The organism is Rhodococcus sp. 06-156-4 (assembly GCF_002259345.1).
GTDB lineage: Bacteria > Actinomycetota > Actinomycetes > Mycobacteriales > Mycobacteriaceae > Rhodococcoides > Rhodococcoides fascians_E.
Genome location: NZ_NPGB01000018.1, coordinates 115343 through 173013 on the forward strand (window position 1 = coordinate 115343; position 57671 = coordinate 173013).

47 protein-coding genes (2 of these 47 running past the window's edge) are annotated in these 57671 nt (G+C 65.6%); 21 read left to right on the forward strand and 26 right to left on the reverse strand.

Annotated features, from left to right (window positions below; translation table 11 throughout):
- On the forward strand, positions 1-807 hold the 3' portion of the coding sequence (locus tag CH290_RS11325) for a TldD/PmbA family protein (RefSeq protein WP_371828591.1). The gene continues 765 nt to the left of window position 1, outside the view; only the last 807 of its 1572 coding nucleotides appear in the window; the start codon falls outside the window, past its left edge; it ends in the stop codon at positions 805-807.
- Positions 804-2162, forward strand: a complete 1359-nt coding sequence (locus CH290_RS11330; protein ID WP_033189722.1) for a metallopeptidase TldD-related protein — start codon at positions 804-806, stop codon at positions 2160-2162. Before CH290_RS11325 ends, CH290_RS11330 begins: the two co-directional genes overlap by 4 nt.
- A 10-nt stretch (positions 2163-2172) precedes the next feature.
- On the opposite strand, the gene CH290_RS11335 is transcribed toward CH290_RS11330, so the two are convergent.
- The 4 genes from CH290_RS11335 to cobN form a co-directional block, all read right to left on the reverse strand.
- Positions 2173-2598, reverse strand: coding sequence for a VOC family protein (locus tag CH290_RS11335; RefSeq protein ID WP_019666244.1), 426 nt, complete (start codon positions 2596-2598; stop codon positions 2173-2175).
- A 145-nt stretch (positions 2599-2743) separates the two neighbouring features.
- Positions 2744-4369 (reverse strand): amidohydrolase, encoded by a 1626-nt coding sequence (locus CH290_RS11340; RefSeq protein ID WP_033189754.1) that lies wholly within the window; start codon positions 4367-4369, stop codon positions 2744-2746.
- Positions 4370-4451: 82 nt separating this feature from the next.
- Positions 4452-4829 carry a PPOX class F420-dependent oxidoreductase gene (locus tag CH290_RS11345; protein WP_020110055.1) on the reverse strand — a complete coding sequence of 126 codons (378 nt, stop codon included), beginning with the start codon at positions 4827-4829 and terminating at the stop codon, positions 4452-4454.
- A gap of 16 nt (positions 4830-4845) precedes the next feature.
- Positions 4846-8520 carry a cobaltochelatase subunit CobN gene (cobN, locus tag CH290_RS11350; protein WP_033189721.1) on the reverse strand — a complete coding sequence of 1225 codons (3675 nt, stop codon included), beginning with the start codon at positions 8518-8520 and terminating at the stop codon, positions 4846-4848.
- Between the two features lie 192 nt (positions 8521-8712).
- Between cobN and CH290_RS11355 the strand changes: the two genes are divergently transcribed.
- Genes CH290_RS11355 through cobJ form a run of 4 tightly spaced genes read left to right on the forward strand, consistent with a single transcriptional unit; the run spans position 8713 to position 13461 of the window.
- Positions 8713-10110: an alanine--tRNA ligase-related protein gene (locus CH290_RS11355; protein WP_033189720.1), complete on the forward strand. Its 1398-nt coding sequence runs from the start codon at positions 8713-8715 to the stop codon at positions 10108-10110.
- Between the two features lie 9 nt (positions 10111-10119).
- Positions 10120-11292: a precorrin-3B synthase gene (gene cobG / locus CH290_RS11360; RefSeq protein WP_026347978.1), complete on the forward strand. Its 1173-nt coding sequence runs from the start codon at positions 10120-10122 to the stop codon at positions 11290-11292.
- Positions 11293-11323: 31 nt separating this feature from the next.
- On the forward strand, positions 11324-11950 hold the full coding sequence (locus tag CH290_RS11365; RefSeq protein WP_033189753.1) for a precorrin-8X methylmutase: 627 nt from the start codon (positions 11324-11326) through the stop codon (positions 11948-11950).
- Positions 11947-13461 carry a precorrin-3B C(17)-methyltransferase gene (gene cobJ / locus CH290_RS11370; protein WP_033189719.1) on the forward strand — a complete coding sequence of 505 codons (1515 nt, stop codon included), beginning with the start codon at positions 11947-11949 and terminating at the stop codon, positions 13459-13461. Before CH290_RS11365 ends, cobJ begins: the two co-directional genes overlap by 4 nt.
- On the opposite strand, the gene CH290_RS11375 is transcribed toward cobJ, so the two are convergent.
- The 3 genes from CH290_RS11375 to CH290_RS11385 are packed head-to-tail and all read right to left on the reverse strand — an operon-like array spanning position 13452 to position 16179.
- Positions 13452-14219 (reverse strand): cobalt-precorrin-6A reductase, encoded by a 768-nt coding sequence (locus CH290_RS11375; RefSeq protein ID WP_033189718.1) that lies wholly within the window; start codon positions 14217-14219, stop codon positions 13452-13454. The genes cobJ and CH290_RS11375 overlap by 10 nt on opposite strands.
- Positions 14198-15421, reverse strand: coding sequence for a precorrin-6y C5,15-methyltransferase (decarboxylating) subunit CbiE (cbiE, locus tag CH290_RS11380; protein ID WP_170947572.1), 1224 nt, complete (start codon positions 15419-15421; stop codon positions 14198-14200). The genes CH290_RS11375 and cbiE overlap by 22 nt, the downstream gene beginning before the upstream one ends.
- Complete coding sequence (locus tag CH290_RS11385; protein ID WP_033189716.1) at positions 15418-16179, reverse strand: SDR family NAD(P)-dependent oxidoreductase; 762 nt, start codon at positions 16177-16179, stop codon at positions 15418-15420. Before CH290_RS11385 ends, cbiE begins: the two co-directional genes overlap by 4 nt.
- A 23-nt stretch (positions 16180-16202) precedes the next feature.
- Between CH290_RS11385 and CH290_RS11390 the strand changes: the two genes are divergently transcribed.
- Positions 16203-16619, forward strand: a complete 417-nt coding sequence (locus CH290_RS11390) for a PPOX class F420-dependent oxidoreductase (RefSeq protein WP_020110062.1) — start codon at positions 16203-16205, stop codon at positions 16617-16619.
- Here the strand turns inward: CH290_RS11390 and CH290_RS11395 are convergent.
- Positions 16597-17742, reverse strand: a complete 1146-nt coding sequence (locus CH290_RS11395; RefSeq protein WP_033189715.1) for a M24 family metallopeptidase — start codon at positions 17740-17742, stop codon at positions 16597-16599. The two genes, CH290_RS11390 and CH290_RS11395, sit on opposite strands and share 23 nt — an antisense overlap.
- 29 nt (positions 17743-17771) lie before the next feature.
- Between CH290_RS11395 and CH290_RS11400 the strand changes: the two genes are divergently transcribed.
- Positions 17772-18743, forward strand: coding sequence for a 5'-3' exonuclease (locus CH290_RS11400; protein ID WP_019666257.1), 972 nt, complete (start codon positions 17772-17774; stop codon positions 18741-18743).
- Positions 18744-18783: 40 nt separating this feature from the next.
- On the opposite strand, the gene CH290_RS11405 is transcribed toward CH290_RS11400, so the two are convergent.
- The 7 genes from CH290_RS11405 to pafA all read right to left on the reverse strand — a co-directional run bounded on the left by CH290_RS11405 (position 18784) and on the right by pafA (position 27200).
- On the reverse strand, positions 18784-19662 hold the full coding sequence (locus CH290_RS11405; RefSeq protein WP_033189714.1) for a DUF4333 domain-containing protein: 879 nt from the start codon (positions 19660-19662) through the stop codon (positions 18784-18786).
- 50 nt (positions 19663-19712) lie between these two features.
- Positions 19713-22442, reverse strand: coding sequence for a DEAD/DEAH box helicase (locus tag CH290_RS11410; RefSeq protein ID WP_020110065.1), 2730 nt, complete (start codon positions 22440-22442; stop codon positions 19713-19715).
- Positions 22443-22451: 9 nt separating this feature from the next.
- Entirely contained in the window at positions 22452-23408 is a 957-nt protein-coding gene (gene tatC / locus CH290_RS11415; RefSeq protein ID WP_019666260.1) for a twin-arginine translocase subunit TatC, read from the reverse strand.
- A 65-nt stretch (positions 23409-23473) separates the two neighbouring features.
- The gene (gene tatA, locus CH290_RS11420) at positions 23474-23731 is read right to left on the reverse strand and encodes a Sec-independent protein translocase subunit TatA (protein ID WP_020110066.1); all 258 of its coding nucleotides are present in this window, start codon (positions 23729-23731) and stop codon (positions 23474-23476) included.
- A 74-nt stretch (positions 23732-23805) separates the two neighbouring features.
- The gene (locus CH290_RS11425; RefSeq protein ID WP_020110067.1) at positions 23806-24801 is read right to left on the reverse strand and encodes a helix-turn-helix transcriptional regulator; all 996 of its coding nucleotides are present in this window, start codon (positions 24799-24801) and stop codon (positions 23806-23808) included.
- A complete protein-coding gene (locus tag CH290_RS11430; protein ID WP_033189713.1) occupies positions 24798-25787 on the reverse strand; it encodes a helix-turn-helix transcriptional regulator in 990 nt (329 codons plus the stop codon). The genes CH290_RS11425 and CH290_RS11430 overlap by 4 nt, the downstream gene beginning before the upstream one ends.
- A 54-nt stretch (positions 25788-25841) precedes the next feature.
- A complete protein-coding gene (gene pafA, locus CH290_RS11435) occupies positions 25842-27200 on the reverse strand; it encodes a Pup--protein ligase (protein ID WP_026347980.1) in 1359 nt (452 codons plus the stop codon).
- A 229-nt stretch (positions 27201-27429) separates the two neighbouring features.
- Here pafA and CH290_RS11440 point away from each other — a divergent pair, with 229 nt between their 5' ends.
- Complete coding sequence (locus CH290_RS11440; RefSeq protein ID WP_230595691.1) at positions 27430-28899, forward strand: bifunctional phosphatase PAP2/diacylglycerol kinase family protein; 1470 nt, start codon at positions 27430-27432, stop codon at positions 28897-28899.
- Positions 28900-29052: 153 nt separating this feature from the next.
- Here the strand turns inward: CH290_RS11440 and prcA are convergent, their stop codons facing one another.
- From prcA to arc, 5 genes are all read right to left on the reverse strand, one after another.
- Positions 29053-29844, reverse strand: coding sequence for a proteasome subunit alpha (prcA, locus tag CH290_RS11445; protein ID WP_019666267.1), 792 nt, complete (start codon positions 29842-29844; stop codon positions 29053-29055).
- Positions 29841-30740, reverse strand: a complete 900-nt coding sequence (gene prcB, locus CH290_RS11450; RefSeq protein ID WP_033189711.1) for a proteasome subunit beta — start codon at positions 30738-30740, stop codon at positions 29841-29843. Before prcB ends, prcA begins: the two co-directional genes overlap by 4 nt.
- On the reverse strand, positions 30737-30931 hold the full coding sequence (locus CH290_RS11455) for a ubiquitin-like protein Pup (protein ID WP_019666269.1): 195 nt from the start codon (positions 30929-30931) through the stop codon (positions 30737-30739). Before CH290_RS11455 ends, prcB begins: the two co-directional genes overlap by 4 nt.
- Before the next feature lie 97 nt (positions 30932-31028).
- A complete protein-coding gene (gene dop, locus CH290_RS11460) occupies positions 31029-32528 on the reverse strand; it encodes a depupylase/deamidase Dop (RefSeq protein ID WP_019666270.1) in 1500 nt (499 codons plus the stop codon).
- 96 nt (positions 32529-32624) lie between these two features.
- Entirely contained in the window at positions 32625-34397 is a 1773-nt protein-coding gene (gene arc / locus CH290_RS11465) for a proteasome ATPase (protein ID WP_026347981.1), read from the reverse strand.
- Positions 34398-34577: 180 nt separating this feature from the next.
- Here arc and CH290_RS11470 point away from each other — a divergent pair, with 180 nt between their 5' ends.
- The gene (locus CH290_RS11470; protein WP_033189710.1) at positions 34578-35078 is read left to right on the forward strand and encodes a WKL family lipoprotein; all 501 of its coding nucleotides are present in this window, start codon (positions 34578-34580) and stop codon (positions 35076-35078) included.
- Between the two features lie 4 nt (positions 35079-35082).
- Here the strand turns inward: CH290_RS11470 and CH290_RS11475 are convergent, their stop codons facing one another.
- Positions 35083-35934: a tRNA (adenine-N1)-methyltransferase gene (locus CH290_RS11475; RefSeq protein ID WP_170945359.1), complete on the reverse strand. Its 852-nt coding sequence runs from the start codon at positions 35932-35934 to the stop codon at positions 35083-35085.
- 260 nt (positions 35935-36194) lie between these two features.
- Here CH290_RS11475 and CH290_RS11480 point away from each other — a divergent pair, with 260 nt between their 5' ends.
- Both CH290_RS11480 and CH290_RS11485 read left to right on the forward strand, forming a co-directional pair.
- On the forward strand, positions 36195-37055 hold the full coding sequence (locus tag CH290_RS11480; RefSeq protein ID WP_019666274.1) for a RecB family exonuclease: 861 nt from the start codon (positions 36195-36197) through the stop codon (positions 37053-37055).
- The gene (locus CH290_RS11485; protein WP_094620648.1) at positions 37034-37885 is read left to right on the forward strand and encodes a thioesterase family protein; all 852 of its coding nucleotides are present in this window, start codon (positions 37034-37036) and stop codon (positions 37883-37885) included. Before CH290_RS11480 ends, CH290_RS11485 begins: the two co-directional genes overlap by 22 nt.
- A 9-nt stretch (positions 37886-37894) precedes the next feature.
- Here CH290_RS11485 and hisG read toward each other — a convergent pair whose 3' ends face one another.
- The 4 genes from hisG to metH are packed head-to-tail and all read right to left on the reverse strand — an operon-like array spanning position 37895 to position 43329.
- On the reverse strand, positions 37895-38746 hold the full coding sequence (hisG, locus tag CH290_RS11490; protein ID WP_019666276.1) for an ATP phosphoribosyltransferase: 852 nt from the start codon (positions 38744-38746) through the stop codon (positions 37895-37897).
- Positions 38747-38796: 50 nt separating this feature from the next.
- The gene (locus CH290_RS11495; RefSeq protein WP_094620656.1) at positions 38797-39078 is read right to left on the reverse strand and encodes a phosphoribosyl-ATP diphosphatase; all 282 of its coding nucleotides are present in this window, start codon (positions 39076-39078) and stop codon (positions 38797-38799) included.
- Positions 39075-39767 (reverse strand): HAD family hydrolase, encoded by a 693-nt coding sequence (locus tag CH290_RS11500; RefSeq protein ID WP_019666278.1) that lies wholly within the window; start codon positions 39765-39767, stop codon positions 39075-39077. Before CH290_RS11500 ends, CH290_RS11495 begins: the two co-directional genes overlap by 4 nt.
- The gene (metH, locus tag CH290_RS11505; protein ID WP_033189708.1) at positions 39760-43329 is read right to left on the reverse strand and encodes a methionine synthase; all 3570 of its coding nucleotides are present in this window, start codon (positions 43327-43329) and stop codon (positions 39760-39762) included. Before metH ends, CH290_RS11500 begins: the two co-directional genes overlap by 8 nt.
- Positions 43330-43501: 172 nt before the next feature.
- On the opposite strand from metH, the gene CH290_RS11510 reads away from it, so the two are divergent.
- The 9 genes from CH290_RS11510 to CH290_RS11550 all read left to right on the forward strand — a co-directional run bounded on the left by CH290_RS11510 (position 43502) and on the right by CH290_RS11550 (position 57156).
- Entirely contained in the window at positions 43502-44413 is a 912-nt protein-coding gene (locus tag CH290_RS11510) for a PAC2 family protein (RefSeq protein WP_051104939.1), read from the forward strand.
- Positions 44410-45546 carry an MFS transporter gene (locus CH290_RS11515; RefSeq protein ID WP_019666281.1) on the forward strand — a complete coding sequence of 379 codons (1137 nt, stop codon included), beginning with the start codon at positions 44410-44412 and terminating at the stop codon, positions 45544-45546. The genes CH290_RS11510 and CH290_RS11515 overlap by 4 nt, the downstream gene beginning before the upstream one ends.
- A gap of 90 nt (positions 45547-45636) precedes the next feature.
- Positions 45637-45984 carry a hypothetical protein gene (locus tag CH290_RS11520; RefSeq protein WP_019666282.1) on the forward strand — a complete coding sequence of 116 codons (348 nt, stop codon included), beginning with the start codon at positions 45637-45639 and terminating at the stop codon, positions 45982-45984.
- Complete coding sequence (gene nirB / locus CH290_RS11525) at positions 45984-48479, forward strand: nitrite reductase large subunit NirB (protein WP_033189707.1); 2496 nt, start codon at positions 45984-45986, stop codon at positions 48477-48479. The genes CH290_RS11520 and nirB overlap by 1 nt, the downstream gene beginning before the upstream one ends.
- Positions 48476-48775: a Rieske (2Fe-2S) protein gene (locus CH290_RS11530; RefSeq protein ID WP_019666284.1), complete on the forward strand. Its 300-nt coding sequence runs from the start codon at positions 48476-48478 to the stop codon at positions 48773-48775. Before nirB ends, CH290_RS11530 begins: the two co-directional genes overlap by 4 nt.
- A 134-nt stretch (positions 48776-48909) precedes the next feature.
- Entirely contained in the window at positions 48910-50370 is a 1461-nt protein-coding gene (locus CH290_RS11535; protein ID WP_027498511.1) for a TIGR02677 family protein, read from the forward strand.
- Positions 50367-51773 carry a TIGR02678 family protein gene (locus CH290_RS11540; RefSeq protein ID WP_026347988.1) on the forward strand — a complete coding sequence of 469 codons (1407 nt, stop codon included), beginning with the start codon at positions 50367-50369 and terminating at the stop codon, positions 51771-51773. Before CH290_RS11535 ends, CH290_RS11540 begins: the two co-directional genes overlap by 4 nt.
- Positions 51774-55940 carry a TIGR02680 family protein gene (locus CH290_RS11545; protein ID WP_033189706.1) on the forward strand — a complete coding sequence of 1389 codons (4167 nt, stop codon included), beginning with the start codon at positions 51774-51776 and terminating at the stop codon, positions 55938-55940. It begins immediately after the preceding gene.
- A complete protein-coding gene (locus CH290_RS11550) occupies positions 55930-57156 on the forward strand; it encodes a DUF2399 domain-containing protein (RefSeq protein WP_230621017.1) in 1227 nt (408 codons plus the stop codon). Before CH290_RS11545 ends, CH290_RS11550 begins: the two co-directional genes overlap by 11 nt.
- A 33-nt stretch (positions 57157-57189) precedes the next feature.
- On the opposite strand, the gene mshC is transcribed toward CH290_RS11550, so the two are convergent.
- A protein-coding gene (gene mshC, locus CH290_RS11555; RefSeq protein WP_026347989.1) for a cysteine--1-D-myo-inosityl 2-amino-2-deoxy-alpha-D-glucopyranoside ligase crosses the window boundary here: on the reverse strand, positions 57190-57671 show its 3' portion. The gene runs 760 nt beyond the window's last position; 482 of the gene's 1242 nt are visible here — the last part of the coding sequence; its start codon lies beyond the right edge, outside the window; its stop codon occupies positions 57190-57192.

Below are 57671 nucleotides of genomic sequence, written 5' to 3' on the forward strand. Positions count from 1 at the left end.
CTGTCGGAGAAAGTGAAGTCTCCGACGGTCACCCCCGGCACTCTGGATCTGGTAGTCGATCCGACCAACCTGTGGCTCACCATCCACGAATCGATCGGCCACGCAACCGAATACGATCGTGCCATCGGGTACGAGGCGGCCTACGCGGGTACGTCGTTCGCCACGCCGGACAAGTTGGGGACGCTGAAATACGGCAGTGCCCACATGCACGTCACTGCGGACCGCACCGAACGGCACGGACTCGCGAGCATCGGATACGACGACGACGGCGTCGCCGCGCAGCAGTGGGACCTGGTCAAGGACGGCGTACTCGTCGGCTACCAGCTCGATCGCGTGTTCGCCCCTCGACTCGGCCTGCCTCGTTCCAACGGCTGCTCGTACGCCGACTCACCCCACCACGTACCGATCCAGCGCATGGCCAACGTGTCGCTTCGACCGGACCCCGACACCGACCGTACCGTCGACGATCTGGTGGCCGAAGTCGAGGACGGCATCTACATCGTCGGCGACAAGTCCTGGTCCATCGACATGCAGCGGTACAACTTCCAGTTCACCGGCCAACGCTTCTTCAGGATCAGGAACGGCCGGCTCGACGGCCAGGTTCGCGACGTCGCGTATCAGGCGACGACAACCGATTTCTGGGGTTCGATGGACCTCGTCGGCGGCAAGTCCACGAGGCGGCTCGGTGGTGCGTTCAACTGCGGCAAGGCACAACCCGGGCAGGTCGCGGCGGTCAGCCACGGATGCCCGGCTGCACTGTTCCGCGGTGTCAACGTGCTCAACACTCGATCGGAGGCGGGCCGATGATCGCCGGACACGAGGTGATCGAACGTGCACTGTCCGCGGCGACGGTCGACGAGACGATCGTGATCGTCACCGATTCCAGCGAGGCCTCGCTCCGCTGGGCCGGCAACTCGATGACCACCAACGGCATCTCGACGCTTCGACGCTGGACGGTGATGTCGATCGTCCGCACCGACGCAGGGGCACGCGCCGCGACCGTGTCCTCCACGTCGGTGGACCCCGCGGACATCGCGGGCGTCGTCGCCGCAGCGGAACGAGCAGCGCGCGCGGCCGGTGTCGCCGAGGATGCGATGCCGCTTCTGACGGGCACCAGCGTGCCGGACGGCTGGGAGGCACCGTCGCAGCGAACGAACATCGACGTGTTCGGTTCGCTCACCGGTGGCCTGTCGTCGGGGTTCGACGGCACCGACCAGCTCTACGGATTCGCACACCACCAGGTGGAGACGGTGTGGCTGGGAAGTTCGACCGGGATCCGCAAGCGATACACCCAACCGACAGGATCGGTGGAGATCAACGGCAAACGCGGTGACGCCAGCGCGTGGGTCGGCACCGGGACCACGCGGTTCGACGACGTCGCGGTGGACTCACTGCTGGCCGATCTGTCCACGCGCCTGGACTGGGCCGACACACGCGTCGACCTCCCGGCAGGACGGTACGAGACGATACTGCCTCCGTCGGCAGTCGCCGATCTGATGATCTATCTCATGTGGACGATGGAGGGTCGGGGCGCCCAGGAAGGACGCACCGCATTGTCGCGCGCCGGTGGAACTCGCATCGGAGAGAAACTCGGCACTCTCGACCTGACATTGTTCTCCGATCCCGCGGCACCCGGCCTCGAGTACTCGCCGTTTCTGGCGACGGGATCGTCCAACGACTCGGTGTCACTGTTCGACAACGGGCTGCCGACCTCACGCGTCGACTGGATCGCCGACGGCGTGATCAATGCCCTCTCCTATCCCCGCTTCGCAGCCGAGGAGTACGCGACTCCCGTGACCGCGCCCGGGGACAACCTGATCCTCACCGGTGGCGACACGTCCATCGAGGACATGATCGCCGGGACCGAACGTGGTCTGCTTTTGACCACGCTGTGGTACATCCGCGAGGTCGATCCCGCGACGCTGCTGCTGACCGGCTTGACACGAGACGGCGTCTACCTGGTCGAGGACGGCGAGGTCGTCGGATCGACGAACAACTTCCGTTTCAACGAAAGCCCGCTCGACCTGCTCCGACGAGCAAGCCAAGCGGGCATCAGTTCGCCGACACTACCTCGGGAATGGAAGGACTGGTTCACGCGAACAGCGATGCCGCCGTTGCGCATTCCGGACTTTCACATGTCCTCGGTCAGCGCGGCCCAGTAGTCGTCGACACCTACTCGGCCGGTCCCGACACCTCGAGTGCGATGTTGTCGGGGTCGCGGAACTCGAGGATCGCGAGGCCGGGGCCTCCGCTCTTGATTCCCTCGTGCGCGATACCCAATCGGTCGAGAGTGTCCACCGCATCCTGCAGCGCCTGCCGACTGTCCACGCCGAAACTCAGGTGATCGAGCCCCGCACGGTCCGCGTCGAAGTTGTCGTCGTCCGGTGCGACCGGACGGAGACCGAACAATCCGCCGGGGAACTGGTAGATGACTCCACCGAACAGAAACCACAGGGATTTCTTGGTCTCCTCGTCGGCATTCGGGTCGTACTCGAACGCCACATCGAAACCGAACACGTCGTCGTAGAACTTTCGCGACACGTCGATGTCGCTGACCGTGAGCCGGACATGATGGAAATCCGTAGCTGCAATCGGCACGGTGCTTCTCCGCTCTGGTGGTCTCTGCCACCCGTTGTTGGTCCTCTATCCGACACCGCCCTGCCTGTCGTCCGCAGGCCGCCGACGTACATGTACCCACTTGCGCATATCGGAATCAGACCGAACGGGATCAGGTGACACCGCGTCACGCGGACCCGTCGTACACCTGAACTCCGCCCAGATAGGTCGCGAGAACGTCCAGGTCCGCGATGGTCTCCGGTGGGACGTCACGGGGGTCGGCGGACAGAACGACGAAGTCCGCGTACTTGCCGACCTCGATCGATCCGATGACGTCGTCGGAGAACAACTGCCAGGCGGCATCGATGGTCTGCGCGCGGATGGCCTGATCGACCGTCAGGCACTCTTCCGGGGCGGACACCGATCCGCTGGGCGTCGTTCTGGTCACCGCCACGGCGATGTTGCGCAGCGGTTCCTCGGGTGTGACCGGCGGGTCGTTGTGCAGCGAAATCCTCATGCCTGCTGCGACGGCAGACCCGGCAGGCATCCAACGGCTACCGTGCTCGGGACCGAACAGTCCGTCCACCAGGACGTCTCCCCAGTAGTGGATCTGATCGACGAACAGACTGCACGTGACACCGAGAGCCACAGCACGCCTCAACTGATCCTGCCGGATCGCGCCGACGTGTTCGAGCCGAAGCCGGTGATCGGAACGAGGATGATGGCGAAGCACACTGTCGTAGACATCGAGAATCGTGTCGATCCCGTTGTCTCCCATCACGTGACACGCGATCGGCCAGCCGCGCGGGAAGTAGGCGTCGACGATCTCGGTCAGTTGTTCGTGGGTGTAGTTGGCGTGTCCGCAGGACCCGGGTTCGACGCCGATGCTGCGGGTCGCGTCGGTGTCCAGGTACGGGAACGACAGATCTATGTTGCCGATCCACGGCGAGCCGTCCACCCAGATCTTGATTCCGGTGTGCCTGATCATGTCGTCCCCAGCCCCGGGATCGGTGCTCGCCGTCATCGCCGGACTCGACATCTCGTAGGTCCGGAGCCGGACGGTCAACGCTCCGGACTCCTCGAACCCGGCCACCAGCGGCCCGAATTTCGGGTCGTACGCCATCTCGGAACACGTCGTCAGGCCGGCACGGTTCAGCCGTGCACATTCAGCGGCAAGCATGGCCGGATAACCCCCTGCGGTCATCGCACCCGCGACGAGCGGAAACACCGCTCCGGTTTCCCGCGCGGTCCCGTCCAGCTCGCCGTCGACGTCTCGGCCGTACGCCGCGCCTTTGGGGTCGGGGGTGTCTCGATCCAGACCCAGGCTCCGTGCTGCTGCCGAATTGAAGAACGCGAGATGCCCGGAATTGTGCAGAACGACCAGGGGTGTTGCCGGCGCGATCGAGTCCAGCCAGTCCAGTGTCGGATCGGGAAGTCCGTGCTGCAACAGTCCATCCCAGCCGCTGAGGAACGCTCCGTCGTCACCGCGTCTGGCGACTTCGCTCCGTATCGCGTCCAGGATTTGCGCCGGATCGGTCATCGTCACCGGGCGGATGTCGACCATCCGATCCGAGAGCACCAACGCTTCCATGAGCGGATGACCGTGGGCCTCGACGAGCCCCGGCAGCACGCATCCGTCGCCGACGTCGATCACCCGGGTGGCGGGACCGACGAGAGGTTCTGTTTCGGCCCGAGAGCCGACGGCCACGATTCGGCCGCCTCTCACACCGACGGCTTCGGCGGTGGGAAAGGATGGATCGACCGTCAGAATGCGGCCGAGAAGTACCAGGTCTGCGTCACCGAAGTCCGACATGAGCGCCAGTATGGCGCCCGGCGCGGGCAATCACCGCCGGATTCGAAGCGACTACGCGCCGTGACCGCCGGATCTCACCCGATCATGATGGGACGACGGAAATGCCGACCGTCCCCGATTTGCCACGACGCAGTGAACTGCCCTTCACCGTCAGCCATCCGAGGATGCCGTACTTCGACGCGATCGCCGCACGTGCCTGCTCGGTACCTGCCGCATCGAGGATCTCGGCGACGCCGTCCACCGCCGCGCCTTCGACCTTGCCACGCGCAGTGCACGGCGCAACCGTCACCTTCGCGTTTCGCTTGATCCGCTTGACCTTCCACGAGTCCGTCGTCGTCCACACCAGCAGCCGGTCGCCGTCGCGCGCCCCCCACAGCGGCGTCGCGACGGGCGTGCCGTCCTTCTTGAACGTGGTGAGCGAAACGTACTTGCCGTCGGCGATCTCCTGGAACGTGGCCATGCCGATCAGGATACGGCTATTCGCCCTCGAGGTCGCCTTCCGTTTCCAGGTAGACCTGGCGCAACCCATCGAGGATGTGCTGGTCCGGTTCCGCCCACATCTTGCGTTCGACGGCCTCGAGCAGCCTTTCGGCGATGCCGTGCAGCGCCCACGGGTTGGACTGCTGCATGAACTTCTGATTCTGCTCGTCCAACACGTACGTCTCGGCCAGCTTCTCGTACATCCAGTCCGCGACGACGTCGGTGGTGGCGTCGTACCCGAACAGATAATCGACGGTCGCCGCCATTTCGAATGCGCCCTTGTATCCGTGCCGACGCATCGCCTCCAGCCACCGCGGGTTGACGACGCGTGCACGGAACACGCGTGCGGTCTCCTCCGACAACGTGCGGGTCCGCACCGACTCCGGTCGCGTGCTGTCGCCGATGTATGCCTCGGGCGACTTCCCCGTCAGAGCGCGGACGGTGGCGACCATGCCGCCGTGGTACTGGAAGTAGTCGTCGGAATCGGCGATGTCGTGCTCACGCGTGTCGGTGTTCTTGGCAGCCACGGCAATTCGTTTGTACGCCGTGCGCATGTCGTCCGACGCAGGAACGCCGTCGAGTCCGCGTCCGTACGCGAACCCACCCCAGGTCGTGTAGACCTGGGCCAGATCCTCGTCGCTCCGCCACGTCTTGCTGTCGATCAGCTGAAGCAGACCCGCACCGTAGGTGCCCGGCTTCGAACCGAAAATGCGCGTCGTGGAACGACGTTCGTCACCGTGCTCGGCGAGGTCCGCCTGCGCGTGCGCACGCACGTAGTTCTGCTCCGCCGGCTCGTCCAACGCAGCTACCAGACGAACCGCGTCGTCGAGCAACGCCAGAACGTGTGGGAAGGCGTCACGGAAGAACCCACTGATGCGAACGGTCACGTCGATGCGCGGCCTACCGAGTTCTTCGAGGTCGATGACCGCAAGCGTGGTGACACGGCGCGACGCTTCGTCCCACACCGGCGACACACCGAGGAGCGCGAAGACCTCGGCCACATCGTCTCCCGACGTGCGCATCGCCGACGTGCCCCACACCGACAACCCGACCGATTTCGGCCACTCGCCGTGATCCTTCCGGTACCGAGCCAGCAGCGACTCCGCCATCGCCTGCCCGGTTTCCCAGGCCAGCTTCGACGGCACGGCCTTGGGGTCGACCGAATAGAAGTTGCGCCCGGTGGGGAGCACGTTGATCAAGCCGCGCAACGGCGAACCGCTGGGGCCCGCAGGGATGAATCCACCGTCGAGGGCGTGCAGAACCTGCTCGATCTCGCGCGAGGTACCGCGCAGACGCGGGACCACCTCGGCCGCGGCGAACTTCAGAATCTCGGCAACGGTGGGGCCGTGGTCCCCGGCGACTTCCTCGGCTCGGGACGGATCCCACTGCGTGAGCTGCATCGCCGAAACCAGACCGTGAGCGATCGACTCGACCTCGTCGACTCGGACGCGCTCCTCGTCGCCGTCCTCACTGAGCCCGAGAGCCTCGCGCAAGCCGGGAACCGACTGCTCGCCGCCCCACATCTGACGAGCCCGGAGCATCGCCAGAACGAGCTCGACCTCGGCGTCGCCGACGGGTTCGGACCCCAGCACGTGGAGACCGTCACGGATCTGTACGTCCTTGATCTCGCACAGCCAACCATCGACGTGCAGAAGCATGTCGTCGAACACTTCTTCGTCGGGCCGTTCCTCGAGCCCCAGATCGTGGTGCATCTGAGCAGCCGTCATGAGCGTCCAGATCTGCTGGCGGATAGCAGGCAGCTTCGCTGGATCGAGCGCCGAGATGTTCGCGTGCTCGTCGAGCAGTTGCTCGAGACGTGAGATGTCGCCGTAGCTCTCCGCGCGCGCCATCGGAGGAATCAGATGGTCGACGAGAGTCGCGTGTGCGCGCCGCTTCGCCTGGGTGCCCTCGCCCGGATCGTTGACGAGGAACGGATAGATGAGCGGCAGGTCACCGAGAGCTGCGTCGGTTCCACACGAGGCGGACATGCCGAGAGTCTTACCCGGCAGCCATTCGAGGTTGCCGTGCTTGCCGAGGTGCACCATCGCGTCGGCTCCGAAACCGCCGTTCTCCGCGGACGCCTGAATCCAGCGATACGCCGCCAGATAGTGGTGGCTCGGAGGCAGATCCGGGTCGTGGTAGATCGCGACCGGCTTCTCGCCGAATCCACGCGGCGGCTGAACCATGATGACGACGTTGCCGAACTGCATTGCGGCGATGACGATCTCGCCTTCGGGATCGACCGACCGGTCCACGTACATATCGCCCGGAGCGGGACCCCAATGTTCCTCGACTGCCGACGTGAGATCCTCGGGTAGTTCCTCGAACCAGTTCCGGTACTGCGCGGCCGAGATACGGATGGGGTTGCCCTCGAGCTGCTCGGAGGTGAGCCAGTCCGGATCCTGACCGCCGCGCGCGATCAGCGCGTGGATCAGAGCGTCACCGTCACGCGCTGCGAGACCCGGAATGGCGTCGGGACCGTCCAGCGGACCCAGATCGTAACCTGCGGTGCGCATCTCGGACATCAAGGCGATCGCACTGGCCGGAGTGTCGAGGCCGACGGCATTGCCGATCCGGGCGTGCTTGGTCGGGTACGCCGAGAACATCAGCGCGATCCGCCGGTCCGCCGCCGGAATGTGCCGAAGCCGTGCGTGACGTACGGCGATACCCGCGACGCGCGCCGCTCGTTCGTGATCGGGAACGTACGTGGTGAGTCCGTCCTCGTCGATCTCCTTGAACGAGAACGGAACGGTGATGAGTCGGCCGTCGAACTCGGGAACGGCCACCTGGGTGGCGACGTCGAGCGGCGAAAGGCCGTCGTCGTTCTCCTCCCACGTCGCGCGACTGCTCGTCAGACACAGTCCTTGCAGAATGGGAACGTCGAGGGCGGCGAGTTCGGCGACGTCCCACGCCTCGTCGTCTCCGCCTGCCGACGCACCTGCGGGTTTGGTGCCCCCGGCCGCCAACACGGTCACGATCATCGCGTCGGCGCACTTGAGAGTGTCGAGCAGCGCGGGTTCGGCGGTGCGCAACGACGCGCAGAAGATGGGAAGCGCGCGGGCACCCTTGGCTTCGACGGCTGCGCTCAGAGCTTCGATGTACGCCGTGTTCCCGGCGAGATGCTGGGCGCGGTAGTACAGAATCGCAACGACAGGAGCGGAGCCTGCGGAGTGACCGGACAAGGCAGGAGCGGAGCCTGCGGAGTGACCAGTAGAGACAGGACCTGAATTTGTGTCGTGGGTGGATTGCCGGTCGAGGGTGCCCCAGGTGGGGGTGTGCATCGGCGCCGCGAATCCGTGTCCGGTCAGCAGCACGGTGTCGGAGAGGAATGCGAAGAGCTGGGCGAGGTTGTCAGGCCCGCCTTCGGCGAGGTAGTTGTGGGCCTGCGCGGCGACGTTGCCGGGAACGGTGGACAGTTCCATGAGTTCGGCGTCGGGTGCCTGTTCTCCGCCGAGAACGACGACGGGGAGTCCGGTCGCGAGGACTGCGTCCACGCCTTCTTCCCACGATCTCTTCGATCCGAGGATGCGGAGCACGATCAGATCGGCGCCGTCGGCCAGGGACGGGACGTCGGCGGCGAGGAGCCGCGAGGGGTTGCCCCACCGATAGTCGGCACCGCTGGCGCGCGCGGACAGCAGATCGGTATCCGAGGTGGACAGCAGCAAGATCACGGGTAACACCCTCCTGGGGTTTTCGCGCCCCTGGTCGTTCTACGTGGCGGCTTCGGAGAGGGTCTGGCTGTGACAGTGGCGCGACCGCACCGGACTTGCACCGGATTTCCTCTCGGCCGAAGCCTTCTGGTGGGGAATGCTACCCAAGTGAATCCGCTGCCGTGTCCACCCGTTCGCTCGTAGCATCGACGGATGGATGCTCGGGACATACGCAGCGCGTACCTGCAGTTCTTCGCCGACCGTGGCCATCGGCCGATCGAACGAGCGTCGCTGGTGCCCGTGGGCGATCCGACGACCCTGTTCAACGGCAGCGGTATGCAGCAGCTACTCCCCTATCTACTGGGTGCCGAACACCCCGAGGGGACGCGTCTGACCGACAGTCAGCCGTGCGTTCGCGTACAGGACATCGAGGAGGTCGGCGACAACCGGCACACGACGTTCTTCGAGATGCTCGGAAACTGGAGTCTGGGCGACTACTTCAAGGATCAGCAGATTCCGTGGTTCTGGGAGTTCCTCACCGGTGTCGTCGGTCTCGATCCCGCCCGGATCTTCGTGTCGTGTTTTGCCGGCGACGAGCGGTATTCGATACCGAAGGACACCGAGAGCGCCGACGTATGGGCGTCGATGTTCGCCACAGCGGGCATCGACGCGGACCGTGTCGATCTCGGTACGGAGGAACACGGCGGCCGAGTCGGTAGCAACGGGGCCAGGATCGCGTTCTACGGCGCGAAGAACTGGTGGTGCCGCGCGGGCTCGGCCGATGCGATGCCGGTCGGGGAACCCGGCGGTCCGGATTCCGAGGTGTTCTACCTCTATCCCCACGTTCCTCACGACACGGCGTACGGCGAGTTCTGCCACCAGAACTGCGATTGCGGGCGCTACATCGAACTCGGCAACTCGGTGTTCATGCAGTACGTGCGGACCGCAGACGGATTCGGCACGCTGCCGCGGCGCAACGTCGATTACGGAGGCGGACTCGAACGCATAGCGGCCGCGGCGATCGACAGTCCCGACGTGTTCCGCAGCTCGCTGCTGTGGCCGATAGTCGAACAGTTGGAAGCTCTGACCGGTGCGACGTACGCCTCGCACACCGCGGCCATGCGGGTGGTGGCCGATCACCTGCGCGGTGCGGTGTTTCTCGCGGTGGACGGAGTGCGTCCCGGCAACAAGGAACAGGGGTACGTGATGCGCCGGTTGATTCGGCGCGCCGTTCGATTCGCGTTCGACCTCGGCGTGGAGCAGAACTTCGTGCAGGACGTGGTCCCGACGATCGCCGGGTTGTACCGCAGTGCGTATCCCGAGGTGGACCGGCTGCACGACGAAGTCGTCGCCGTCCTCGTCAAGGAGGAGAAGGTCTTTCGGCAGACTTTGCGGCGGGGGCTGCGAGAGCTGGCCAGAATGGCCGACGGACCCATCACCGGGGACGAACTGTTCGTCCTCTACGACACCTACGGGTTTCCGGTCGAGCTCAGCGTCGAGGAAGCCAGAACGCGTGGGCTCACCGTCAGTGCCCGGTGGCGTACGGAGTTCGACGCGAAGATGCGCGAGCAGCGCGAACGCTCCCGCGCCGCCAACAAGATGCACTTGTAGCCTGAAGAAGTGAGTTCGACCGATCCCCGAGCCGTCCCGGACAAGTGCCCGGGCGCCCTGTCCATGCACCAGGCTGCCGACGGCTCGCTGGCTCGCGTGCGTCTACCGGGCGGAGTGGTCACTCCGGCGCAGATGCTCGTTCTCTCCGGCGCTGCGACCGAGCTGGGCAACGGTTCGATGGAGTTGACGTCGAGAGGCAATGTTCAATTTCGCGCTGTGTCCGACGGAGACGAGCTTGCACGTCGGCTGTCCGACGCAGGCCTGTTGCCGTCACCGACGCACGAACGAGTACGCAACATCCTCGCATCGCCACTGACCGGTCGAGTCGGGGGAATCGCAGACGTACGCGACTCGATCGGCCGACTCGACGCCGCCCTGTGTGCGCGGCCGGCACTGGCCGAACTTCCGGGCCGCACACTGTTCGCGCTGGACGACGGCCGAGGCGACGTTCTGACGGCGCGCCCGGATTTCGCGGCAACGGCCGTATCCCCCGAACATCACCTTTCCGACGATCCAGCGGACGAGAGGACTCGGTACGCGCTGGTTCTTGCGGGTCGGGACACGGGTGTTCGCATTGCCGAAAGCGATGTCGTCGACGTACTGCTGGCGTCCGCTCAGGCGTTCGTGGACCTGCGAACCTCCGAATGGCGGCTGAGCGAGCTCTACGACGGACCCGAACGAGTGCTTGCGGCCCTCGGCTCGACTCCGACCACGGAGAGCCGCCTCGAGGTGGGGACGTCGTCGACTCCCCCCGTCGGCTGGCTACCGCAGAACGACGGCCGGGTAGCTCTCGGCGGAGTGCTCGCCCTCGGTCTGTTGGACGGCCGACTCGCCGAGTTCCTGGCGGCGATCGACAGACCGTTGGTGCTCACCCCGTGGCGCAGCGTGGTGGTGTGCGATCTGGACGAGGACGTGGCCGACACCGTGGTGCGTGTTCTCGCACCCATGGGTCTGATCTTCGACGAGAACTCACCCTGGATCGACGCCAGTGCCTGCACCGGCTCCCCCGGGTGCGAGAAGTCGAATGCCGACGTACGCGCAGATCTCACCGACGCGATCGGCGCAGGCACGGTCCTTCGCGGACGCCGACAGCACTGGTCCGGATGCGACCGCCGGTGCGGGGCGCCGAAGGGAGATGTACTGAACGTCGTCGCCGGACCGACCGGATACCGGGTGTCCTGACCGCTCACCGGCCTGACCTATCGTGAACGCCATGCACGACTACATCCGCGACGGTGCGGAGATCTACCGACAGTCCTTTGCAACCATCAGGGCCGAGGCGGATCTGTCGGCGTTCTCCGCGGACATCGCGCAGGTCGTCGTGCGGATGATCCACGCGAGCGGCGAGGTCGATCTGACCGAGGTCATCGGCGCCACGCCGAACGTCGTCCACGATGCGCGCGCAGCGTTGAAGTCCGGCGCCCCGATTCTGTGCGATGCCAACATGGTCGCCGCGGGTGTCACCCGTCGGAGGTTGCCCGCGGACAACGAGGTCCTCTGCACGCTGTCCGACCCGCGGGTTCGCGACCTCGCGGACAAGCTGGGGACCACCAGGACCGCAGCGGCACTGGAGTTGTGGGGAGACCGACTCGACGGCGCCGTCGTCGCGATCGGCAACGCCCCGACCGCACTGTTCCATCTGATGGAGATGCTCGCCGCCGGTGCCCCCGCGCCCGCCGCCATCGTCGGAGGCCCGGTCGGTTTCATCGGCGCAGCCGAATCGAAAGAGGACCTCATCGCATCCGGACTGGGTGTGGAGTATCTCGTCGTCCGTGGCCGCCGTGGAGGAAGTGCGATCACCGCTGCAGCGGTCAATGCCATTGCGAGCGAGGAAGAATGAGCGTCGCTGCAGGCAAGCTGTGGGGTGTCGGAATCGGCCCGGGCGACTCGGAACTCGTCACCGTCAAGGCCGCCCGCGTCATCGAGGCGGCCGACGTGATCGCGTTCCACAGCGCGCGTCACGGCCGAAGCATTTCACGAGGCGTCGCGGCACCCTACATGCGTGACGGTCAGATCGAGGAGCACCTGGTGTATCCGGTCACGACGGAGACCACCGATCATCCGGGCGGATATCAGGGTGCGATCGACGAGTTCTACGAGGAGGCCGCGGCTCGATTGGCAGCCCACCTCGCTGCCGGTCGCGACGTCGCGTTGCTCGCCGAAGGCGATCCGCTGTTCTACAGCTCCTACATGCACATGCACAAACGACTCGTCGGCCGTTTCGACGTCGAGGTGATACCCGGCGTGACGTCGGTCAGTGCGGCATCTGCAGCGCTCAAGACTCCCCTCGTCGAACGTGACGAGGTGTTCACGGTTCTACCCGGAACCTTGCCCGTGGACGAATTGACGCGGCGGTTGGCGGCCACCGACGCCGCAGCGATCATGAAGCTCGGCCGCACCTTCCCCACTGTCGTGCAGGCGCTGACGGACGCGGGCAGGTTGGACGAAGCAAGATACGTCGAACGCGCGAGCACGGAGGGCCAACGCGTCTCGAACGCCGCGGACGTCGACCCGTCGGCAGTTCCCTACTTCTCGATGGTCGTCGTGCCGAGCCCGGCCAACAACGCCGTGTTCCCCACACCCGCGGACGGGAAGGTCGAGGTCGGTGCAGTCGGTGAGGTAACCGTGGTCGGACTCGGTCCGGGCGCGGACTGCTGGACGACCGAGGAGGTGCGTCGAGAACTCGCCCGCGCCACCGACCTCGTCGGATACGTCACGTACTTGAACCGAGTAAGGCTCGGACCCGGTCAGATTCGGCACGCGAGTGACAACAAAGTGGAGTCCGAGCGTGCCGCGTTCGCGCTCGATCTCGCCAAGCGAGGCAAGCGCGTGGTGGTCGTCTCGTCCGGTGACCCCGGGGTGTTCGCCATGGCGTCGGCGGTGATCGAAGTAGCGGCCGAACCGCAGTGGGCCGATGTTCCGGTACGGGTGGTCCCCGGCATGACAGCGGCGAATGCAGTCGCGAGCCGGGTGGGCGCGCCGCTCGGACACGACTATGCGGTCATCTCGCTGTCCGACCGCCTCAAACCGTGGGACGTGGTCGCGAACAGGATCACTGCTGCAGCGGCCGCCGACATGGTCATCGCCGTCTACAACCCGGCGTCGAAGTCCAGGACGTGGCAGGTCGAGAAGATGCGAGACCTGCTGTTGGAACACCGCAGCCCGCAGACTCCCGTCGTCATCGGGCGTGCGGTAGGCAGCGACGAAGAGTCGGTTCGCGTCGTCGAACTGGTCGACCTCGACCCGAGCGAGGTCGACATGAGATGCCTGCTCATCGTCGGCTCCTCGCAGACGCACGTCGTCGAGACCGGCGCGGGCCGGCAGGTGTTCACCTCTCGTCGTTACCCCTGACGTACGTGGTGGCCCCGAAGCCACTCCACGACGGCTCCGACGGAGTCTGCAGTGAAATCCGCCCCCGCTTCCCGAGGTCGGTCGATCATCACGACGGGGACACCCAGGCGACGGGCTGCGGCCAACTTTGCGTCCGTCATCGCTCCACCGCTGTTCTTCGTGACCATCGTGTCGATGCGATGCGCCCTCATCAACTCGATTTCGTCGGCCTCCGCGAAGGGTCCGCGCGCGAGCAGCACCTCGTGATGCGGCGGTAGTGCGCCGATGGGCGGATCGATGCTCCGGACGAGGAACCAGGTGCGCTCGATCCACGCGAACGCATCGACGTTCTGTCGTCCGATCGTCAGAAACGACCGACGGGACAAGCGTTCGACTGCCTCGGCAGCCTCCGAGATCGATCCGACACCGATCCACCGGTCGTCCGCCGACGGCGTCCAGGCAGGGCGCACGAGCCGGACGAGCGGTGTACCGGTGGCGCGCGAGGCCTCGCGCGCGTTGGACGACATCGACGTCGCGAACGGGTGCGTCGCGTCCACGACGACGTCGACGCATTCGTGTTCGAGCCACTGCGTCAATCCTGCCGGACCTCCGAAACCTCCGACCCGAGCCGAACCGACCGGCAGCTGTGGCTCGTGCACACGTCCCGCCAAGGACGAGACGACGTCGAGGCACGGATCGCCGTGGACCTCAGCGGCGAGCGAACGAGCCTCCGAAGTTCCGCCCAGCAGAAGGATCTTCACCGTTTGACGGCTGTCCATTGCGTGACGGGCATGTGGGGCCTCCAGCCGGTGAACGATCCCAGCGCCTCGGCCCGGTAGATCTGGAATCTGCGCAGGGAACCGCCGAACTTCGAAACACAGTCAAGAACCAGCGATTCCGACTCGGCGGTGACCGCATTGGCAACCAGTCGCCCGCCCACGCGAAGTCGCTCCCAACAGACGTCGACCATGGCGTCGCTGGTCAGGCCGCCACCGATGAACACGGCGTCGGGTACGTCGTCGGGTACCTCTTCGAACGCAGCAGGTGCACGTCCGAGTACTCGAAGGCTCGGCACTCCCAACGCCGACGCGTTGGCGTCGATCTGCGCTCGTCTGGCGTCAATGGATTCGAAAGTCGTTGCTCGACAACGCGGGTGCGTCCGCATCCACTCGATGGAGATGGAACCCGAGCCGCCCCCGACGTCCCACAGCAGCTCACCGGGCGCGGGCGCGAGTGCACTCACGGTCAAGGCTCGGACCTCGGCTTTGGTCAGCTGGCCGTCGCCGGAGTAGGCGTCGTCGGGCAGACCCGGAACTCGGGTGAGCCGGCCCGACCGGTCGTCGGCGACGCAGTCGATCGCGACGACGTTCAGCGGATCTCCTGCCGGGTGGTTCCACGAGCCGGCCTCACCCGCCACCGAGTGCTCGGACGGCCCACCCAGTTGCTCGAGTACGGTCATCGACGACGCAGGATAGCCGGCCTCACACAGCTTTTCGGCCACGGCTGCCGGCGTGTCCTGATCGCGCGACAGGACGACGATGCGTGCACGGTCCGCCAGCGCCGCGACGAGAGTGCTCGGCGCCGTGTTGACGAGATTGACGGTGACCACCTCGTGCATCGCCCAACCGAGCCTGGCGCAGGCGAGCGACACCGAGGACGGAGCGGGAACGACATGCAATCTCGCGGCCCCGAATTCGCGGGCGAGCGTCACCCCGATTCCGTGGAACATCGGGTCGCCGCTCGCGAGCACGCAGATTCTTCGGCCGTGCCACTCCGCGAACGAGGTACGCAGACTCGGGACGAGCGGAGTCGGCCACCGGCGCGCCTTCTCGGGCGGAACCGGAGTCGAGTCGAGCTGGCGCCTCGATCCGAACACGACATCGGCCTCCGTGACGATCACCCGTGCCGACTCGGAGAGTCCGGCCCACCCGTCGGCCCCGATTCCGACGACGGAGATGGGCTGCGCCTGCGGCGAGGTCATCGAGGGGCCTTCCGCCACAACCACTGTGGAACGAATCGGACGGCGAAGTAGATCGGCGCGAGGATGCCGGGAATCCACACCCTCGACTTCCCGGCACCCAGAGCCGCGGCCACCGCGTCGGCGACCTGTGCGGGTGTGCTCGAGAACGGGGCGGGAGTCATACCCTTCGTCATCGAACCGACGACGAAACCGGGGCGAACGAGCAGCAGGCTGACACCCGACCCTCGAAGAGCGTCGGACAAGCCCGTCGCGAATCCGTCGAGACCGGCTTTGGCCGATCCGTACACGTAGTTCGCCTTGCGCACACGCACTCCCGCGATGGAGGAGAACACGACGATCCGGCCGGTGCCCTGAGCGCGCAGGACAGTGGCGATCCGGGTCAACACGGCGGCCTGTGCAACGAAGTCGGTGTGCAGAATCGCCGCTGCATGAGCAGCATCCTTCTCGGCACGTGCTTGATCGCCGAGGATGCCGAACGCCAACACGACGGTGGACAGGGGCCCGTGCTCGGCAACGACCGACTCGAGCACGGCGCCGTGCGACCCGAGGTCGTCGGCGTCGAACTCGACCGTCGCCACGGTGGTCGCACCTGCGGCCACGACCGCGTCCACCTGTTCGGTCAGGTCGTTGCTCCGGCGTGCGGCAAGCACGACGGTCCGGCCGGACGCCAGACGCGTGGCGAGCTCGAGTCCGATCTCGCTACGTCCGCCGAGAACGAGAACCGTGCCTTCGGGTGCAGTGGTCGTCACGACGGTCATTGTGGCCGATTACCGTGTGCATCATGGTCACCACCCCCGCATCCTTGACACCCGACGCCGTGGAGTTCCTCACCGAACGCCATCTCGCAACGCTGACCACCTTGCGCAGCGACGGCACTCCGCACGTGGTCGCCGTCGGATTCACCTGGGATCCCGACGGCGGGTTCGCCCGAGTCATCACCGGACGCGCGACGCAGAAAGCACTGAACGCCTCCCGCGGCGGATACGCTGCCGTCAGTCAGATCGACGGCCCTCGGTGGTTGACACTGGAGGGCACCTCGGAGGTGTTGACCGACCGCGACGACGTGGTCGACGCCGAGAACCGCTACGCGGTGCGGTACCGGGTTCCCCGGGAGAATCCCGAACGCGTGGTCATTCGAATTTCGGTTCGACGTGTGCTCGGGTCGCGGTCGCTGCTCACGACACCGGCAGCACCGTGAGTCCGTGCGGGCGGAGGTTGACCGACTCGCACCCGTCGGCGGTGACGATCACGATGTCCTCGATCCGGGCTCCCCACTGTCCGCGGAAGTAGATTCCCGGTTCGACGCTGAACGCCATTCCCTCGGTGAGTTCGATGTCGTTGCCGGACACGATGTAGGGCTCCTCGTGCACGGACAAGCCGATTCCGTGACCGGTGCGGTGCAGGAACGCCTCGCCCAGGCCCTCCGCGGTCAGGACTTCCCGGGCTGCGGCATCGACGGACTCGGCCGAGACACCGGGACGCACCCGATCCACGGCGGCCTGTTGTGCTCGCTCGAGCACGGCGTACTGCGCCGCGACGTCCTCGGGGGGATCGCCGAGGACGTAGGTGCGAGTCGAGTCGGAGTTGTATCCCGGCGCCACGGGCCCGCCGATGTCGATGACCACGACGTCGCCTGCCTCGATCACGCGATCGGACACCTCGTGATGCGGATCGGCGCCGTGCGGACCGGACCCGACGATGATGAAGGCCGCTTCGGTGTGGCCCTCCTCCAGGATGGCGGCGGCGATATCCTCCGCGATGTCGGCTTCGGTGCGGCCGACCTTCAGGAAATCCCCCATCCGTGCATGGACTCGGTCGATGGCCTGGCCTGCTCGACGTAATGCGTCGATCTCCGCCTCGTCCTTGACCATCCGGAGTCGACGCAGAACGTCCGTGGCCAGAACCGGTACGACACCGAGTCGGTTGGCGACGGGCACGAAGTGCAGCGCCGGCATCGCGTCGTCGACTGCGGTGGTGGCGCCCTCGGGCAGTGCCGCCGCGATGATGTCGTACGGACTCGTACCATCCACCCAATCGGCGAGTTCGAGCCCGAGGTCGGCCACGGCCGAGTCCTTCAGTGCGGCGAGCTCCATCCTCGGAACCACCACCGTCGGCGTAGCACCACTCGACGGCACGACGAGGCAGAGCAGACGCTCGAACGAACTCGCCTGTGAGCCGAGCAGGTACCGAAGGTCCGGCCCCGGCGAGATCAGCAGTGCGTCGAGTCCGGCCTCGGAGGCGAATTCGGCGGCACGTGCAAGTCGCGACGCGTAGGTCTCCGACGGGAATCTGGCTGGGGACTGTGCGGAAGTGGAACTCATGATCTACAGGCTATCGACGTTTTGGCAAGATGATCCACATGACCGCCCCTGGATCGTCGCCGCTGCTCCTTCTCGACGGAGCCAGCCTGTGGTTTCGCGCTTACTACGCTCTGCCCGAATCGATTACAGCACCCGACGGCACACCGGTGAACGCCGTGCGTGGATTCGTCGACATGGTGTCGGCGCTGATGGCCCGCACCGAGCCGAGTCGCCTCGCGGTCTGCCTCGATCTGAATTGGCGACCGCAGTTCCGCGTCGACCTCGTGCCGTCGTACAAAGCTCATCGCGTCGCCGAGGCTGCACCGGGCACACCGGAGAGCGAGGAAGTGCCGGACAGCCTGTCGCCCCAGGTGGATCTGATCATGGAGGTGCTCGCTGCAGCAGGCATTGCGACTGCAGGCGCTGAGGGCCTGGAGGCGGACGATGTCCTGGGTACCCTCGCCGCGCGCGAGCGCACCGACCCTGTCGTGGTCGTCAGCGGAGACCGGGATCTACTTCAGGTCGCAGCCGACGAACCCAATCAGGTGAAAGTCCTCTACGTGGGACGTGGTCTGGCGAAAGCCGAACTGTTCGGTCCCGCCGAGGTGGCCGAGAAGTACGGAGTGCCCGCGGATCGAGCAGGCGACGCCTACGCCGAGCTTGCTCTGCTGCGCGGGGACAGCTCGGACGGTCTGCCCGGAGTCAAAGGTGTCGGCGAGAAAACTGCGTCCACGCTCATGCTCCGGTACGGCTCGGTGGCTGCGCTGCGCGACGCTGCTCTCGACCCGTCGTCGGACATGGCGCAGGGCGTGCGGGCCAAACTCGCCGCGGCTGCCGACTACCTCGATGCGGCGCTACCGGTGGTCCGTGTCGTCCGCGACGCCGATGTGGTGCTCTCCAGGTCCGACGTCATACCGGCCGTCCCCGCCGACGCGGACAAGCTGGCCGAACTCGCCGCTCGACTGGGAATCGAGAACGCCGTGGGCCGACTCACCGCAGCCCTGTCGGTCCACGGGTCCTGAATGCGGCGGCCGGCCCACGGGTCGTGACGGGCGTTCGACGTCAACGCGGGCGGGAGACCTCGTAGGTGCCGTCGTCATCGGTGAACGTCAACGTCACCGTGCGCTCGAAACCGTCCACCTGAAGAGAGCATTCGAACGATGCTCCCTTCTCGATCTTCTTGCCGTCGGGGCACGAGACGTTGCTGACGGACGATGCACCGTAGGTACCGGTCACGATGTCCTCGACACCGGATTCGGCAGCTGCGGGATCGAGATTTTTGGAACCTCCGAATGCCAACGCGGCTCCACCGATCACGACGATGGCAGCGACCAGACCACCGATCACGAAGTACGGCGTTTTCGACTTGGTACCGCCGGGTGTCTGCTGGGCAGAATTCCACTGATTGCCCGGTCCCTGCGGCTGACCGGGGTATTGCCCCTGCCCCCACTGCGGCTGTCCCGGATACTGACCGGGCTGCTGGCCAGGCTGCTGACCGTACGGTTGGCCCGGATATTGGGCATTCGGCTGACCGGGCTGACCGTACGGCTGGCCTGGATACTGCCCCGGCTGGCCGTACTGCTGGCCTGGGTACTGGGTGTTGGTCTGGCCTGGATACTGGCCCGGCTGAGCAGGCTGACCGGGATACCCCGGCTGCTGACCCGGCTGCTGGGCGTACGGCTGGCCCGGGTACTGCCCCTGCGGGTATCCGTACTGCCCGTACGCCTGCTGCGGATACTGTCCCTGCGAACCCTGCGAACCCTGCGAACCCTGTTGATTCGAGCCCGACGCGTCCGGATAAGCCTGAGTCGGGTACGCCGACGAGGCTCCGCCGTCCTGGGACCGGCCCCACTGCTCGGTGTCCGGGGTGGCACTCTCCGGCTTTCCTTGATCGCGCGACCACTGATCATCGGGGTTGTTCGGACCGTACGGGCCGCTCATCTCGCCTCCACGTGAATTCGATTGACCGGCAGCAACCATATCGGACACGGTTACGCAGCGTCGACTGCTACGACTCCTCGGCGCAACGCCGCGATCGCCCGCGCCGCCGCCTTCGACAACGCGGGATCCGGCGACGCCAGCCGGACCTGATCCAGCAGGTCGATCACCTGTCGACACCACCGAACGAAGTCGCCGCCCGACAGTGCTTTTCCGCGATCGCCCGCAGCCATCAACGCGTCGGCGAGCGTGTGATTGCTTGCCCAGCGGTAGACCGCCTTCACGAATCCCATGTCCGGTTCGCGGGTCTGCGGCAGCTTGTGCCGAATCTCGTCGGACCGCAACTCGCCCCACACGCGGACCGTCTCGCCCAGCGCATGACGGATCGGCCCGGTCGGGCCCTGAGGAACGGTGTCGCCGACCTCCTGACGGGACTCGAACACCACGGCCGACACCACCGCAGCCAGTTCGGCCGGCGCGAGCCCGGTCCAGAGACCCTGTCTCAGACACTCGGACACCAGCAGGTCCGACTCGGAGTAGATACGGCCGAGCCGCGCCCCGTGTTCGGTCACCGTGGGCGCCGCACCGGAGGTGATGTAGTCGCGCTCCGCGAGGAGAGCCAGAATGCGGTCGAAGGTTCGCGCGAGCGAATTGGTTGTTGCGGAGACTTTCTGACGCATCGATTCGGTGTCACGAGCCAGCTTGTTGTAGCGCTCACCGACGCGGCCGAGCTCGTCCCGGTCCGAGCGCGAGTGAACCGGATGCGATCGAAGACTTCTACGGAGCGTGGCGAGTTCACTGTCGTCTGCTGCCGTCGACTTGCGCCGACGCCGATCCGACGGAGCCGAGATGCCTGTCGACCGCAATGCCGCCGACAGGTCGCGCCGCGTGCGAGCAGTGCGGTGGTCGATGAACTTCGGCAGGCGCATACGACCGAGTGCGTACGCGGCTGACGGGAAGTCCGCCGCCGACAATCGTCCGGCCCACGCATCTTCGGTCAACACCAGCGGTCGGGGATCGACCCGGTCGTCGTCGGATTCCAACACCACGGCCAATCCGGCGCGCTTACCGCTGGGAACCGAGACGACGTCGCCTCGTTTGAGCTCGAGCAGTGACTCGACCGCCTGATCTCGCCGGTCCTGCCTGCCCTGACGCTCGAGCAGCCGCTCACGCTCGGTGAGTCGCTCCCGCAGTTTCGCGTACTCGAAATACTCGCCGTCGACGCCGCCGAGCCGTTCCAACAGTCCTGCGAGGGTCTTGCCGTTGCGGTCGATCCCACGGACCAGACCGACGACCGATCGATCTGCCTGGAACTGTGCGAACGACCGTTCCAGCAGCGTCCGCGATTCGGCGGCACCGAACTGCTCGATCAGATTGATCGACATGTTGTATCCCGGGCGGAACGAACTGCGCAGCGGGAACGTACGGGTGGATGCGAGACCGGCGACCTCCGTCGGCTCGGTTCCCGGCTGCCACAGCACGACAGCGTGTCCTTCCACGTCGATTCCGCGTCGACCGGCACGGCCGGTGAGCTGGGTGTACTCCCCCGGGGTCAACTCCGCGTGAGATTCACCGTTGTACTTGACCAGTTTCTCGAGGACCACGGTGCGCGCAGGCATGTTGATGCCGAGGGCAAGGGTCTCGGTCGCGAACACGGCGCGAACCAGGCCCTTGACGAACAGTTCCTCCACCGTGTGGCGGAACACCGGCAGCATGCCCGCGTGATGGGCCGCGAGGCCGCGCTCGAGGGCTTCACGCCACTCCCAGTATCCGAGAACCTCGAGATCCTCCCTCGGCAGCTCGGCGGTGTGTTTGTCGACGATGTAGCGAATCTCCTCGGCCTGCTCAGGCGTGGTCAACACCAACCGGGACCGAAGGCACTGCGTCAACGCACCGTCGCATCCGGCCCGGCTGAAGATGAACGTGATCGCAGGCAGAAGTCCTTCCTCGTCGAGCTTGGAGATGACCTCCGGACGCGGGAGCGGACGATTGGCCATGCTGGAACCGCCGGCGCGGCCACGGCCTCGTCCCCTGCCGTGCGGTGGTTGCCATCGATCGACGTGGTCGAGCGATTGACGCTGTTTCACGTAGCGAACGAGGTCCTTGTCGACGACGAGCCGTGCCGATCCTTCTCCGCTCTGGGCCCGGCTGTCGAACAGATCGAACAGCCGCCTCCCCACCATGATGTGCTGAGACAGCGGAACCGGCCTGTTCTCGTCGACCACCACGGTGGTGTCGCCGCGGACGGTCTCCATCCACGCGCCGAACTCCTCGGCGTTGCTGACGGTCGCGGACAGACTGACCAGCCGTACATCCTGCGACAGGTGCAGGATCACTTCCTCCCACACTGCGCCACGAAAACGGTCGGCGAGGTAATGAACTTCGTCCATCACGACGTGCGAGAGGCCACGCAACGCATCCGACGACGCGTACAGCATGTTCCGCAGGACCTCGGTGGTCATCACCACGATGGGGGCATCGGCGTTCACACTGGAGTCGCCCGTGAGCAGACCGACCGTGTCACGTCCGTAGCGGGCAGTGAGTTCGGCGAACTTCTGGTTGCTCAGCGCCTTGATCGGTGTGGTGTAGAAGCACTTTCGACCTGCGGCAAGCGCAAGGTGGACGGCGAACTCGCCGATGATCGTCTTGCCCGCGCCCGTCGGAGCACAGACCAGGACCCCGTGCCCGGATTCCAGCGCGGTGCACGCGTCCACCTGGAAACGATCCAACGGAAAATCGAGGTGCCCCGCGAATCGCTGCAGTTCGGACGTCGACACCGTCACACGATCACGTCAGATCGTGTCGGTGAAATCCCGCTCGGGTTGCTTCGGAGGAGTGACCGAAATCGGGGATGCAAGCGGACCAGCGGACTCGATCGACGATGCTTCGTCATCGGATACATCACCCCAATCATCTTTTCTCTTCCGCAATTTACGCTTGTCGTGAATGCGCGCTACTTGCACCGCCATCTCGAACAGCAGCGTGAGTGCAAGAGCCAGGGCAAGCATCGAGAACGGATCCTGGCCGGGTGTCGCGATCGCCGCGAACACGAACAGACCCATGATGAGTCCGCGTCGCCACGCCTTGAGGCGCTCGTACGTGAGTACACCGACGAAATTCAAGGCCACGACGAGCAACGGGATTTCGAAGCTCACGCCGAAGATGATCAGCAGATTGATGACGAAGCCGAAGTACTGGGCGCCGCTCAGCGCCGTTATCTGCACGTTGTCACCGATGGACAGCAAGAAGTGCAGGCCCTTGGAGACGATGAAGTACGCCAGCACGGCTCCGCCGACGAACAGGATGGCAGCGGAGGTCACGAACGAGACCGCGTAGCGACGCTCCTGCTTGTAGAGGCCAGGCGTGACGAACGCCCAGATCTGATACAGCCAGACGGGGCAAGCGAGCACGACGCCCGCCGTGAATGCGACTTTGAACCGCAACAGGAACTGGTCGAACGGACCGGTCGCGAGCAACCGACACTCGTCGACACCGCTCGTGTTGCCGCTGAGGTCCGCTCGAAGACTCGGATCGAGCGAGCAGTACGGGCCGCGAAGAAGATCGCCGAGACTCTCGATACCGAGAATCGTGTGGGAGTACCAGAAGAAGCCGAAGGCCGTGGTGACTGCCATGGCGAGAAGCGACCACATGAGTCGCGTGCGCAACTCGTAGAGATGATCGACCAACGACATGGTGCCGTCGGGATTCAAACGGCGCTTGCTGCGCCTCGGATCGAACGGAATTCGCATACTCTGTCTTCGCTCAGCAGTGAACCGGGGTGCTGGTCAGCACCCCGGTTTACCACGATGTCGCGTCAGGCGGACTTGGAGTCCGGCTGCGACGTCACGCTGCCTGTGGCGTGAATATCGCTGGCCTGCGAGTCGATCCGATTCGGCGCTGGTGTTGCCGGCGTATCGGACTTGCCGTCGTTCTGCATTTCCTTGACTTCACTCTTGAAGATCCGGAGCGAGCGACCGAGACCGCGTGCTGCGTCGGGCAGCTTCTTCGAACCGAACAGAATGACGACCACCAAAGCAACGATGGCCCAGTGCCACGGGCTCATGGCTCCCATGTTCTACCTCCCAAGATCAGATGACTCGAGCCTACCCGACGTTTCGCCACGTGGACTCCCTCGTCGCCGTACGTTTACGGTGCGTTCACACCGGACTTTCCCGACATGACGTCGTCGTACGCCGCCAACGCCTCGGCGGCCCTGTTCTCGACGCTACGCCGAAGTTCCGGCGGACCCAGGACCTGCACGCCTTCGCCGAACCCCAGCGTAAGACGCGTCATCCACGCGGGTGTCGCAAATCTCATCGTCACCACGAGCGATCCGTCGTCCTCGGTGTCCACCAGAGTCATCGGGTAATAGTCCAGAATCCACGCGTGACTCGGCAGTACGCGCAGTCGCGCCTGAGGCAGGGACGCGTCGTCGTTGAATATCTCGAAGCTGTCGTCCTCGTTCGCTCCCTCCGGCGGTGTCGACGGCACCTCGAGTTCCACGGCCCGATCGATGCGGTCCAACCGGAACAGACGCACACCTTCCGCGCTGCGGCACCACGCCTGCAGGTAACTGTGATCGTCGATCGACACCGTTCGGATCGGATCCACGACGCGCTCGGACACGGCGTCACGCGACGCGGAGTAATACGTCAGTTCCAGAGCGTGCTTGCTGCGCAGAGCGGAGCGGACAGCGGTCGCGATCGGGCTCTCGGGACGGTCGTCCGCGGGTTCGGCGCTGACGTTTCCCGGAACGTTCGCGCTCGCCGAACCGGCGGCCTGCTCGATCTTGGCGATGGCGCTCTGGGCCGCGCTCGGGTCGACCATGCCCGGCATCGACGTGAGCGACCGCAACGCCACGAGCAACGCCGTCGCCTCGGTGGACGTCAGTCGCAGAGGGCGGTCGATACCCGCCGAGAACGTGACTTCGATGCTCTCCTCGGAGAACGACAGATCGATCAGATCACCCGGCCCGTAACCGGGCAGCCCGCACATCCAGAGCTGGTTCAGATCGGTCATCAGCGTCGACGTGGACACACCGAGCTCGCGCGCAGCTTCCTCGGCGCTCAGGCCTGGATTGGCGAGGAAGAACGGAACCATGTTCAGCAGCCGCGCCAGCCGGACCGACAGTCTCGCGCTCATCGCCCGACCGCCGGAACAACCGAACGAAGGGTCGCGATGACATCCGATCGAAGCTCGGCGGGTTCGAGCACCACCGCGTCGGACCCGTGTCCGGCGATCGACCGGGCGACCCACTCCCACGAACGGACGGGAATCCGGATCACCGACCCGGGACGTCCACCGATCATGCGATCCTCCACTGCCGTCCCCATCCGGCGGAGCTCCACCGCTCCACCCTCGGCTACCCACACCGTCGCAGTTCCGTTGACCTCGGCGGTTCCGGCCACGCGCGCGACAATGGACTGAACGTCCACGTCGTCGGGTTTGCGGATACTTCCCGCCCGACCGAACGTCGTGACGTCGTCGCCGATACGCGACAACCTGAACGTCCTGGTGTCGTTGCGATCGACGTCGTGTCCGACCAGATACCACCGGCCCCGAAACGTGACCACACCCCACGGTTCGACGGTGCGGGTCGTGTACGGATCCGTTGCCGAGCTGCGGTGCTGGAACTTCACCGACCGGCCCGCGTCGATTGCCGCGAGCAGAGCGCCGAGGGCAGGTTCAGATCCGCGGGTACGAGCCGGAACCGCCGTCACCGACGCCGCCGAGTCTTCCTGATCGACCTGGATTCCGGCGGCGCGCAGCTTGACCAACGCGCTCTGCGCCGCGGAGGTCAATTCCGGAGATTCCCACAACTGCACCGCGACCGCGACCGCAGCCGCTTCCTCGCGCGAGAGATCTATCTCCGGGAGCTCGTAGGCATCACGGTTGATTCGATAGCCTTCGACGCCGAACGTCCCGGCAGAGATCCCGGTCTCGAGGGGTACGCCGAGGTCACGGAGTTCGTTCTTGTCACGCTCGAACATCCGACTGAAGGCTTCGTCGCTGCCCGAGTCTCCGTAACCCGCGACGCTGTCCCTGATCCGTTCGGCCGTCACGAACTGACGTGTCGACAACAGACAGATGACGAGATTCATCAATCGTTCGACTTTGGTGATCGCCACCCCAAGAACCCTAACCGTCCGAGTCGCTTCGGTCGCATCGCGCGCCTGCGACCATTACATCGACGCGATCAACCGCTCCACTCGCTCGTCGACGGAGCGGAACGGGTCCTTGCACAGAACGGTGCGTTGAGCCTGGTCGTTGAGCTTCAAGTGAACCCAGTCGACCGTGAAATCGCGGCCCGCATCCTGCGCGGCGGTGATGAATTCCCCGCGGAGCTTTGCGCGTGTCGTCTGGGGAGGCAGATCGACAGCCTCGTCGATCTGCTCGTCCTCGGTCAACCTCTTCGCAAGACCCTTGCGCTGGAGCAGGTCGAACACCCCGCGACCCCGTTTGATGTCGTGATAGGCCAGATCGAGCTGCGCGATCTTCGGGTCGGACAACTCCATCGAGTACCGATCCTGGTAGCGCTGGAACAACTTTCGCTTGATGACCCAGTCGATCTCGGTGTCCACCTTGGCGAAATCCTGGGCTTCGACCGCGTCCAGAGTCCTACCCCACAGGTCCACGACCTGCTCGATCTGAGTGTTGGGCTCGCGCGTCTTCAGATGTTCGACCGCCCTGGCGTAGTACTCACGCTGAATCTCGAGTGCACTGGCCTGCCGTCCGCCGGCGAGGCGAACCGGCCGTCGACCGGTCAGATCGTGACTGACCTCGCGGATCGCGCGGATGGGGTTGTCCAGCGCGAAGTCCCTGAAGGAGACCCCGGCCTCGATCATCTCGAGCACGAGAGCGGCCGTACCGACCTTGAGCATCGTGGTTGTCTCGGCCATGTTGGAATCACCGACGATGACGTGCAACCGGCGGTACTTCTCGGCGTCCGCATGCGGTTCGTCGCGCGTGTTGATGATGGGACGTGACCGGGTGGTCGCCGACGACACACCTTCCCAGATGTGTTCGGCGCGCTGCGACAGGCAGAAGGTGGCGGCTTTGGGCGTCTGCAGAATCTTCCCGGCGCCGCAGATGAGCTGGCGAGTGACGAGGAACGGCAGCAGCACATCCGAAATCCGCGAGAACTCTCCCGCTCGCTGGACCAGGTAGTTCTCGTGGCAGCCGTAGGAATTGCCGGCCGAGTCGGTGTTGTTCTTGAACAGATAGATGTCCCCGCCGATACCTTCCTCGGCAAGCCGCTGCTCGGCGTCGATCAGCAGGTCCTCGAGGACTCGTTCACCGGCCCTGTCGTGAGTGACCAACTGCAGCAGACTGTCGCACTCGGCCGTCGCGTACTCGGGATGCGACCCGACATCGAGGTACAGGCGCGCACCGTTACGGAGGAACACGTTGGAGCTACGGCCCCACGACACGACCCGGCGGAAGAGGTAGCGGGCCACCTCGTCCGGGCTCAGCCGCCTGTGCCCGTGAAAGGTACAGGTGACACCGAACTCGGTCTCGATGCCCATGATTCGTCGCTGCACACTTCGACAGTACAACGCAGACGCGCCGATGGAGCGTCCGAACGACGCACGGTGAAATTGTGTCGGTTTCCGCGGGCTGTCTGGCAGGAGTGGAGCCGGCAGGAACAACCTGGCAGGGCGGGAGTGGAGCCGGCAGGAACGACCTGGCAGGGCGGGAGTGGAGCCGGCAGGAACGACCCAGTGAGCCGGGAGTGGAGCCGGCAGGAACGACCGGCTCTAGGCTGGGGTGGTGACCGAGACATCCCCCTCCTTGCCCGATCGCATCCACGCCTGGGATGTCAGATTGTTCGACCGAACCGCAGCCAGTCGTGCATCCGTCGCCGATCCGATTCTCCGAAACCTCAGCACTGCGGCGAACCACAGTGGCTTGTGGATCGCCGCGTCGGGAGTGTTGGCGAGCAAGCGGGGTCCGACTCGTCGCGGCGCGGTACGCGGGTTGTTGGCCGTGGCGGCAGCGAGTGCATTGGCGAACGGTGTCCTCAAGCCTGCGTTTCCCCGTAGCCGTCCTGGTTTCGAGCGGACCCCTTTCGTCCGTCGAGTGTTGTCACCGCCTGTGTCGTCTTCTTTCCCTTCCGGCCATTCGGCGTCGGCGGCTGCGTTCGTCACCGGCGTGGCGCTCGAATCTCCGCTCGCTGCAGCTGCTTTGGCGCCGGTGGCCGCGGCGGTGTGCTATTCACGGGTGCACACCGGAGTTCACTGGCCGACGGATGTGGTCGCCGGTGCCGCTCTCGGTGCCGGAATTGCGTTGTCGACGCGGCGGTGGTGGGCCGTACGCACGGAAGAACCTGCCGAGCTCGGCAGATCCGTTGCGGCGCCGCAGCTTCCGCGCGGCAAGAACATGCTGATCATGATCAACCCCGGATCCGGTTCCGACGACACGATAGAGGACGACATCCGACGCTTGTTGCCGGACGCCGACCTGTTCCGGCCCGACACCGACGGGGACTTCACCACGCAACTCGAGGAGCGTATCGCCGCGACGTCGCCCACGGCACTCGGCGTGTGCGGCGGGGACGGGACAATCGTCAGCGTCGCGGAATCCGCCGTGCGGCACGACCTCCCACTCGCGGTGTTCCCGGGAGGAACTCTCAACCATTTCGCTCACGACGCCGGGGTCGCCGATGTCGCCGCCACCGCACGCAGCATCGAGAACGGAACCGCCGATCGTGTCGATCTCGCCCACGTCGTCGTCGACGGCCGGGATCGGATCTCGTTCGTCAACACTGCGACGTTCGGCGGATACCCGGACTCCGTGCGGCTGCGGGAGAAGCTGCAGGACCGCATCGGTAAATGGCCTGCTGCTGCCGTCGCGATGGTACGAGTACTCGGCCGCGCCCAGCCGATGCAGATCGAGTTGGACGGCCGTCGGCAGGCAGTGTGGATGCTGTTCGTCGGGAACGGCCAGTACGCGCCCACGGACCGGGTTCCGATGTCCAGGCCCTCGATAGGTTCCGGCACGCTGGACCTGAGGTATCTGCCGTCGACTCCGTTCCTGTCTCGTACCCGGCTCGTTCTGGCGGCACTCACCGGAACGCTCGGATCGTCGTCGACCTACGTCCACTCGTCGGTTCATTCGCTGAAGGTCGCCGTCGAAGGCCCCGAAGTCGCACTCGCCACCGACGGCGAAGTCACCGCAGACGGTCGCACATTCGAATTCGGCGTCGACGAGAACGGCCTCGCGCTCTACCGAGATCGATAGAACACGAGGCCGCAGGCTCCCGAAGATGAAGGCAGGGCGCTACTCAGGTCATTCCGCTGGCTCCACTCCCGGCTCTACTCAGGTCATTCCGCGGGCTCCACTCCCGGCTCTACTCAGGTCATTCCGCGGGCTCCACTCCCGGCTCTACTCAGGTCATTCCGCGGGCTCCACTCCCGGCTGCCCGGGCGTGGGTTCCTGGTCGGCGGCGTCGCGCCGAGGAAGCATGTCCTGCAGCGCAGCTCCGGCGATGCGCCTGAACGCGCGCCGGGGCCGTCCCTGATCCAGCACGGCGACCTCGAGGGCGCTGACCTCGAGCACCTTCTTCTCCGGCTCCGTGCCGCCCTGTCCCGCCGGCGACGCAGCCGGTGCTGCGCCCGCCTCGAGTGCGGCAACCGAGATCTTCACAGCCGAGGCCAAGTCGAGCCCGGTGCGGTAGGACTCCTTGAGGGCGGTGACGATCGGCTCGGTGGTGCCACCCATGACGACGAAGTCCTGCTCGTCGACGATCGATCCGTCGTAGGTGATCCGGTAGAGCTGGCTGGCGACCGGTTCGTCGGAATGGGACACCTCGGCGACGCAGATCTCCACCTCGTACGGCTTGAGCTGTTCGGTGAAGATGGTTCCGAGCGCCTGAGCGTACGTCTTCGCCAGAGATCGACCCGTCACGTCGCGCCTGTCGTAGGTGTAACCCTTGGTGTCCGCGTGGAGGATGCCTGCCTTGCGCAGGTTCTCGAACTCGTTGTACTTCCCCACCGCGGCGAACCCGAGGCGGTCGTAGAGTTCGCTCACCTTGTGCAGCGCCGACGACCGGTTCTCCGCCACGAACAGCACCCCGTCCGCGAAGGACAGCACGATGACGCTTCTACCGCGGGCGATACCCTTGCGCGCGAGCTCGGAGCGATCGCGCATGATCTGCTCGGCCGACGCGTAGTACGGCATGGTCATGACGCAGTCCCCCCTTCGATCGTGCGGTCGGCGATGACGGCGCGAGCTGCGGCCGAGATGCGATCCTCGGCCACTTCGTCGGCGCCGACACTGGTGATGGTCACCGCGGTCGGGTAGATCCCGCGGGTCACGTCAGGTCCACCCGTCGCGGAGTCGTCGTCCGCCGCGTCGAACAGCGACTCCACGGCCGCCCGCAACGCGTCGTCCTCGCTCAGCCCGGGGGCGTAGAGCTTCTTGAGTGCCGACTTCGCGAACAGCGAACCCGACCCGACCGCGTGATACCCCGACCGTTCTTCGTAACGTCCGCCGACGACGTCGTAGGACACGATGCGACCGGCGCGATCGGGATCTGCGATGTCCACGTCGAAACCGACGAGCAACGGCACCGCGGCCAGACCCTGCATTGCCGCGCCGAGGTTGCTCCGCACCATCGACGACAGCTTGTTCGCCTTGCCGTTGAACGTCAGCGGCACGCCCTCGATCTTCTCGTAATGCTCGAGTTCGACCGCGAACAGACGAACGAGTTCGATGGCGATACCCGCCGTTCCGGCGATGCCGGCCGCCGAGAACTCATCCGTGACGAACACCTTCTGCATGTCTCTGTTGGCAATCAGATTGCCCTGCGTGGCACGGCGATCACCGGCGATGAGCACGCCACCGGCGTACGTCACCGCCACGATCGTCGTGCCGTGCGGTGCCAGGTCCGAGTGCACCGGGTTTCCTCCGCGGTCGCTCGTGGGGCCCCGCTCGTCCAGACCGCCGGAAAACTGCATCCGGCTCTCGGGGAGGAGGTGCGGGGCGTGATCACGCAGATGGTCGGTGAACGAGGAGTGATGCGAGCCGAACGCCGGCAGAAAATCGGCCGCCGAGGGGTTCGCGCTGCGATCCACCGTCACTGGCCGCCCTTCTGAACGTAGGCGCGGACGAAGTCCTCGGCGTTTTCCTCGAGCACGTCGTCGATCTCGTCGAGGAGGTCGTCGGTCTCTTCGGCCAACTTCTCGCGTCGTTCCTGACCGCCACCGGCCTCGCCGGGAACCTCGTCGTCGCCGTCACCACCGCCAGAGCGTCGTGTCTGCTCCTGAGCCATAGTCGTCGACCTCCTTACGTCATCGCAGTACCTGCTCGGACCTTCACCCTACCGATCACAGAGCGTCATGGGGCGTCAAGACGCGACGGCAATCCACTCAGGACGTGAGTTGGTCCACCAGTTCCGCCGCGGTGTTCACGCTTTCCAGCAGTTCGCCGACATGAGATTTGCTTCCACGCAGCGGTTCCAACGTCGGAATACGCACCAGCGAGTCGCCGCCGAGATCGAAGATCACCGAATCCCAACTCGCAGCCGCGATATCGGCGCCGAACTTACGCAACACCTCGCCTCGGAAGTACGCGCGCGTGTCGGACGGCGGAGTGGAGACGGCGTCGAGCACCTGCTGTTCGGTGACCAGCCGTTCCATCGACCCGCGCGCGACGAGCCGGTTGTAGAGCCCCTTGTCCAACCGAACGTCCGAGTACTGGAGGTCGACCAGATGCAGTCGCGGCGCCGACCACCCGAGGCCTTCGCGCTGACGGAACCCTTCGAGCAGACGCAGTTTGGCCGGCCAGTCCAGCAGGTTCGCGCACTCCATCGGATCGCGTTCGAGAAGGTCGAGAACCATGGCCCACTTGTCCAGAATGTCCGCGACACGAGGATCGTTCTTGCCCTCGCCTGCAACGAACTTCGCCACCCTCTGGTGATAGATCCGCTGCAACGCGAGGGCGGTCAGCTCCCGCCCGTCCGTCAGTGCGACCGTCTGACGAAGCGTCGGGTCGTGGCTGATCTGGTGAACCGCGGTGACCGGCCGAGCGAGCTGCAGGTCGGACAGATCGACGCCTGCTTCGATGATGTCGAGAACCAGCGCCGTGGTACCCACCTTGAGATACGTGGCCATCTCCGCGAGGTTGGCGTCGCCGATGATGCAATGCAGCCTGCGGTACTTGTCCGCGTCCGCGTGCGGCTCGTCACGGGTGTTGATGATCCCGCGCTTCAGCGTCGTCTCCAGACCGACCTCGACCTCGATGTAGTCCGCTCGTTGAGACAACTGGAACCCGGACTCGTCACCGGACTGGCCGATGCCGACGCGACCGGATCCGGTGATGACCTGGCGGGACGCGAAGAACGGTGACAGCCCGGCGATGACGGCCGAGAACGGAGTCGCGCGGGACATGAGGTAGTTCTCGTGGGTGCCGTAGGACGCGCCCTTGCCGTCCACGTTGTTCTTGTACAACTGCAAGCGCGGTGCACCGGGAACACTCGACGCGTGACGCGCCGCGGCCTCCATCACGCGCTCGCCTGCCTTGTCCCAGATCACCGCGTCGAGCGGGTCTCGAACCTCGGGAGCCGAGTACTCGGGATGCGCGTGATCGACGTACAGACGGGCGCCGTTGGTGAGGATCATGTTCGCGGCGCCGACCTCGTCGGCGTCGATGACGGGAGCCGGCCCACTGAAACGACCCAGGTCGAATCCGCGCGCATCACGAAGCGGCGACTCGACCTCGTAGTCCCACCGGGTTCGCTTCGCCCGCGGAACTCCCGCAGCCGCCGCGTACGCGAGCACCGCCTGGGTCGAGGTGAGGATCGGGTTGGCCGTGGGTTCGGTCGGGGACGAGATTCCGTACTCGACCTCGATACCGATGATGCGCTCCATGGCCCCGAGCCTAGGTGATCGCGCCGTCCGCCCGTGGAACCGACGCTGCCCGCGACCGTCACAGCGGTCGCGGGCAGCGTCGAACTCCTCGAATCCTTACAGGTACTGGCCGGTGTTCGACTCGGTGTCGATGGCACGCGACGCACTGGCGTTCTTGCCTGTGACCAGCGTCCGGATGTAGACGATGCGCTCGCCCTTCTTGCCCGAGATTCGCGCCCAGTCGTCCGGATTGGTCGTGTTGGGCAGGTCCTCGTTCTCCGCGAACTCGTCGACGATGGAGTCGAAGAGGTGCTGGACCCGCAAACCCGGATTACCGGACTCCAGAACCGATTTGATCGCGTACTTCTTGGAGCGGTCGACGATGTTCTGGATCATTGCACCCGAGTTGAAGTCCTTGAAGTACAGAACTTCCTTGTCCCCGTTGGCGTAGGTCACCTCGAGGAACCTGTTGTCCTCGCTCTCGGCGTACATGCGGTCCACGACACGTTCGATCATCGCGCGGACGCACGAGGTCCGGTCGCCGCCGAACTCGGCGAGATCGTCCGCGTTGACCGGCAACGAATCCGTCAGGTACTTGGAGAAGATGTCCTGCGCAGACTCGGCGTCCGGACGTTCGATCTTGATCTTGACGTCGAGGCGCCCCGGGCGAAGGATCGCGGGATCGATCATGTCCTCGCGATTGGACGCACCGATCACGATGACGTTCTCCAGCCCTTCCACACCGTCGATCTCGGCGAGAAGCTGCGGAACGACCGTCGTCTCGACGTCCGAGGACACACCGGAACCACGCGTACGGAAGATCGAGTCCATCTCGTCGAAGAACACAATCACCGGCGTGCCCTCGGAGGCCTTCTCGCGCGCACGCTGGAAGATCAACCGAATGTGCCGTTCGGTCTCGCCGACGAACTTGTTGAGCAGCTCGGGGCCCTTGATGTTGAGGAAGAACGACTTGGCTTCCTTGGCATCCTGGCCGCGCGCCTCGGCGATCTTCTTGGCGAGCGAGTTGGCGACGGCCTTGGCGATCAGAGTCTTGCCGCAGCCGGGCGGCCCGTACAGCAGAACACCTTTCGGAGGCCTGAGCGAGTACTCGCGGAAGAGGTCCTTGTGCAGAAACGGCAATTCGACGGCGTCTCGGATCTGCTCGATCTGGCGACCGAGACCGCCGATGTCCTCGTAGCCGACGTCCGGAACTTCCTCGAGCACCAAGTCCTCGACCTCGGCCTTGGGGACCCGCTCGAAGGCGTAGCCGGCCTTCGTGTCGACGAGCAGCGAGTCACCGGGACGCAGCTTGCGCGACGGCTCGTCCGGGTCGTCGATGCCCTCGTCGTTCGCCATGTCGACGAGCGGCTTGGCGAGCCACACCACGCGTTCCTCGTCGGCATGGCCGACGACCAGTGCCCGCGAACCGTCTCCGAGAAGTTCACGGAGCGTGCTGATCTCGCCGACCTGTTCGAAGGAACCGGCCTCGACGATGGTGAGTGCCTCGTTGAGCCGTACCGTCTGACCCGCAGCCAACGACGAGGACTCGACGTTGGGTGAGCACGCGAGGCGCATCTTGCGACCGGACGTGAAGACGTCGACGGTGTCGTCCTCGTGGACGGCCATGAGAATGCCGTAGCCGCTGGGCGGTTGACCCAGCCGGTCCACTTCCTCGCGCAGTGCGATCAACTGCTGACGAGCTTCCTTGAGCGTGTCCATCAATTTGGAGTTGCGCAACGACAGCGAGTCGATGCGGGACTCCAGTTCACGGACACGCTCCGGCGATTCTCCGAGCCCACCGAGCTGACGCCTCAGCGACGCCGCCTCGGCACGTAGCTCCTCGAGTTCCGCCCGGGCCGCAGCCGAATCCGGATTGTCTGTTGAGCTCATGAGCGACTCCTCCCAGTGAAGATCAGTCAACGCTACCGGCAGTTTCACGAATGTGCGTGTGGACACGTTCGAGCACCGCGCACTTGTGACCGATCGGTTGCACCCCGGACGGGCGGATCGGCCATGTTAGCCTCGCCTGACCAATACGGTCCGACGCTATCTCGAAATGGGGCTTCACCAGTGAACAAGCGCATCACCTCGGCGTTCGCGGCTGCTGCTGCCACCGCGCTGCTCGTCACCGGCTGCGGTGGAAGCGATGATTCCGATCACGCCGATCACAGTTCGGAATCCGCCGCTGCGTCGACCACCGAAGCGGTAACGACGACGGCCGACGCCGCGGTTGCTGCACCGACGACGGCGGAACTCACCGACTCGTTGACCCTCATCGTCGCTCCCGATGTCGACGCCACCACCAAGGCCGCGGAGATCGAGAACGGCCAGGCGCGGATCGCGAACCTGGAACAGATGACGGCTGCGCTCGCGAACTACGGCGAGATCACGTTCGACGTGTCCGAGCCGACGGTGGAGGGCGAAACTGCCACCGCGGACGTTGCCATCGCGACGCCGCGAGGAACAGCGGCACCGTCGCCCAACACCTGGGTCCTGATCGACGGCAAGTGGAAGGTTTCCGACGCGTCCGCGTGCGCGTTGCTCGCCATGGGACAGGCGCCCTGCGTCTAGCGCGTCAGCCCTTGCCGGAGCGACGCTGAGGCTTCGGAGTCACTGTGCCCGCCGCAAGTTTGCGTGCACTGACGAGAAACGCGGTGTGCCCCTGCATCCGATGTTCGGGGCGCACCGCCAAGCCGACGACGTGCCACCCGCGCACGATCGACTCCCACGATCTGGGCTCGGTCCAGCATTCCTGCCCGCGGAGAGTCTCGACGACCTTCGACAACTGCGTGACTGTCGCGACGTACACGATCAGTACTCCCCCGGGCACGAGCGCGTCGGCGACGGCAGGGAGCGCATCCCATGGCGCGAGCATGTCCAGAACGACCCGGTCGACCGTCTCCCCGGGGTGGTCCGCCCCGAAACGGTCGATGTCCGCGACGGTCAGTTCCCAGTTGGGCGGACGCTCACCGAAGAAGGTTTCGACGTTCTTCACCGCGTAGTCGGCGTGGTCCTGACGGATCTCGTAGGAGATGACCTTGCCCTCCGAACCGACGGCGCGCAGCAGCGAGCACGTCAGCGCACCGGAACCGGCCCCCGCCTCGAGCACTCGTGCACCGGGGAACACGTCTCCCTCGTGCACTATCTGCGCGGCGTCCTTCGGATAGATCACCTGCGCGCCGCGTGGCATCGACAGGACGTAATCGGTGAGCAGCGGTCGCAGCGCCAGGTACGGGGTGCCGTTGACCGAGGTGACGACGCTTCCCTCGTCCGCACCGATGAGCGCGTCGTGGGTGATTCCACCGCGGTGCGTGTGGAACTCCTTGCCCGCGTCGAGAACGACGGTGTAGTGCCTGCCCTTGCCGTCGGTGAGCTGGACGCGGTCGCCGACGCGGAACGGACCACTGCGCGCCGGCCCCGTGGACAGCGCCTGGGTGTCGTCCGTCTCCGACTGCGCCTCTGTCTCCGACTGCGTCTCTGTCTCCGACTGCGTCTCGGGAGCCTGTGCCGACGGTTCAGCAGTCCCGAACACGGTTTCGTCCGAAGACTCCGAAAACCCGGAAGACACAGCCGACTACCTCTTTCGCTTTGCAGAACAGATCCGGTGGGCCCGGCGGGCCGACACTCGGCCGCCTAAGACTACGGCCTTGCGTGAATCTGTCGGTCCACGGGCTTAGTCTGCAGAGCGTGAGTATCACCGATGTGCCTGCACCACCCGTCCGAACCGGCTCCACCAGCTCGACCCGACGGAGCGCACCGGCCCTTTCTCCGTCCCGCGCGGGTGACTACAAGCAGTGCCCGCTGCTGTACCGCTTCCGTGCGATAGATCGGATACCGGAGAAATCGACGAAGGCGCAGGTCAAGGGGACGGTGGTGCACGCCGCACTGGAGGCGCTCTACGGAATGCCCAGCGAGAGCAGACATTCGGAGACGGCTGTCGGTCTCGTCGATGCCGCGTGGGATCGGGTGTGCGCCGAATCTCCTGAAGTCGCGGACACGCTCGTCGGTGACGAGCGCACCGCACTGCTGGACCAGGCTCGGGACCTGGTCGCCGGGTATTACGAGATGGAGGATCCCACTCGATTCGATCCGGAGTCCTGCGAGCAACGGGTCGAGATCGACCTGGAGGACGGTACTCCGCTTCGAGGTTTCATCGACCGAATCGACGTCGCGCCCAACGGAATGGTTCGCGTCGTGGACTACAAAACAGGTAAGGCCCCGCGGGAGTTCACCGAGGCGAAGGCGCTGTTCCAGATGAAGTTCTATGCGCTCGTGGTCATGCGTCTACGCGGAATCGTTCCGGCACAACTGAAGCTGATGTATCTGGCGGACAAGCAATCACTCACCTACACCCCGGACGAGGGTGAGTTGATCAGATTCGAGCGGATGCTCTCGGCGATCTGGAAAGCCATCGTCGCCGCAGGCAAGTCGGGCGATTTTCAGCCCAAACGTGGAAAGCTTTGCGGTTGGTGCGATCACCAGGCGCTGTGTCCCGAGTTCGGCGGCACTCCCCCGGCGTATCCGGGTTGGCCGGAGGCGCGGTCGTGACCGGCATTCCCGACGCATTCTTCGTACCGCTCGGACGAGCGGAACCGGGTACCGAACGGTTCTCGAGTACAGAGCGGTTCTCGAGTACAGAGCGGACGACGAGCCTCTGGGCGCCGACCATGCAGCACGGCGCTCCGCCGTCGGCACTGCTGCTCCGTGCTCTCGAACGTGTGGAAGCCCGATCCGACGTTCGGGTGACGCGGGTGGTCGTCGAACTGCTCGGACCGGTTCCCATCGCGGACATCGTGGTGAGGTCCTGGGTGGAGCGTCCGGGCAAGAACATCGAACTCGTCGCGGCCGAGTTGTGGGCAACCACTGCGACCGGGGTGGACCGTGCTGTCGCTCGCGGAACCGCGTGGCGGATGACGACGGAAGACACCGCGGCTGTTGCTCATGCCGCGGATCGGCAACTCGCGCCGCTGACGGACGCGTCGTTGCATTCGTGGGGAGGGCGGTGGAAGTCCGGGTACCTCGACAACATCGAGGTTCAGGCACTCGGAAGCATCGGCGCCGACGGACCGGGCCTCGTCTGGGCGCGCCCGAAGACCGCTCTGGTCCTCGGTGAAACCATGACCCCACTCGAGCGTCTGTTCTCCATCGCCGACATCGCCAACGGGGTCGGTGCATCTCTGGACCTCGGCCATTGGACGTTCCTGAACACGGACCTCACCGTGCATGTGTTCCGGATCCCGGAGGGCGAGTGGGTAGGTGTCGCGGCCGAGACCTCCGTGGGTCCGGACGGAGTGGCCATGTCCGCCGGCGTACTGCACGACGAGCACGGACCGGTCGGGCGTATCGCCCAGACCGTGCTGGTCCGTCCCCGTTCCTGACCGAACCGGTCAGAATGCCCGGCAGGACCGAATGTCCGACGCGAGAATAGCTTTCGCGCCGAGGTCGGCGAGATCGTCCATGACGGTGTTGTGAACCTTGCGAGAGACCATGGCACGCACGGCGATCCAGTTCTCGTCGGCCATCGGCGACAGCGTCGGGGACTCGATTCCGGGCGTGATCTTGACGGCCTCGTCGAGAATGGCCTTGGGGCAGTCGTAGTCCAGCATCAGATACTGCTGCGCGAACACGACGCCCTGGACGCGAGCGATGAGCTGCTTGCGAGTCCTGTCGGAGCGATCGCTGCCCTCACGTTCGATGAGCACTCCCTCGGAATCGCACAGCGACTCGCCGAATGCCACCAGGTTGTTCTGACGTAGTGAGCGGCCGGATTCCACGACATCGGCGATGGCGTCGGCGACACCGAGTTGGATGGAGATCTCCACAGCACCGTCGAGACGGATGACCGTTGCTTCCAACCCTCGAGCCGCCAGGTCGGCCTTGACGAGGTTCGGATAGGACGTGGCGATTCGCAGCCCGTTCAGGTCTGCCGTCGACCACTCCTTGCCCTGAGGTCCCGCGTACCGAAAGCTGGAGCGACCGAAGCCGAGACCGAGCAACTCCTCCACCGGCGCCCCGGAATCGAGTGCGAGGTCGCGGCCGGTGATGCCCAGGTCGAGTTGACCCGAACCGACGTAGATCGCGATGTCCTTGGGACGGAGAAAGAAGAATTCGACGCCGTTCGCGTTGTCGAGGACGGTCAGGTCCTTCGAGTCGCTGCGGCGACGATAGCCGGCCTCCTTGAGAATTTCGGCTGCGGACTCGGAGAGGGCGCCCTTGTTGGGAACTGCTACACGCAACATTGCGAGGTCCTTAGATCGGGAAAGTCAGACGGTGAACGTGTGCACACTGTTCACAGATGTCGGTAGACATCGTCGAGCGTCAGGCCCCGACCCACCATCAGCACCTGGACCCAGTACAGCAGCTGCGAGATCTCCTCGGCGAGCGCTTCGTCGCCTTCGTGCTCGGCGGCGATCCAGACCTCACCCGCTTCTTCGATGATCTTCTTGCCCTGCGCATGCACGCCTGCATCCAACGCAGCGACGGTGCCGGAGCCCTCGGGGCGGGTGGCAGCGCGGTCGGTCAGCTCGGCGAACAGGGAATCGAAGGTCTTCACGGTGAAAGATTCTTTCATGACGACGCGGGACGCCGTGCATCGCACCATGCCGAGCGGAGGTCGTCGGCCGTGAGACCGACGAGCGATTCGCGTACGACGTAGCCCGGAGACGCCGCCACAGCAACCTCCGACGGCACGAGGAGTACGGAGCATCCTGCTCGGTGAGCCGACAGCGACCCGGTCGGAGAGTCCTCGACCGCGAGGCACTGCGACGGGTCGAGGCCGAGCAGAGCAGCGCCCTTCAGATAGGGCGCCGGATGCGGCTTGCCTTCGTCGACTTCGTCGCCACTGACGGTGAAGTCGAAGTACTCACGCCCGATGGTGTCCAACGCGTTTTCGACGAGTCCGCGTTCGGTGTTGGTGACCAGTGCGGTCCTCAGACCGATGTCGCGGGCGAGCGCCAGCGCGTCCTTGGCGCCGGGACGCCACGGGATGCCTTCGGCGAACAGTTCGGACACACGGGCGGTCAGCCAGTCGCGTCCAGCGGCGAGCGATTCCTCGGTGACGTCGGTGCCGGTGTGCACGAAGACCTTGGTCAGCGCGCCGCGCATGGAGTTGCCGAGCGTGCTCTCGCGAACCTCGGGGGTGAGCTCACGCCCGTGGGTCACGGACAGTTCCGCAACTGCAACGTCCCAGATCTTCTCCGAGTCGAGCAGTGTGCCGTCCATGTCCCACAGGACGCCCTGCAGAGACGAGTTGTCAGACATTGAAATACTTGGCCTCCGGGTGGTGAAGAACGAATGCGTCGGTGGATTGCTCGGGATGCAGCTGCAGTTCTTCCGACAGCTTCACGCCGATACGTTCCGGTTCGAGCAGTGCCGCGAGCTTGACGCGATCCTCGAGGTCCGGGCACGCACCGTAGCCGAACGAGTAACGAGCGCCGCGATATTCGAGCTTGAAGAAGCCTTCCGCGTCCTCGGGATCGTCCTCGGCGACGCTTCGACCACCCGTGAGTTTCAGCTCCTCGCGGACGCGGCGATGCCAGTACTCGGCGAGCGCCTCGGTCAGCTGCACACCGATACCGTGCACCTCGAGGTAGTCGCGGTAGGAATCCGCCGCGAACAGTTCGTTGGCGAAGTCCGCGATGGGCTGGCCCATCGTCACCAGGTTCATCGGCAACACGTCGACCTGACCGGTGTCGCGAGCACGCTCTCGCGACCGAACGAAGTCCGCGATGCACAGGAAACGGTCCCGCTGCTGCCTCGGGAAGGTGAATCGGAAGCGTTCGGGCGCATCAGGATTCGGCTCGGTGAGGACGATCACGTCGTCGCCCTCGGACACCGCAGGAAAGTAGCCGTACACCAGCGCCGCGTGGGCGAGAATGCCGTCCGTACTGAGGCGGTCCAGCCAGTACCGCAGCCGCGGCTTGCCCTCCGACTCGACGAGATCCTCGTACGTCGCTCCCTCACCCTTGCGAGCGCCGCGCAGACCCCACTGCCCGAGGAAGAGCGCGCGCTCGTCGAGCAGACCCGAGTACTCCGACAACGACACGCCCTTGACGATGCGGGTGCCCCAGAACGGCGGCACAGGAGTCTCGACATCGATCGCCACGTCGGACCGTTCCGGAACGACGACGGGAACCTCGGCCGCCTTCCGCTGCTCGGCGATTCGGCGCGAGCGCTCGTGACGCGCCTTCCGTTCCTCGGCCTTCGCCTTGGCTTCGAGCGCCTCCGGACTGTCCGGGGCCGGTCCCCCGCCTCGTTTGGTGGTCATGATGGTGTCCATCAGCCGTAGACCCTCGAACGCGTCGCGGGCGTAGTGGACATCGCCCTGATAGACGTCCTGAAGATCGTTCTCGACGTAGGACCGCGTCAACGCGGCCCCACCGAGCAGAACCGGGAACTGCTCGGCAACACCCTTGTTGTTGAGCTCGATCAGGTTGTCCTTCATGACGACCGTGGACTTCACGAGCAACCCGGACATGCCGATGACGTCGGCGCGCTTGTCGATCGCCGCTTCCAGAATGGTGGCAATCGGTTGTTTGATACCGAGATTGACGACCTCGTATCCGTTGTTGCTCAGGATGATGTCGACCAGATTCTTGCCGATGTCGTGGACGTCGCCCTTGACGGTTCCGAGCACGATGCGCCCCTTGCCGTCGTCGTCGGTGGCCTCCATGTGTGGTTCCAGGTATGCCACAGCGGCTTTCATCACCTCGGCGGAGGCGAGGACGAACGGCAACTGCATCTGACCCGATCCGAACAGCTCACCCACGGTCTTCATGCCGGACAGCAGCGTCTCGTTGATGATCTCGAGCGGTGGCTTCTCGCCCATCGCGGCATCGAGATCGACGTCGAGGCCGTTTCTCTCACCGTCGACGATGCGGCGCTCGAGTCGCTCGAACAGTGGCAGCCGCGCCAGCTCCTCGGCCCGGGACTCGCGCGCAGACGCCGCCGAGACCCCCTCGAACAGCTGCATCAGCTTCTGCAGCGGGTCGTACCCCTCGGACCTGCGGTCGTACACGAGATCGAGCGCGGTTTCGCGTTGCTCGTCCGGAATCTTGTTCATCGGCAGGATCTTCGACGCGTGGACGATCGCAGTGTCCAGTCCGGCCTCGGTGCACTCGTGCAGGAACACCGAGTTCAGGACCTGACGCGCTGCCGGGTTGAGACCGAACGAGATGTTGGACAGACCGAGTGTGGTGTGCACCTTGGGGTACTTGGCCTTGAGCTGCCGAATTGCCTCGATGGTCTCGATGCCGTCTCGCCGGACCTCCTCCTGACCGGTGGAGATGGGGAACGTCAACGTGTCGACGATGATGTCCTCGTGGGACAGGCCCCAGTTGGTGGTGATGTCCTCGATCAACCGATCGGCGACGCGCACCTTCCACTCGGCCGTGCGGGCCTGACCTTCCTCGTCGATCGTCAATGCGACGACTGCCGCGCCGTGCTCCTTGACGAGCTTCATGATCTTCTGGAAGCGCGAATCCGGTCCGTCGCCGTCCTCGTAGTTGACGGAGTTGACGGCGCTGCGGCCGCCGAGGTGTTCGAGACCTGCCTCCAGAACTGCAGGTTCGGTGGAGTCCAGCATGATCGGAAGTGTCGACGCCGTCGCCAATCGTGATGCGAGCGCGGACATGTCGGCCGCACCGTCGCGTCCGACGTAGTCGACGTTGAGGTCGAGCATGTGTGCACCGTCGCGCGTCTGATCCTTGGCGATGTCGAGGCACTTCTCGTAGTCCTCGGCGATCATCGCATCGCGAAATGCCTTGGACCCGTTGGAGTTCGTCCGCTCGCCGATCATCAGGATGCTGGCGTCCTGCTCGAACGGCACAGCCGAGTAGAGCGATGCCACGCCGGGCTCGGGTGCAGGCGCCCGGTCGGCTTTCGCGACACCGTGGACGAGGTCCGCGACCTGACGGATGTGCTCCGGCGTGGTTCCGCAGCACCCACCGACGAGAGACAGGCCGTACTCGGACACGAAACCACCGAGCGCGTCGGCGAGTTCCGGCGCCGTCAACGGATACTCGGCTCCGCGAGGACCGAGCGTCGGCAAACCGGCATTCGGCATGACCGACACCGGGAGCGTCGAATGCTTCGACAGGTGGCGCAGATGCTCGCTCATCTCGGCAGGACCCGTCGCGCAGTTCAGACCGATCATGTCGATCCCCAGTGGCTCCAGCGCCGTCAACGCAGCACCGATTTCGCTACCGAGAAGCATCGCCCCGGTCGTCTCGACGGTCACGTGCGTGATGATCGGAATACGCACGCCGAGCTTGTCCATCGCGTGCTGACTGCCGATGATCGCGGCTTTGACCTGAAGCAGGTCCTGGCACGTCTCGACCAGGATGGCGTCGGCGCCGCCGTCGATCATGCCGAGCGCTGCCTCGACGTACGCGTCCCGCAACACTGCGAACGGCGCATGCCCCAACGTCGGAAGCTTCGTTCCCGGACCCATCGATCCCAGGACGAACCGCTCCATCCCGTCGCGTCCGGGTCCCATCTCGTCGGCCGTTTCGCGGGCGAGGCGCGTTCCCTTCTCGGCCAACTCGCGGATCCGATCCGAGATGTCGTAGTCGGCGAGGTTGGGGAGGTTGCACCCGAACGTGTTGGTCTCGACCGCGTCTGCACCGGCATCGAAGTACGCGCGGTGTATCTCCCGTAGGACATCCGGGCGCGTGTCGTTGAGGATTTCGTTGCAGCCCTCGAGTCCGAGGAAATCGTCCAGCGTCAGGTTCGCATCCTGCAGCATCGTGCCCATTGCCCCGTCACCGATGACAACGCGACTGCGAATCGCATCGAGCAGGCTGGTTCTGTGTAGCGCAGGCATCCCTACAGAGTAATGGGCGCGTGGCTGTGCCCCTCACGGCGCAGCCTGGTCGTAGGCTGTCGTGGTGAGTCCCCGAAACCTCGACGGCAACCAACCCGCCGACAACGACGATACAGAACACGACAATCCGGACAGTGCGGCCGAAGCACTGCTGGAAGCGGTGTCCTCGGCTGTGTCGAACGCAACACCGGTGCCGACGGCTTCCGAACTCGACGACGACGATCTTCCACTCCCGACCCTCCGCGACCCGATACTCGTCGCCGCGTTCGAGGGGTGGAACGACGCAGGCGACGCCGCGAGCGGAGCCGTCGAGCATCTGGAGTTGATCTGGGATGCGACGCCTCTCGCCGAGCTCGACTCGGAGGACTACTACGACTATCAGGTCAACAGGCCGACCATTCGGCAGGTGGACGGTGTGACCAGAGAGATTCAGTGGCCGTCGACGAGGTTGTCGGTGTGCTCACCGCCGGGAAGCGCCAGGGATGTGGTGTTGCTTCGGGGTATCGAACCGAACATGCGGTGGAGAAGTTTCTGCGACGATCTGCTGGAGTTCGTCGACCAACTCGGTGTCGACACCGTCGTGATCCTGGGTGCCTTGCTCGCGGACACCCCGCACACCCGTCCTGTTCCGGTGACGGGCAGTGCGTACAGCGTGGAAGCGGCGGAACGCTTCAACCTGGAACAGACGCGCTACGAGGGTCCGACGGGCATTACCGGCGTGTTGCAGGACGAGTGCGTCAAAGCAGGTGTTCCGGCGGTCTCGTTCTGGGCGGCCGTGCCCCACTACGTCTCGCAACCGCCGAATCCGAAGGCAACCGTTGCGCTGCTTCAGCGTGTCGAGGACGTTCTCGACATCGAGGTTCCGCTCGGCGAACTCCCCACTCAGGCCGAGGAATGGGAGGAAGCCGTCACCGACATGACGAAGGAAGACGAGGAGATCAGCGAATACGTCCGCACCCTGGAGGAGCGCGGCGACGCCGAGGTCGACATCTCCGAGGCCATCTCCAAGATCGACGGGGACGCCATCGCTGCCGAGTTCGAGCGCTACCTGCGTCGACGAGGGCCGGGCAACTTCGGGCTGTGATCGGTTCCGACCCCGGGCGCCTGCGTGTTGCGGCGCTCTATTTCGGGGGATTTCTCGGTCCGTTCGGCGGCGCCCTCGTGGCCTCGATGCTTCCCGAGATGGGTGCCTCGCTCGGCGTGTCGACAGGATCGGCGTCGGCATCCCTGACTGCGTACCTGCTTCCGTTCGCCGCGGTGATGCTGGTGTCCGGAACGCTCGGCGCTCGCTGGGGACGTCTTCGCACCGTCCGCATCGCCTATGCGGTGTACACGGCCGCGTCGATCGTGTGCGTGTTCGCACCGAGCCTCGAGGTGTTGCTCGCTGCTCGCGCAGTGCAGGGATGCGGCAACGCGTTCACGACCCCACTGTTGCTCGTGACTCTCGCCGAGGCCACCCCACGAGCGCGGCTGGGCAGGGTGCTCGGAACGTTCGGTGCCCTGCAGGCGGCCGGACAGACGAGCGCCCCGCTCGTCGGGGGTCTCTCGGCCGAGTTCGACTGGCGATACGCGTTCGTCGTTCTCGCCTGTGTGTCCGCGGTTCTCGGCGTCGTCGGCCTCCCGAGAACCACCACTGCAGAACAGACAGCACCTCCCCGCGAACGTCTGCGCGACGCCCTGCGGCCCTACGTTCTGAGAGTCGGCGTGGTGGCGCTCCTGGGATGGGGAGCACTCGGCGGGGTGAACTTCCTCCTCGCGTATCGCGCGGAAGATCAGTTCGGACTGACGGCGTCCCAACGCGGACTGCTCCTGACCGTGTTCGGGCTCACCGGCATCCTGACCGCGCGCAGCGTCGGACGCCTCATCGATCGCCTCGGCGCACAGCGGACCGTGTTGATCGGTGCCATCGCCGGTGCGGCGCTCGTGGCGGTTGCGGGCACCGTGCCCGTGCTGTGGGCGGTCGCAGCTGCCTGGGCGGTCGCCGGAATCGCGTCACAGTTCGTTCTCGTCGGCGTCAACGCCGCGGTACTGGCAGGCGGGTCCAGCCGGGGCGGCGCAGTGTCGGTGGTGCAGGCGTTCAGATTCTCCGGCGCGGCGGTTGCGCCGCTCGCTCTCACTCCGTTGTATCTCGCACACCCGTCGGCGGGATTCCTCGTACCCGCAGTGCTTCTCGCCGTGGTCGCGCCCCTCGCCATGCCCCGAACCTCCGCGCCCTGACATCCGCGCACGACGTCGTGTGAGCACATTCTGACCCTGCCGTAACCCGCACGCCTCCACCGCGTCACCGTTCGGCGCGACAGTCGTGGCATGGCAAGCACACCGCGGTTTCTGCAGGGCGTCTTCCCGTTCACCGGACACGGACTCGACAAGCCGGAGAACGTCGACCCGTCCACCACCTTCGTCGTACCGTCGGGATCGATCGCGCAGCCGCTGTACTTCAGGGGCGGAAACTCCAGCGACGAACTCGTCGTGGTTTCGTTGCTCCGGGACGGGCAGCCGATGCGTCTGTTCCCCATGGGAGCCAAGAGCGGGGTCAACATCCCGTTGCGTGTGGTCGAGGACGTCGACCCGGACTCGGTCCTGGAGCTGGTCGTCGCAGCTCCCGAGGGAACGACGGGCGAGGTCGTCGTCGACTTCGGTCTGGTGTTGATCTGATGTCGGGGTCCGAATCAAACAGGACCCGCCTGCTCGTGGTCGGCAACGGAATGGCAGGCGCCAGAACGGTCGAGGAAATTCTGAAACGGAGCGCCGATCGGTTCGACGTCACGATGATCGGCGACGAACCGTACGGCAACTACAACCGCATCATGCTCTCGCACGTGCTTGCCGGGGAGACCGGCGTCGACGACGAGGATCTCCTCCTGAACCCGATGAGTTGGTACCGGGAGAACGGCGTGACTCTGTACGCGGGCGACCGAGCAGTGTCCCTCGATCGGTTCGCGAAATCGGTGCGATGCGAGAGCGGTCGCGACGTGCCCTACGACATCTTGATCATCGCGACGGGAAGCAACACCTTCTTCCCCAACATGGACGGACTCCGTGAACCCGACGGCCGACTTGCCCGCGGCGTGTTCGGGTTTCGGACCATCGAGGACACCAACGGGATGCTGCAGATGGCGGCGTCGCAGGACGACCTGCGCGCAGTGGTCATCGGCGGTGGCCTGCTGGGACTCGAAGCAGCGTACGGTCTACGCACGCAGGGCCTCGATGCGGACGTCGTGCACTCCCCCGGTCATCTCATGAACCAGCAGCTCGACGAACGCGGCGGCAAGCTGCTGCGGAACAAGATCGAATCGCTGGGCGTGGGAGTGCACACGTCCAAACGCACGACCTCCGTTCTGCGCACCGAGACCGGCGCAGTTGCCGGTGTCGGTTTCGGCGACGGCACGTCGCTGCCCGCGGACATGATCGTCGTCACCGCGGGAATCCGCCCGAATGTCGAGTTCGCACGAGGGGGCGGCCTCGTCATCGAGCGCGGAATCGTCGTCGACGACCAGTTGCGCTGCGAGGACGAAGGATCGATCTTCGCGGTCGGTGAATGCTGCCAGCACCGAGGCGAGGTGTACGGCCTCGTCGCACCGCTGTGGGAGCAGGCCGTGGTACTTGCCGAGCACCTGACCGGCACGGATCCCGCTGCCGCGTACCACGGTTCGAGGCTGACGACCAAGCTCAAGGTCGCCGGGGTGGACGTCGCCGCAATGGGCGTGAAGGGACCCGAGCGTGAGGACGACGAGTTCGTCCAGTTCTACGAGCCCAGAAGCGGTACCTACAAGAGCGTGGTCGTCCGCGACGGAAAGTTGATCGGCGCAACGCTTCTGGGTGACATCAGCAAAGCGAACTTCTTGACGCAGGCGTTCGACGAGAAGGTACCGCTGCCCGACGAGCGGATCAGCATGCTCTTCGACATGGGCACCCCTACCGCGGCGACCGGGGCTGCCGAACTGGCCGACGACGTTCAGGTGTGCAACTGCAACGGAGTCACGAAGGGCACGATCGTCGCCTGTGTCCACGCGGGCGCCAAGTCGATGGGCGACGTCACGGCCGCGACCCGCGCCGGGAAAGGATGCGGATCGTGCAAGGGGTTGGTCGCCGACATCCTGGCCTGTGCCGCAGGCGGCGCGGTCGAAGCCGACCCGGCTGCGGACTGGTACGTCCCGTGCATCCCGTTGTCCAAGCCCGCCCTCATCGAGGTGATCCGCGAGCGTGATCTGAAGTCGGTGTCGCAGGTGTTCACCGAACTGGCGACCGGCGGCCGCGAGGACGTGCCGTCGAAGATGCCGTTGGCGTCCTTGCTCCGCACCGTGTGGGGACCGGACTGGGTGGACGAGCGCGGAGCACTGTTCATCAACGACCGCGTCCACGCCAACATCCAACGCGACGGCACGTTCTCGGTGGTTCCCCAGATGAAAGGCGGCGTCACCACCCCGGACCAACTGCGCAGGATCGCCGACGTCGCGGACAAGTACCAGGTGCCGCTCGTCAAGGTCACCGGCGGACAACGCATCGATCTGCTCGGCATCAAGAAGGAAGACCTCCCCAAGGTGTGGGGCGATCTCGACATGCCGTCCGGTTTCGCCTACGGCAAGAGCATGCGGACCGTCAAAACCTGCGTCGGCAGCGACTTCTGCCGGTTCGGTCTCGGCGATTCGACCGCACTGGGCATCGCGCTCGAGGACCGGTTCCAGGGCTTGGAGACCCCGGCGAAGCTGAAACTCGCCGTCGCCGGCTGCCCCCGCAACTGTTCCGAGGCACTGTGCAAGGACCTCGGTGTCGTGTCCGTCGGCGAGGACAAGTGGGAGATCTACGTGGGCGGTGCAGCGGGAGCGCACATCAGGAAGGGCGATCTGCTCGCCACCGTGGTCGGCGCCGATGAAGTGATCCGTGTCGCGGGAATCTTCATCCAGCACTATCGGGAGACGGCCCACTGGCTCGAGCGGACCTACGCCTGGGTTCCCCGTATCGGCCTGGAAGCACTCCAGCGGATCTTGATCGAGGACGCCGACGGGATCGTCGCGGGATTGGAGCAACGAATGCAGACGTCCGTCGACGGCTACCGCGACCCGTGGCAGGACCGGGTCGAGCAGAAGTCGCCCGCCCAGTTCGCACCGTCGCTCCCCCTGCTTCCGCTGCCTCGGGTCCCGGTCCGATGAGCATCCCCGTCGGTGCCGTGGAGGACCTGACACCTGGGGAAGGCCGCGCCTATGTGGTCGACGGCAAGCAGGTTGCCGTCTTCCTGCTCGGTGACGGCACCGTACGCGCCATGGACGCCGTCTGTCCTCACAAGGGAGGCCCGCTCGCGGACGGCCAGATCGACGGCTCCGTGGTGATGTGCCCGCTGCACCAGTACACGTTCTCGCTCGACACGGGTGTGTGCCCCAGCGGCATCGATTCCGTCAGGACATACCCGGCAGCGGTGGTGGACGGGAAGGTCACCGTCGACGTCTGAATCGCACCCTTCGGCGTGTTTTTCGCTCCTGGGCAGTGGACGCCTACCCTGTTGCAGTGAGCGAATCAGGAGCGGAGCCGGTGGTCGACGACATCCGGCACAGTACTGCGACTGCTTTTCTGCAGGAAGAACGGCTGAAACTGTTCGCGTTCACGGTGGCAGAGAAGCGGGCCGAGTACCTCTGGGTGTTGCGCGCGTTCGACATCGCACGCGCCAACTACGTCGTGTTGCTGCACGCCGCCGATGTCGCGGACACACTGGCGAGGAATGCGCCGGAGAATCTTCGGCTCGGAGCGGCGGAGATCGCGCCCCTGCTCGAACAACTGCACGCGTGGGAACTACTCGAGCGGAGCTACGACGGATCTCGCGCGGCGACACTCGCGGAGTATCGGAACCGTCATTTCGTGTATCAGTTCAGCGGCGCCGGGTACAAGGCATTCCGCGCCGTCGAGGACGTGCTGGGCGCACGGCTCGACGACGCCTCTCTGTCCCGGCTCGTTCTGCCCGAACTTCTCGCCGACATGCACGAGCTCGCCGAGGCCAATCGGCAAGCGGACGGCGATCGCATCTACCGCAAGCTTAGCCGCCTGGACTCCACGCTGTCCGAAATGGCAACGCGCGCAGCACATTTCTACCTCGTTCTCGGCGACCTGGTGCGTACCACGGAAATCACCCCCGAGACGTTTCTGGTGCACAAGGATGCGCTGTTGACGCACATGCGCGAGTTCAGCTCGGATCTGACGCGGTACGCACCCAAGCTCGCCGAAGCCATCGCGGTGGTCGAGTCGACCGGAATATCGGAACTGATCCACCGGGCGGCGGTCAGCGACGAGCGCGTGTTCCTCACCGTCGAGGAACGCACGGCGGACTGGCGGGCACGGTGGTCCGGCCTGTCGCACTGGTTCGTCGCAGCAGACGCCGAGCTCAGCGAGTCCGAACGCCTCCGCGAGGGCACCATGAGCGCGATCGCGGCCGTGCTGTCGCTGCTCCGACGCGTCACGGAGACCCGGAAGGGCGGCGTCAGCCGTGAAAGTCAGCTCCGTCACCTGGCGGGATGGTTTGCGAACACGTCCAGCGAAGACAGTGCGCATGCCCTGTTCCACGCCGTGTTCGGGCTCGGCCGTCCGCGCCATCTGTCGATGGTGCACCCGGACGCCGACATCATCCCCACCTCCCGCTCCTGGTGGGAGGCACCACCGGTGGAGATCTCACGGACGCTGGCGGAGACCGGTCGGGCGCCGTCGCCCGGGCTTCCCGGCCGGGTGCAACGCAACGACGGCGGAATCAGGAGGCTCCGCGAGCAGCAACTCGAAGCCCAGCGAGTCCGCAGTGCAGCCGCACGTTCACTGGCGTCCGACGGCGTCTACGAACGGACCCTCGACGAGGAGGAAACCGAGGTGCTGCTCGGCCTACTGAACGCCGCACTGACCGCGCGAGTTCGGGTCAGTGGACGAACGTCGGGATCCACCGGATCCGACAGCGGGGTGAAGCTCACGTTGACCACATCCGAGACCTCGACCGTCGTGCGCACGGCGCGCGGCCGACTGCACCTGGACCGTCTGCAGCTGGACGTGGCCGAGGTGGCCGGTCGATGAGAGCACGTGAAATACCTTCTCTCGCACTCGATTCCTACCAGCGCGCCGCGAGAGTGGCATTGGCGAACCACCTGGTCACCCGAGACTATCCGGACCGCATCGCGCTGCCACTTCTGCGCAGGTGGGCGACGGAACTGCGCGAGGACCTTCTCGAACTCTTCGGGTATCGACTCGAGGTCACCGAGACGACGGCCCGCGTGTACCCGGTGATCGACTCGCTCGATCCGAGCCAACCCGCCCGCACGGCCTCGGACCGCATCTTCGATCGACGCCGATACGCCTACCTGGCACTGGCCATGGCCGCGTTGGGACGAGCAGGCAACCAGATCACTCTGTCCGAGCTCGCCGACCACGTCGCCGCCGAGGCCGGGCAGGTCGACGGCGTCGAGTTGGAAGCGGATCGAGCGTCCGACCGGGATGCGTTCGTCGACGCGGTCGGCTGGTTGGCAGCTCGCGGTGCCATCTCTCTCGCCGACGGGGACGCGTCGGGCTGGGCGAGCAATCCGTCCTCGGGCGAGGCGTTGTACGACATCGAGCGTTCGGTGGTCGTCGCGTTGTTCCGGCCGCCGCGAGCAGTGCAGCATCTGCGTTCGGTCACCGGCCTACTCGTGGGATCCGACTCCCCGGTCGACGAGGATTCGGACGACGACGCCGCGCGCCCCACGGATCCGAAAGAGACGTTGCGCAAGGTCAGACGCGCTCTGGTCGAACGCCCCGTCGTGTACTTCGAGGATCTGGATCAGGACGGGCGCACCGCACTCGCGGCGGACAGAACCGTCGCCGACGTGGAACTGCTCACCGGCTTGGTGTCCGAACGCCGCGCCGAGGGTGTCACGCTGATCGACACCGCGGGCAGGATGTCCGACGTACGGTTCCCGAGTACCGGCACCATCGCCCAGGTCGCACTGCTCCTGGCCGGCGAGATATCCGACCGTGTCGTCGACCCGGACGCCGACGCCCTCGCACACCATGCGCTCGCGCACCACGCGATCGTCGCGGACGACGACTTGGTGACGCGGCTGGATGCGGCCATCCCCGGTGGCGGAATCTTCGACGACCTGGCCGAATTCGGGTCGCCGACGGGCCCTGTCCCCGATACCGGCACCCCACCGGCCACCTATCCGTTCGTGGAGAACAGTTGGCTCGCGCACACCGTCGCCGATCTGGTCGAACGTTTCGGCCGCACGTTCGCCGCCCAGTGGCAAGCCGACCCCGACGGCCTGCGTGAACGAGCGGTGCAGATGCTGCATCGACTTCGGTTGGTGCACATCATGTCCGGCGGAGTTCTCGTGCTTCCCGTCATCGCCCGGTATCGCGATGTGATGGTGAGCGTGCGAGACCGGGTACCGCAGGACTCCTTGTTCGACAGCCGTTCCACGGACACAGAAATCGAGGCGCAGTAGATGACCGCACACTCCGAGCGCTTCCGCCCGACGCGAGCAGGAATCGTCAACCTGTGGGACTACCGTGACCAGGAGTTCTCGTTCGCCGACGGGCGGCTCGTCCTCCGTGGTCCGAACGGTTCGGGTAAGACCAAAGCCCTCGAAGTTCTGTTCCCCTTCGTCCTCGACGGGCGCATCGAACCGCGCCGGCTCAACCCGTTCGCGGGTGAGGAACGGACGATGAAGTCCAACCTGCTCTATCGCGGTCAGGAGAGCGCGCACTCCTACGTCTGGATGGAGTTCTCGCGCGGCACTCACGAGGACCCGGAGTCGGTCACCGTCGGAATCGGAATGCGTGCCAGCAGACAGAACGACAAGGTCACTCGCTGGTACTTCGTCGCCGACGGTCGCGCCGGGGTGGATTTCTCGTTGCTGGGCTCCGACGACCGCCCGCTCACCAAGAAGCAACTCGCCGAGCAGTTGGGCACCGACGCTTTGACCGATCGTCCCGTGGACTATCGGGCTGCTATCGACGCTCGCATGTTCGGACTCGGCGCGGAGCGGTACGACCAGCTGATCAATCTCATTCTGACGCTTCGCCGTCCGCAGCTCGCGAAGAACCTGGATCCGAAGGGGTTGTCGCAGGCGCTGACCGACGGGCTGCGTCCCCTCGACGATCAGTTGGTGCTCGAAGCTGCGCGCTCGTTCAGCGACATGGAAGAGGTCGGGCGGGCCCTCGAAGGTCTTGCCCAGGCGGACCAGGCGGCGAAGAATTTCGTCGGGGTCTACTCGAAGTATCTCCGTGTGCAGGCTCGCTCGGATGTCGAACAGGTCTCCCGCAGGCTCGAAGCGGTGACCCATGCGACAACGGCGCACTTCGCCGCAGCCGCACTGAAGGAACGTCGGTTGCAGGAGCGTCTGGCGGCGGAGAAGCGATTCGACGACGCCGAACGCGCCCTCGACCAGGCCCTTGCCGATCGCGAGACGCTGCAGCGTTCGAGCGCGTACGAGGGCAAGCAGCAACTCGACGACTTGGCGGAATCGGCTGCGAAACTGAAGGTCTCGGCCGCCCAACAGTCCGAGCGTGCACGGGGTGCGCAGGCCGAACTCGAGAAGCGCACCACCGAATCCGCGAGGGCGGACACTGCGCTGAAGGATGCGACGACAGCGCTCGCTCGCGCCGAGGAGGAGTTGCAGGCCGCTGCCGAGGACGCAGGTATCGCGTGGGCGTCGATGCCCGCGGGCGCGCGCACCGACCAGTTCAGCACCGCTGTGCGTGGTCACGCCGAGGAACGTGACGGCGACGTGCGCGCCGTGCGGGAAGCGCTCGGAACAGCGGAGAAGGCGAGCACCGAACGTGCGCGCGCGGACCGCAGTGCCACCAGGGCGCACGAGTTGCTGGACGCCGCACGCGCGGCCGTGACGGAAGCCGAGGCATCGGTGGAACTCGCACGGGCGCAGTACACGTCGGCGCTGCGGGCGTGGTGGTCCGAACATTCGTCCACCTACCAACTCGCCGGCATCACGTCGTCGGCGTTCGAGGCTCTCGATGCCGCCGTTCCGCGTATCGGCGAGGACGACGGGCCGAGCTTGGACACCGTGCTCGCCGACGCCTCGGCCGACGGACTCGATACCGTCCGGGCTCGGCGAACGCACGCACAGCTCGGTGCTGCCGCGCTGACCGAGGAACTGTCCTCGATGCGGGCCGAGCGGGACCTCGTCAGCGCCGAACACGACGACGCACCTCCACCCTTCGCGGCACGCACGTCCTCGCGTGACGGTCTGCTCGGTGCGCCGCTGTGGCAGCTCGTGCGGTTCGCCGAGGGCGTCGATCCGTCCGAGGCGGCAGGTGTCGAATCCGCACTGCAGGCCGCGAACCTGCTCGACGGCTGGGTCTCGCCGACAGCCGTCCCCGACTCGCTCGAGTCCGAGCAGTACCTCGTTCCCGCTCCCGTGGAGTCCCGCCCGACCGGTCCCACCTTGGTGGACGTCCTCGTTCCCGAGTCGGGGACGGACGTGCCGGAGGAACTGATTCGAGACATCCTGTCCTCGATCTCGTTGGGACTGGTCGACGGCGTGACGTGTGTCGGTGTCGACGGCCGGTTCCGTCAGGGACTTCAGCGGGGACGGCACCGGAAGCAGGACGCCGAGTACATCGGAGCGACGGCCCGCGCAGCCCGCCGCGGTACCCGTATCGCCGAGCTCGACAAATCCATCGCCGGTTCCGAGGCGTCGCTGAACGCCACCCGAGAAGAGGAACGCTCGGCCGCCGACCTTCTTCGCGGACTCGCCGCGGCAGCCAAGCAGCTGCCCAAGGCGTCGGCGATCATCAAGTCGCAGAAGGCCGTGACGGAATCCGCCGGGGCTTTGCGGACGTCACAGGCCGGGGCAGCTGCTGCGGACGCCGAACTCGACCAGGCCATCGCGGAACTGTCCGCCCGAGAAAAGCATCTACGTTCCACGGCGGTCGCGCACCGCACACCGCACACCGCGCGGGAGATCGACTCGCTGGCCGCGGCCATTCGACATTTCCAGAATCAAGGCGAGCTGGTCCTGCGCCGACGCGGTGACCGCGTGCGCGAGGCCGAACGCGGTCGCGAAGCGTTGAACAGGTTGGAGGAGCAGACCGGCCTGGCCGAGGAACTCGCGGAGGAAGCGGCCATCGCCGAGGAGAGTCATCTTCAACAGGTCCAGAAGCTGGAGATTCTCAGCGAGAAACTCGGGTCGACGGCCGATCAGATCAACGCCGATCTGGAACGTGCGCGCGAGAAGATCGAGGCGTGCAAGGTCGAGCAGCGCGCCGCCCGCAAGGCCGACAAGGACGCAGGCGAGGCCATCGGTAAGGCCGAGGGTGCGTGCAACACCGCACAGGAGAGTCTGCGCGCTGCACTCACCGAAGGAATCGACGACGCCAAGCGTCTCGCTCCCTACGCACGCAAGGACCTGCTCGCCATTCTCGGTGTGCACGATCCGTACGCGTGGCCGTCGAGCGACTCCGCGTGGCTCGGCGTCGAGCAGATCCTCTACCGCATCCAGCATGCGGCGGCGCCGGACGACGACTTCCAGGTGCTCCCGGTCGCAGTCGCCGGACTGCACGCGGCGCTCGACGAGGCCACGGCATCGGTGAAAGCCGGTGAGTCCTACCGCAAGAGCACGCGCACGTCGCTGACGACCGCGCTGCAGGAGTTCGACTCGCAGCTCGCGTCGTCCGGTCAGGACTACCGACTTCAGTGGGACGCCCCGGACGGGTTGACAGTGGTTCGCGTCCAGGACGAACAGGGCTACTCCTCGATCGGCGACTTCGCCGACCGCATCGGCGACGCACGATCCAACCAGGAGACGCTCCTCACCGAGCACGAACGCAGGATCCTCGAGGATGCTCTCCTGACCGGGCTTGCACAGCAGATCCACGAACGCACCGTCGACGCTCGTGAGCTCATCGGACAGATGGCCAGTGAGATGAAGCAGCGAAAGATGTCCTCCGGCAACACCATCGGTGTGCATTGGGTTCTGGCGGACAATCTCGACGACGGTGCCCGCGAGATCTCCAAGCTGCTCGACCGGGACGCGTCGGCATTGAGCTCGGACGACCTCGCGAAGATGCGCGCGCACTTCGCATCCGAGATCAGAATTGCCCGAGCTGCGCATCCCGAGCGCTCGTATCCCGAGATCCTGGCATCGACGCTGGATTACCGACGCTGGCGTGTGTTCTCGTTCAGTCTGATTCGAGGCGACGGCACCGAGGATCGGCTCACCGTCGCCAAGCACAGTGCGTTGTCCGGAGGCGAACAGTCGGTGTCGCTTCACCTGCCGTTGTTCGCCGCAGCGCATGTGATGCTGTCCTCCGCGGATCCTCACTGCCCACGGCTGCTGGCGCTCGACGAAGCGTTCGCAGGCGTCGACGACAACGGTCGCAGCGAGTTGCTCGGCCTGAGCGTTCAGTTCGATCTCGACCTGTTCATGACCGGATTCGACCTCTGGATCACCTACGCCGACGTGCCGGGCTGTGCGCACTACGACCTGGCGCATTCAGCGGCCGAGAACACCGTCAGCGCAGCATTGATGGTGTGGGCGAACGGCGAGCTGCTCCAGGAACACGACGGAGGTGACCTGGCGTCCGCACTCGGGTCGCCGCTGACGAGGCGCGTTCCGACCCGAGCGGAAGGTGGGCTCGACTTTGTCCGATGATCACGGCGCCGGGTGGCGCGGCACACCGGAACTCGACGTGCTGTTGGCCGCTGCACGCAAGAAGCTGGAGTCCAACTGGCTGAAGGTCGAGGGCAGCGTCACCGTACAGCTCGATGCCGCGCCGGACCTGTCGAGGCTCATGAGCGCAGTGAACGGATCGTCGTCTCAACTGAGCCGAGCGAGGTCGTCACGACTCGATCTTGCCCGGTTCGACGCCTGGCTCGGCCACTCCGTCAACGGCGGTGTCGGATTGCTGGACACACTGCGAGAGCGTGCACCGCTGCAGGACAAGAAGCGCATCGCCGCGGACAAGGCCGACGTCAAGGCGCGGGCGCTCGACAACGCTCGCTCGCTGCTCGCGACAACCGATCACGGCGAGTGGTTGGATCGCTGGCTCTCGTCTCTGTTGAATCAGGACGGAACCCTCGGCGGCCGCGTTGCCGTCGATGCTCTGGCTGTCGCGACCAAGGTCCTCGCAGTGCTTCCCGCGGACGGTCTTTCCTTGACGGAAGTGGCCGAGCTGGCCTGCGGCGACACGAAGGCTCTCTCGTCCGGCGGTGCACCCAAGCTGGTCCTGGAAGCGTTGTCTCTCAAGGAGGGTATTCCGCGGCCGGTCGATCCTGTCGGCATTCGTCTGCTGTGGGAAACCGCGGGCGTCTCGGTCGATGCACTGTCCAGCCGTGTCGTCGTGCTGGGGTATCGGGTCTCCGAGGACCACGTGGTGGCCCGGTGGTCGAACGAAGCCGCGGACGCGGGCATTCCCTTTCCTCTGACGCTCGACATGATCACTCGGGGACCACTGACCAACACCGCGGACCGAATCTTCGTGTGCGAGAACATCGCCGTGATCGCCGCTGCAGCGCGAACATTGGGTGGTGAGTCCGGGGCGATCGTCTGTACCGACGGGCAACCGTCCGCTGCGGTGCACAAACTGCTCGCCGGGCGCCGGTCGGGGACCGAGATCCACTGGCGCAACGACTTCGACTGGGCAGGGTTGCGCATGACCGGTCGCGCTGTCGCCCGCTACGACGCCGTCCCCTGGCGGATGGACCTGCAGTCCTACGAGCAGGCGCTGGATGCGAGAAACTCGGAGCCCCTCAAAGGTTTTCCCGCGGAGAGCCCGTGGGACCCCGAATTGGCACACGCGATGCACCGGTCCGGCCGGGCAGTGATGGAGGAACGGACCATCCCCGATCTTCTGCGCGACCTGAGCTGAGCCGAGCGTCCCCGACAAGAACGGCCGGAGGGCTCAGCGCAACGAAACCCCGAGCAATGCATCGACTGCGTCCGCGAATGCAGCCGGAGCGGACGTGTCCGCTCCCCCGCGTTCCACGGCAAAGCTCGCCCAGGCGTCGAGCGCGTCGAGCGCCTTGGGGGTATCGAGGTCGTCGGCGATGTGCTGACGCAGCCGAACGATGACATCGTCTGCGCTCGTGGCAGATTCGAGAGCGGCCGCCGCGCGCCACAACGCGAGACGAGTTGTCGCACGCCCCAGCACCTCGTCCGTCCAGGCCCTGTCCTGCCGGTAGTGACCGGACAGCAGGCCGAGGCGGATTGCCGCCGGGTCGACGCCGGCGAGACGCAGTTTGGACACGAACACGAGATTGCCGCGGCTCTTGGACATCTTCTCACCGTCCAGACCGATCATGCCGGTGTGCACGTAGTGCCGGGCGAACCGACCGCCTCCGACGGCTGCTTCACCGTGCGCGGCCGAGAACTCGTGGTGCGGGA

What these genes read in the sequence shown, in the direction of transcription:
- CH290_RS11330 (WP_033189722.1), top strand. Translation starts at nt 804, where the DNA reads ATGATCGCCGGACACGAGGTGATCGAACGTGCACTGTCCGCGGCGACG.
- CH290_RS11340 (WP_033189754.1), bottom strand. Translation starts at nt 4,369, where the DNA reads ATGTCGGACTTCGGTGACGCAGACCTGGTACTTCTCGGCCGCATTCTG.
- CH290_RS11345 (WP_020110055.1), bottom strand. Translation starts at nt 4,829, where the DNA reads ATGGCCACGTTCCAGGAGATCGCCGACGGCAAGTACGTTTCGCTCACC.
- CH290_RS11355 (WP_033189720.1), top strand. Translation starts at nt 8,713, where the DNA reads ATGGATGCTCGGGACATACGCAGCGCGTACCTGCAGTTCTTCGCCGAC.
- CH290_RS11365 (WP_033189753.1), top strand. Translation starts at nt 11,324, where the DNA reads ATGCACGACTACATCCGCGACGGTGCGGAGATCTACCGACAGTCCTTT.
- cobJ (WP_033189719.1), top strand. Translation starts at nt 11,947, where the DNA reads ATGAGCGTCGCTGCAGGCAAGCTGTGGGGTGTCGGAATCGGCCCGGGC.
- CH290_RS11375 (WP_033189718.1), bottom strand. Translation starts at nt 14,219, where the DNA reads ATGGACAGCCGTCAAACGGTGAAGATCCTTCTGCTGGGCGGAACTTCG.
- cbiE (WP_170947572.1), bottom strand. Translation starts at nt 15,421, where the DNA reads ATGACCTCGCCGCAGGCGCAGCCCATCTCCGTCGTCGGAATCGGGGCC.
- CH290_RS11385 (WP_033189716.1), bottom strand. Translation starts at nt 16,179, where the DNA reads ATGACCGTCGTGACGACCACTGCACCCGAAGGCACGGTTCTCGTTCTC.
- CH290_RS11390 (WP_020110062.1), top strand. Translation starts at nt 16,203, where the DNA reads ATGGTCACCACCCCCGCATCCTTGACACCCGACGCCGTGGAGTTCCTC.
- CH290_RS11395 (WP_033189715.1), bottom strand. Translation starts at nt 17,742, where the DNA reads ATGAGTTCCACTTCCGCACAGTCCCCAGCCAGATTCCCGTCGGAGACC.
- CH290_RS11400 (WP_019666257.1), top strand. Translation starts at nt 17,772, where the DNA reads ATGATCCACATGACCGCCCCTGGATCGTCGCCGCTGCTCCTTCTCGAC.
- CH290_RS11405 (WP_033189714.1), bottom strand. Translation starts at nt 19,662, where the DNA reads ATGAGCGGCCCGTACGGTCCGAACAACCCCGATGATCAGTGGTCGCGC.
- tatC (WP_019666260.1), bottom strand. Translation starts at nt 23,408, where the DNA reads ATGCGAATTCCGTTCGATCCGAGGCGCAGCAAGCGCCGTTTGAATCCC.
- tatA (WP_020110066.1), bottom strand. Translation starts at nt 23,731, where the DNA reads ATGGGAGCCATGAGCCCGTGGCACTGGGCCATCGTTGCTTTGGTGGTC.
- CH290_RS11425 (WP_020110067.1), bottom strand. Translation starts at nt 24,801, where the DNA reads ATGAGCGCGAGACTGTCGGTCCGGCTGGCGCGGCTGCTGAACATGGTT.
- prcA (WP_019666267.1), bottom strand. Translation starts at nt 29,844, where the DNA reads ATGACCATGCCGTACTACGCGTCGGCCGAGCAGATCATGCGCGATCGC.
- CH290_RS11455 (WP_019666269.1), bottom strand. Translation starts at nt 30,931, where the DNA reads ATGGCTCAGGAGCAGACACGACGCTCTGGCGGTGGTGACGGCGACGAC.
- dop (WP_019666270.1), bottom strand. Translation starts at nt 32,528, where the DNA reads ATGGAGCGCATCATCGGTATCGAGGTCGAGTACGGAATCTCGTCCCCG.
- arc (WP_026347981.1), bottom strand. Translation starts at nt 34,397, where the DNA reads ATGAGCTCAACAGACAATCCGGATTCGGCTGCGGCCCGGGCGGAACTC.
- hisG (WP_019666276.1), bottom strand. Translation starts at nt 38,746, where the DNA reads ATGTTGCGTGTAGCAGTTCCCAACAAGGGCGCCCTCTCCGAGTCCGCA.
- CH290_RS11495 (WP_094620656.1), bottom strand. Translation starts at nt 39,078, where the DNA reads ATGAAAGAATCTTTCACCGTGAAGACCTTCGATTCCCTGTTCGCCGAG.
- CH290_RS11500 (WP_019666278.1), bottom strand. Translation starts at nt 39,767, where the DNA reads ATGTCTGACAACTCGTCTCTGCAGGGCGTCCTGTGGGACATGGACGGC.
- metH (WP_033189708.1), bottom strand. Translation starts at nt 43,329, where the DNA reads ATGCCTGCGCTACACAGAACCAGCCTGCTCGATGCGATTCGCAGTCGC.
- CH290_RS11520 (WP_019666282.1), top strand. Translation starts at nt 45,637, where the DNA reads ATGGCAAGCACACCGCGGTTTCTGCAGGGCGTCTTCCCGTTCACCGGA.
- nirB (WP_033189707.1), top strand. Translation starts at nt 45,984, where the DNA reads ATGTCGGGGTCCGAATCAAACAGGACCCGCCTGCTCGTGGTCGGCAAC.
- CH290_RS11530 (WP_019666284.1), top strand. Translation starts at nt 48,476, where the DNA reads ATGAGCATCCCCGTCGGTGCCGTGGAGGACCTGACACCTGGGGAAGGC.
- CH290_RS11540 (WP_026347988.1), top strand. Translation starts at nt 50,367, where the DNA reads ATGAGAGCACGTGAAATACCTTCTCTCGCACTCGATTCCTACCAGCGC.
- CH290_RS11545 (WP_033189706.1), top strand. Translation starts at nt 51,774, where the DNA reads ATGACCGCACACTCCGAGCGCTTCCGCCCGACGCGAGCAGGAATCGTC.